General features: G+C 75.6%; 50 protein-coding genes (2 of these 50 running past the window's edge). 17 read left to right on the top strand and 33 right to left on the bottom strand.

All coding sequences use genetic code 11. The features are described 5' to 3' along the window. The 7 genes from ACFVXN_RS05100 to ACFVXN_RS05070 all read right to left on the bottom strand — a co-directional run. A protein-coding gene (locus ACFVXN_RS05100) for a hypothetical protein (RefSeq protein WP_389228316.1) crosses the window boundary here: on the bottom strand, positions 1 to 1073 show its 5' portion. It extends 202 nt beyond the left edge of the window; 1073 of the gene's 1275 nt are visible here — the first part of the coding sequence; the start codon lies at positions 1071 to 1073; the stop codon falls past the left edge of the window. Positions 1074 to 1086: 13 nt separating this feature from the next. Continuing rightward, complete coding sequence (locus ACFVXN_RS05095) at positions 1087 to 2094, bottom strand: sugar phosphate isomerase/epimerase family protein (RefSeq protein WP_389228313.1); 1008 nt, start codon at positions 2092 to 2094, stop codon at positions 1087 to 1089. 72 nt (positions 2095 to 2166) lie between these two features. Continuing rightward, positions 2167 to 5565 carry a PQQ-dependent sugar dehydrogenase gene (locus ACFVXN_RS05090; RefSeq protein WP_389228310.1) on the bottom strand — a complete coding sequence of 1133 codons (3399 nt, stop codon included), beginning with the start codon at positions 5563 to 5565 and terminating at the stop codon, positions 2167 to 2169. 238 nt (positions 5566 to 5803) lie between these two features. Further along, entirely contained in the window at positions 5804 to 6991 is a 1188-nt protein-coding gene (locus ACFVXN_RS05085; protein ID WP_389228307.1) for a Gfo/Idh/MocA family protein, read from the bottom strand. 67 nt (positions 6992 to 7058) lie between these two features. Next, positions 7059 to 8117: a substrate-binding domain-containing protein gene (locus ACFVXN_RS05080; RefSeq protein WP_389228303.1), complete on the bottom strand. Its 1059-nt coding sequence runs from the start codon at positions 8115 to 8117 to the stop codon at positions 7059 to 7061. A gap of 110 nt (positions 8118 to 8227) precedes the next feature. Beyond that, positions 8228 to 9313 (bottom strand): ABC transporter permease, encoded by a 1086-nt coding sequence (locus tag ACFVXN_RS05075; protein ID WP_389228300.1) that lies wholly within the window; start codon positions 9311 to 9313, stop codon positions 8228 to 8230. Further along, entirely contained in the window at positions 9310 to 10833 is a 1524-nt protein-coding gene (locus tag ACFVXN_RS05070; RefSeq protein WP_389228297.1) for a sugar ABC transporter ATP-binding protein, read from the bottom strand. The genes ACFVXN_RS05075 and ACFVXN_RS05070 overlap by 4 nt, the downstream gene beginning before the upstream one ends. Positions 10834 to 10950: 117 nt before the next feature. Here ACFVXN_RS05070 and ACFVXN_RS05065 point away from each other — a divergent pair, with 117 nt between their 5' ends. Continuing rightward, positions 10951 to 12168 (top strand): ROK family protein, encoded by a 1218-nt coding sequence (locus ACFVXN_RS05065; protein ID WP_389228294.1) that lies wholly within the window; start codon positions 10951 to 10953, stop codon positions 12166 to 12168. A gap of 111 nt (positions 12169 to 12279) precedes the next feature. Beyond that, positions 12280 to 12717: a hypothetical protein gene (locus ACFVXN_RS05060; RefSeq protein ID WP_389228291.1), complete on the top strand. Its 438-nt coding sequence runs from the start codon at positions 12280 to 12282 to the stop codon at positions 12715 to 12717. 28 nt (positions 12718 to 12745) lie between these two features. On the opposite strand, the gene ACFVXN_RS05055 is transcribed toward ACFVXN_RS05060, so the two are convergent. The 4 genes from ACFVXN_RS05055 to ACFVXN_RS05040 are packed head-to-tail and all read right to left on the bottom strand — an operon-like array spanning position 12746 to position 16987. Beyond that, the gene (locus ACFVXN_RS05055) at positions 12746 to 13690 is read right to left on the bottom strand and encodes a 3-methyladenine DNA glycosylase (protein WP_389228288.1); all 945 of its coding nucleotides are present in this window, start codon (positions 13688 to 13690) and stop codon (positions 12746 to 12748) included. Further along, on the bottom strand, positions 13687 to 14646 hold the full coding sequence (locus tag ACFVXN_RS05050; protein ID WP_389228285.1) for a DMT family transporter: 960 nt from the start codon (positions 14644 to 14646) through the stop codon (positions 13687 to 13689). The genes ACFVXN_RS05055 and ACFVXN_RS05050 overlap by 4 nt, the downstream gene beginning before the upstream one ends. Further along, positions 14643 to 15224 carry a TetR/AcrR family transcriptional regulator gene (locus ACFVXN_RS05045; RefSeq protein ID WP_389228282.1) on the bottom strand — a complete coding sequence of 194 codons (582 nt, stop codon included), beginning with the start codon at positions 15222 to 15224 and terminating at the stop codon, positions 14643 to 14645. The genes ACFVXN_RS05050 and ACFVXN_RS05045 overlap by 4 nt, the downstream gene beginning before the upstream one ends. Positions 15225 to 15280: 56 nt before the next feature. After that, entirely contained in the window at positions 15281 to 16987 is a 1707-nt protein-coding gene (locus ACFVXN_RS05040) for a bifunctional 3'-5' exonuclease/DNA polymerase (RefSeq protein WP_389230470.1), read from the bottom strand. Positions 16988 to 17037: 50 nt separating this feature from the next. Here ACFVXN_RS05040 and ACFVXN_RS05035 point away from each other — a divergent pair, with 50 nt between their 5' ends. Further along, positions 17038 to 17904, top strand: coding sequence for a PAC2 family protein (locus tag ACFVXN_RS05035; RefSeq protein WP_389228279.1), 867 nt, complete (start codon positions 17038 to 17040; stop codon positions 17902 to 17904). 86 nt (positions 17905 to 17990) lie between these two features. Next, on the top strand, positions 17991 to 19334 hold the full coding sequence (locus ACFVXN_RS05030; RefSeq protein ID WP_389228276.1) for a DUF4232 domain-containing protein: 1344 nt from the start codon (positions 17991 to 17993) through the stop codon (positions 19332 to 19334). Between the two features lie 204 nt (positions 19335 to 19538). On the opposite strand, the gene ACFVXN_RS05025 is transcribed toward ACFVXN_RS05030, so the two are convergent. Next, a complete protein-coding gene (locus tag ACFVXN_RS05025; RefSeq protein ID WP_389228274.1) occupies positions 19539 to 19838 on the bottom strand; it encodes a hypothetical protein in 300 nt (99 codons plus the stop codon). A gap of 2 nt (positions 19839 to 19840) precedes the next feature. Next, positions 19841 to 21100: a cysteine--1-D-myo-inosityl 2-amino-2-deoxy-alpha-D-glucopyranoside ligase gene (gene mshC / locus ACFVXN_RS05020; RefSeq protein ID WP_389228271.1), complete on the bottom strand. Its 1260-nt coding sequence runs from the start codon at positions 21098 to 21100 to the stop codon at positions 19841 to 19843. Between the two features lie 114 nt (positions 21101 to 21214). Here mshC and ACFVXN_RS05015 point away from each other — a divergent pair, with 114 nt between their 5' ends. Further along, on the top strand, positions 21215 to 22195 hold the full coding sequence (locus ACFVXN_RS05015) for a CorA family divalent cation transporter (protein ID WP_389228268.1): 981 nt from the start codon (positions 21215 to 21217) through the stop codon (positions 22193 to 22195). A 13-nt stretch (positions 22196 to 22208) separates the two neighbouring features. Here the strand turns inward: ACFVXN_RS05015 and ACFVXN_RS05010 are convergent, their stop codons facing one another. Beyond that, positions 22209 to 23090, bottom strand: a complete 882-nt coding sequence (locus tag ACFVXN_RS05010; protein WP_389228265.1) for an undecaprenyl-diphosphate phosphatase — start codon at positions 23088 to 23090, stop codon at positions 22209 to 22211. Between the two features lie 137 nt (positions 23091 to 23227). On the opposite strand from ACFVXN_RS05010, the gene ACFVXN_RS05005 reads away from it, so the two are divergent. Next, complete coding sequence (locus ACFVXN_RS05005) at positions 23228 to 24190, top strand: aldo/keto reductase (RefSeq protein WP_389228262.1); 963 nt, start codon at positions 23228 to 23230, stop codon at positions 24188 to 24190. A 44-nt stretch (positions 24191 to 24234) separates the two neighbouring features. Here the strand turns inward: ACFVXN_RS05005 and ACFVXN_RS05000 are convergent, their stop codons facing one another. Beyond that, on the bottom strand, positions 24235 to 24546 hold the full coding sequence (locus tag ACFVXN_RS05000; RefSeq protein ID WP_389228259.1) for a primosomal protein: 312 nt from the start codon (positions 24544 to 24546) through the stop codon (positions 24235 to 24237). A 60-nt stretch (positions 24547 to 24606) separates the two neighbouring features. Between ACFVXN_RS05000 and ACFVXN_RS04995 the strand changes: the two genes are divergently transcribed. Continuing rightward, positions 24607 to 24855 carry a DUF5703 family protein gene (locus ACFVXN_RS04995; protein ID WP_389228256.1) on the top strand — a complete coding sequence of 83 codons (249 nt, stop codon included), beginning with the start codon at positions 24607 to 24609 and terminating at the stop codon, positions 24853 to 24855. A 39-nt stretch (positions 24856 to 24894) separates the two neighbouring features. Here ACFVXN_RS04995 and ACFVXN_RS04990 read toward each other — a convergent pair whose 3' ends face one another. The 4 genes from ACFVXN_RS04990 to ald form a co-directional block, all read right to left on the bottom strand. Beyond that, positions 24895 to 26244 carry a M20/M25/M40 family metallo-hydrolase gene (locus ACFVXN_RS04990; protein WP_389228253.1) on the bottom strand — a complete coding sequence of 450 codons (1350 nt, stop codon included), beginning with the start codon at positions 26242 to 26244 and terminating at the stop codon, positions 24895 to 24897. A 57-nt stretch (positions 26245 to 26301) separates the two neighbouring features. After that, positions 26302 to 28386: a M3 family metallopeptidase gene (locus ACFVXN_RS04985; RefSeq protein ID WP_389228250.1), complete on the bottom strand. Its 2085-nt coding sequence runs from the start codon at positions 28384 to 28386 to the stop codon at positions 26302 to 26304. Beyond that, complete coding sequence (locus tag ACFVXN_RS04980) at positions 28383 to 28949, bottom strand: GNAT family N-acetyltransferase (RefSeq protein ID WP_389228247.1); 567 nt, start codon at positions 28947 to 28949, stop codon at positions 28383 to 28385. The genes ACFVXN_RS04985 and ACFVXN_RS04980 overlap by 4 nt, the downstream gene beginning before the upstream one ends. 79 nt (positions 28950 to 29028) lie before the next feature. Continuing rightward, on the bottom strand, positions 29029 to 30147 hold the full coding sequence (gene ald, locus ACFVXN_RS04975; protein WP_389228244.1) for an alanine dehydrogenase: 1119 nt from the start codon (positions 30145 to 30147) through the stop codon (positions 29029 to 29031). Positions 30148 to 30238: 91 nt separating this feature from the next. Between ald and ACFVXN_RS04970 the strand changes: the two genes are divergently transcribed. Beyond that, positions 30239 to 30775 (top strand): Lrp/AsnC family transcriptional regulator, encoded by a 537-nt coding sequence (locus ACFVXN_RS04970; RefSeq protein WP_389228241.1) that lies wholly within the window; start codon positions 30239 to 30241, stop codon positions 30773 to 30775. A 7-nt stretch (positions 30776 to 30782) separates the two neighbouring features. On the opposite strand, the gene ACFVXN_RS04965 is transcribed toward ACFVXN_RS04970, so the two are convergent. After that, positions 30783 to 31736, bottom strand: a complete 954-nt coding sequence (locus ACFVXN_RS04965; RefSeq protein ID WP_389228239.1) for an aminoglycoside phosphotransferase family protein — start codon at positions 31734 to 31736, stop codon at positions 30783 to 30785. A gap of 114 nt (positions 31737 to 31850) precedes the next feature. Here ACFVXN_RS04965 and ACFVXN_RS04960 point away from each other — a divergent pair, with 114 nt between their 5' ends. Next, entirely contained in the window at positions 31851 to 32612 is a 762-nt protein-coding gene (locus tag ACFVXN_RS04960; protein ID WP_389230467.1) for a fructosamine kinase family protein, read from the top strand. 345 nt (positions 32613 to 32957) lie between these two features. Here the strand turns inward: ACFVXN_RS04960 and ACFVXN_RS04955 are convergent, their stop codons facing one another. Next, the gene (locus tag ACFVXN_RS04955; RefSeq protein ID WP_389228236.1) at positions 32958 to 33359 is read right to left on the bottom strand and encodes a hypothetical protein; all 402 of its coding nucleotides are present in this window, start codon (positions 33357 to 33359) and stop codon (positions 32958 to 32960) included. A 328-nt stretch (positions 33360 to 33687) separates the two neighbouring features. Continuing rightward, positions 33688 to 34647 carry a cation diffusion facilitator family transporter gene (locus ACFVXN_RS04950; RefSeq protein ID WP_389228233.1) on the bottom strand — a complete coding sequence of 320 codons (960 nt, stop codon included), beginning with the start codon at positions 34645 to 34647 and terminating at the stop codon, positions 33688 to 33690. 98 nt (positions 34648 to 34745) lie between these two features. On the opposite strand from ACFVXN_RS04950, the gene ACFVXN_RS04945 reads away from it, so the two are divergent. The 3 genes from ACFVXN_RS04945 to ACFVXN_RS04935 all read left to right on the top strand — a co-directional run bounded on the left by ACFVXN_RS04945 (position 34746) and on the right by ACFVXN_RS04935 (position 38527). Beyond that, positions 34746 to 36626 (top strand): metallophosphoesterase, encoded by a 1881-nt coding sequence (locus tag ACFVXN_RS04945; protein WP_389228230.1) that lies wholly within the window; start codon positions 34746 to 34748, stop codon positions 36624 to 36626. Positions 36627 to 36868: 242 nt separating this feature from the next. Beyond that, positions 36869 to 37345: a winged helix-turn-helix domain-containing protein gene (locus ACFVXN_RS04940; RefSeq protein WP_389228227.1), complete on the top strand. Its 477-nt coding sequence runs from the start codon at positions 36869 to 36871 to the stop codon at positions 37343 to 37345. 141 nt (positions 37346 to 37486) lie between these two features. Next, entirely contained in the window at positions 37487 to 38527 is a 1041-nt protein-coding gene (locus ACFVXN_RS04935) for a YihY/virulence factor BrkB family protein (RefSeq protein ID WP_389228224.1), read from the top strand. 27 nt (positions 38528 to 38554) lie between these two features. On the opposite strand, the gene ACFVXN_RS04930 is transcribed toward ACFVXN_RS04935, so the two are convergent. The 4 genes from ACFVXN_RS04930 to ACFVXN_RS04915 form a co-directional block, all read right to left on the bottom strand. Further along, positions 38555 to 40189: a heme peroxidase family protein gene (locus tag ACFVXN_RS04930; protein ID WP_389228221.1), complete on the bottom strand. Its 1635-nt coding sequence runs from the start codon at positions 40187 to 40189 to the stop codon at positions 38555 to 38557. 205 nt (positions 40190 to 40394) lie between these two features. After that, a complete protein-coding gene (locus ACFVXN_RS04925; protein WP_389228218.1) occupies positions 40395 to 41435 on the bottom strand; it encodes a D-alanyl-D-alanine carboxypeptidase family protein in 1041 nt (346 codons plus the stop codon). A gap of 273 nt (positions 41436 to 41708) precedes the next feature. Next, positions 41709 to 43031, bottom strand: a complete 1323-nt coding sequence (locus ACFVXN_RS04920; RefSeq protein ID WP_389228215.1) for a hypothetical protein — start codon at positions 43029 to 43031, stop codon at positions 41709 to 41711. Between the two features lie 31 nt (positions 43032 to 43062). Beyond that, positions 43063 to 43299: a hypothetical protein gene (locus ACFVXN_RS04915; protein ID WP_389228212.1), complete on the bottom strand. Its 237-nt coding sequence runs from the start codon at positions 43297 to 43299 to the stop codon at positions 43063 to 43065. A 185-nt stretch (positions 43300 to 43484) separates the two neighbouring features. Between ACFVXN_RS04915 and ACFVXN_RS04910 the strand changes: the two genes are divergently transcribed. Both ACFVXN_RS04910 and ACFVXN_RS04905 read left to right on the top strand, forming a co-directional pair. Then, positions 43485 to 44321 (top strand): glycoside hydrolase family 16 protein, encoded by an 837-nt coding sequence (locus ACFVXN_RS04910; protein ID WP_389228209.1) that lies wholly within the window; start codon positions 43485 to 43487, stop codon positions 44319 to 44321. Positions 44322 to 44361: 40 nt separating this feature from the next. Then, the gene (locus ACFVXN_RS04905; RefSeq protein ID WP_389228206.1) at positions 44362 to 45639 is read left to right on the top strand and encodes an MFS transporter; all 1278 of its coding nucleotides are present in this window, start codon (positions 44362 to 44364) and stop codon (positions 45637 to 45639) included. Here ACFVXN_RS04905 and ACFVXN_RS04900 read toward each other — a convergent pair. The 6 genes from ACFVXN_RS04900 to ACFVXN_RS04875 form a co-directional block, all read right to left on the bottom strand. Beyond that, entirely contained in the window at positions 45623 to 46489 is an 867-nt protein-coding gene (locus ACFVXN_RS04900; RefSeq protein WP_389228202.1) for a type II CAAX prenyl endopeptidase Rce1 family protein, read from the bottom strand. The genes ACFVXN_RS04905 and ACFVXN_RS04900 overlap by 17 nt on opposite strands. 62 nt (positions 46490 to 46551) lie before the next feature. Then, positions 46552 to 47106 (bottom strand): adenylyl-sulfate kinase, encoded by a 555-nt coding sequence (locus ACFVXN_RS04895; protein ID WP_389228199.1) that lies wholly within the window; start codon positions 47104 to 47106, stop codon positions 46552 to 46554. Continuing rightward, on the bottom strand, positions 47103 to 50474 hold the full coding sequence (locus ACFVXN_RS04890) for an ATP-binding protein (RefSeq protein ID WP_389228196.1): 3372 nt from the start codon (positions 50472 to 50474) through the stop codon (positions 47103 to 47105). The genes ACFVXN_RS04895 and ACFVXN_RS04890 overlap by 4 nt, the downstream gene beginning before the upstream one ends. Then, entirely contained in the window at positions 50471 to 51328 is an 858-nt protein-coding gene (locus ACFVXN_RS04885; protein WP_389228193.1) for a DUF4194 domain-containing protein, read from the bottom strand. Before ACFVXN_RS04885 ends, ACFVXN_RS04890 begins: the two co-directional genes overlap by 4 nt. Next, entirely contained in the window at positions 51325 to 52812 is a 1488-nt protein-coding gene (locus ACFVXN_RS04880; protein ID WP_389228190.1) for a DUF3375 domain-containing protein, read from the bottom strand. Before ACFVXN_RS04880 ends, ACFVXN_RS04885 begins: the two co-directional genes overlap by 4 nt. A gap of 64 nt (positions 52813 to 52876) precedes the next feature. Continuing rightward, positions 52877 to 54103 (bottom strand): GNAT family N-acetyltransferase, encoded by a 1227-nt coding sequence (locus tag ACFVXN_RS04875; RefSeq protein ID WP_389228187.1) that lies wholly within the window; start codon positions 54101 to 54103, stop codon positions 52877 to 52879. 198 nt (positions 54104 to 54301) lie between these two features. On the opposite strand from ACFVXN_RS04875, the gene ACFVXN_RS04870 reads away from it, so the two are divergent. From ACFVXN_RS04870 to ACFVXN_RS04860, 3 genes are all read left to right on the top strand, one after another. Next, the gene (locus tag ACFVXN_RS04870; RefSeq protein WP_389228184.1) at positions 54302 to 54874 is read left to right on the top strand and encodes a dihydrofolate reductase family protein; all 573 of its coding nucleotides are present in this window, start codon (positions 54302 to 54304) and stop codon (positions 54872 to 54874) included. 90 nt (positions 54875 to 54964) lie between these two features. Further along, the gene (locus tag ACFVXN_RS04865) at positions 54965 to 55573 is read left to right on the top strand and encodes a hypothetical protein (RefSeq protein ID WP_389228181.1); all 609 of its coding nucleotides are present in this window, start codon (positions 54965 to 54967) and stop codon (positions 55571 to 55573) included. Beyond that, complete coding sequence (locus ACFVXN_RS04860; RefSeq protein ID WP_389228178.1) at positions 55573 to 55815, top strand: helix-turn-helix domain-containing protein; 243 nt, start codon at positions 55573 to 55575, stop codon at positions 55813 to 55815. Before ACFVXN_RS04865 ends, ACFVXN_RS04860 begins: the two co-directional genes overlap by 1 nt. A gap of 50 nt (positions 55816 to 55865) precedes the next feature. Here the strand turns inward: ACFVXN_RS04860 and ACFVXN_RS04855 are convergent, their stop codons facing one another. After that, a protein-coding gene (locus tag ACFVXN_RS04855; RefSeq protein ID WP_389228175.1) for a TetR/AcrR family transcriptional regulator crosses the window boundary here: on the bottom strand, positions 55866 to 56047 show its 3' end. It continues 544 nt past the right edge of the window; 182 of the gene's 726 nt are visible here — the last part of the coding sequence; its start codon lies beyond the right edge, outside the window — the gene reads right to left on this strand; the stop codon is at positions 55866 to 55868.

The following is a 56047-nucleotide window of genomic DNA, read 5'->3' as shown; positions in this document are numbered from 1 at the left end:
CCGTTCTCGAGCACCTCCGGGGTCCAGCCCAGGTACTTCGACGACAGCGTCTGGCCGCCGGCGACGAAGTCGCTGACCTGCGCGGTGACCGACCACTCCGGGTCGCCCGCCCGGGTGTCCTGCACCCGGACCGGGACGATCTCGCCGGTGGCCTGGTACCGGTCCTCGAGCTCCTCGGCCACGCCGAGGTTCACGAGGCCGGACGAGCCCTCCAGCGACCACGTGAGCTCGCCGGCGCGCTGCTCCGGGACGGTGACGGCGAGCGACTGGTCGCCCTCCGCCACGGTGCCCGGCGCCTCGCCGGTGTGGTCGCCCTCGACGGCGCCGGCGGTGTTGCCCGGTCCGAACGCCGCGACCGGGTCGTTCTCGGCGAGCCGGATCGTGCCGAGGACGGTCGTGCCGGCCACCCGCAGGTTCGCGGTGTTGCCGGTGAGCACGAGGTCGCCGCCGACGGTGTTGCCCCAGGTGTCCGCGGCGCCGTCGGGGGTGGACCCGATGAGGACGTCGCGGCTGCTGCCGGTGACCGACAGCGAGCCCTGGACGACGGCGCCGGCGACGGTGGTGCCGTAGCCGGAGTCGCCGAGCGCGACGTCGCCGCCGACGCCGGTCTGCAGCAGGTCGACGTAGGTCGCGGCCTGCGTGGTCAGCCCGCCGGTGATGTCCGAGCCGGTGATCTCCACGTCGAGACCGCCGGCCGCGACGCTGCCGCCGACCTCGAGGTCGTTGAGGTAGAGGAACCCGACCCGGGACCCCGTGGTGTAGGCGCTGACGTCCCCGCCGACCCGGGTGCCGTCGAGCAGCACCCCGTACGGGTCGGTGGCGACGACGTCGCCGGTGACGGTGACCGAGGTGGCGTCGAGCCAGCCGTCGGCGCCGACGGTGATGCTGCCCTCGACGGTGGCGCCCGCGAGGACGCACTCGGCGCCCGCGGGGACCACGAGGTCACCGGTGATCGTCTGGTCGCCGAGGTCGCCGGTGCAGTCGGTCGACGCGGCCTGGGCGACGGTCGCCCCGAGCGTGACGAGCCCGAACGCCCCGACGAGTGCCGCCGGGACCGAGTAGATGCGCTTCATGGTCGTCTCCCTCTCAGCCGCGCAGGCCGGCGATGGCGTCGTAGCTGCGGTCGGCGTTGCCGAGCGAGTCCAGCGGGTTCGGCGGGACGGCGGTGCTGGCCGCGTTGTCCTGCTCGTAGAGCCCGAAGTGCTGGCCGCGGGTCCGCAGCTGGGACAGGAACTGCTGGTAGGGCAGGTCGCCGGCGCCGAACTCGATGATGTCGTAGCCGTTGGCGCTGGCCCCGTTGGCCTTGCCGTCCTTGAGGTGCAGCAGCGGGTAGCGCCGCGGGTTGCGCAGGATGTAGTCGACCGGCTCGAACCCCGGGTACTTGTGCTGCCCGACGTACGCCCAGTAGATGTCCATCTCCAGGTAGACCAGGTCCGGGTCGGTGTTGTCGTAGAACACGTCGTAGAGCCGGACCGACGGGTCGACCGGGTCGAACCGGAACTCGCCGTCGTGGTTGTGCTGGTAGAGCTTGAGCCCGGCAGCCTTGACCTGCGCGCCCCAGGCGTTCCACTCCTCCGCGGCGGCGAGGTAGCCCTCCTTCGTCGCGGTGTTCGTGGGGGCGTTGCCGGTGCCGAGGTGCGGCATCCCGAGCGTGTGCGCGATGGCGATCTGGTTGGCCAGGTCGGTGCGCAGCAGGTTGGTGCCGACGTGCGAGCCGACGGCCCGCAGGCCGTTGTCGTCGAGCAGGGTGCGGATCTCGGCCGGGGTGATGGCCCCGACGTTGCCCTGCGTGTAGCCGGCGAACTCCACCTCGGAGTACCCGATCCGGCCGAGCTCCTCGAACACGGCCCGGAAGCCCAGGGAGCTGACCTTGTCGCGGATCGTGTACAGCTGGATGCCGATGCGGTTGGCGGGGACCAGGCGGGTGCGCCCGGCTCCCGGTGCGGCGGCGGGCAGCGGGCCCGCGGCGCCCGCGGCGGAGGCGCCGAGGGCGGTCCCGACGCCCACGGCCACGGTAGAGGCGGCGAGCGCCTTCATCAGGGACCGCCGGCTCAGGGGCCGGTCGGGCAGGGACGGGTGCTGGTGCGTGTGCATGTCTCTCCTTCGAGACGGCCGGTCGGCCCGGGTCGGTGCTGCGTGGCCCCGACCCGGGCCGCCGGCGCGCGGTCAGCTGCGGACGGTGAGGGTGGTGCTGGTCGTGCTGCCGGCGACGCCGGCCGTGCCGCCGTAGGCGACGTCGACCTTGTAGGTGCCCTCGGGCAGGCGCCCGAGGGGGACGACGCTCGCGCCGGTGGCGTCGAGGGTCCCGGTGAGCGAGGCCACCACGGTGTTGTTGCGCTTGACCGTGACGGTGACGCCCCCGGTCGGGACGGCCCCGCCGGCGGAGACGACCTGCACCGTGGCCTTGGCGGCGACGGCCGGCTTCACCGGGTTCGGCGACACCGTGACGGTCGTGGTGGAGGTGGTGCGCGCGACCGTGAGCCGGACCGTGCCGGACGACGGCTTGAACACCTCGCCGCCGACGAAGGACGCGGTCACCGTGTGGGTGCCCACCGCCAGCGTCGGGTCGAGCGCGACGTCGACGGTGCCGCCCGCGAGGGTGCCCCGGCCGACCTCCGTCTCGCCCACGGTCAGGACGACCTCGCCCTCGGCGGTGCGGTCCCCCGCGCCGACGGCGACGGTGACCACGCCGGGGGCGCCGTACGGCACCCGGGCCGCGGCGACGGTCGCCGTGGTCGTGGTGTCGACGGTGGGCTCCTCGGGGGCGTCCAGGTCGATGGTGAACGCGACCTGACCGACCTCGGAGACGTGCCCGCCGGTGTCGGTGGCCCGGTACCGCAGGTCGTACGTGCCGCTCTCGGAGAACGTCACGCCGTACTGCTGGTTCGCGGCCAGGTTGACCCAGGTGGTGCCGCCGTCGCGCGAGTACTGCACGCTGGCGAGCGCCCCGTCGTCGGCGGCCTGGACGGAGAACCGCACGGGCACCGTGTAGACGCCGCCGGCGCCGGTGGGCGCCGCCGGGGCCAGGGTGTGCGCCACGGTCGGGGCGGTGACGTCGGCGACGCCGGGGCCCGTCATGGTGAGCGCGTCGAGGGCGAGCTCGTCCGCCGAGGTGACGAACAGGCTGCCGGTGCCCTCGGGGGCGTCGAACGTGACCGGCACGTCCTTCCAGCCCCCGCCCGCCGGGATGGTGGCGGTCGCGAACGGTGCCGCGTCCACCGCGCCCCAGCGCAGCTGGACCTGCCCGCCGCCGTTGGCCCGGACGACCGCGCCCTCGATGCCGGCGAAGTTCACCGTGTCGAACCGGACGAAGTCGCCCCCGCCGAGCCCGCGGACGGCGTTGCCGGCCAGCGCGGTCTCGTCGGCGTAGACCGTGACGCCCTGGCGGGCGGCGTGCTCGGCCTGCTGCTCGCGCGGGTTGAGCCGCACGGTGGCCTCACCGGTCGCCGCCGGCAGGCCGTTGGCGCCGGCGTCGCGGTACGTCACCACGACCGCGCCGTACAGCAGCGCGCCCGGGCCGTGCTCCGGCGAGTTGGGGTCGGTCTTCCACGCGCCCTTGCAGCCCGTGCCCGAGACCTCGGGGTGGGCGTGCTCGTCGTGGCCGAGGCCGTAGGTCCACGCGACGCGGCTGCAGTCGGTGGTGGTGCCGTCCTCGGCGTCCTGCGTGGTCACCTGGAACGGGATGGCGTCGCCCCAGGAGAAGAACCCGCCGTTCGCCGGGTAGGCCACGGTGACCTCGGGCGCCTGGTTGCCGACGGAGATGACCTCGGAGGTCAGCGTGAACTTGCCCTCCGGGTCGGTGACCTTGAGCCGGGCGGTGTAGGCGGCGAGCGCCGTGTACGTGTGCTCGGCCTCGACCCCGGTGGCGTCGAAGGTGCCGTCGCCGTCGAAGTCCCACTCGTAGGTCAGCGCGCCCTCCTCGGGGTCGGCCGACGCACTCGCGTCGAACGCCACGGTGAGCGGCGCGGACGACGACGACGTCGGCGTCGCGGTGAACGCGGCGCGGGGCGCCTTGTTGCCCTCGGCGTAGGCGATGCGGTGCAGCCCGGCGTCGGGGTTCGCGCGGAAGAAGCCGTCGCCGTAGTCGAGGACGTACATCGACCCGTCGGGGCCGAACTCGATGTCCATCGGGTTGTCGATTGGGGGCCAGCCCTCGGCCGTGATCGCGGCGTTCGGCGTCACGTCCTCGATGTGCGTGACCTCGAAGGTGTCCCAGTCGACCGTGAAGGCCGCGATGTAGTCCTGGGAGAACTCGCCGAAGAACGCCTTGCCGTCCCAGTACTCCGGGAACGCGTCCGGGCCGGCGTCGGCGGGCCGGTGGTAGACCGGGCCGCCCATCGGGCCCTGGCCGGTGCCGGTGCCGAAGGTCACGAGCTCGTCCCACGGCTGGTCACCCGGGTTGTCGCCGTAGTACAGCGTGGCGGGCCGCGCCGGGGGCAGGTCGACGAGGCCGGTGTTCCACCGGGACTCGTTCTTCAGCGCGGCCGGGTCGAAGAACGCCCCGGGCGTGCCCGTGGCGAAGTCCCAGTCGTTGTAGGCGAAGTTGTCGCCCGTGACGAACGGCCAGCCGGAGTTGTGCGGGTCGTCGAGGCCGACCACGTTCCACTCGACCAGGCCCATCGGCCCGCGGCCCGCGGTCGCCGCGACGGCGGACGTGGCGTCCGGGCCGTAGTCGCCCCAGGACAGCGAGTTCGTCTCCGGGTCGACGTCCAGCTTGAACGGGTTCCGCACGCCCATCACGAAGATCTCGGGGCGGGTGCCCTCGGTGCCCTCCGGGAACAGGTTCCCCTCGGGGACCGTGTACGAGCCGTCCGCCTCGACGTGGATCCGCAGGATCTTGCCGCGCAGGTCGTTGGTGTTGCCGGCGCCGCGGCGGGAGTCGAAGCCCGGGTTCATGCCGGGGGCGTCGTTGTTCGGCGCGAAGCCGTTGGCGCCCGGCGTGCCCGCGGGCGTGTTGTCGCCCGTGCCCAGGTACAGGTTGCCCTCGGCGTCCCAGTCGAAGTCGGCGCCCACGTGGCAGCACTGCCCGCGCTGGACCTCGACGTCGAGGATCTGCTGCTCCGAGGCGAGGTCCAGGCCGTCACCGGTCCACTGGAACCGCGACAGCCGGTTCACGCCCTTCCACTGGTCCCAGTAGGACTCGTCCTGCCCGGCGGGCAGCGTGTTCGGCGCGGAGCCCGCGGGGGTCGACCCCGGGGGCGCGTAGACGAGGTAGACCCAGTTGTTCTCCTCGAAGTCCGGGTCGATGCCGATCGACTGCAGGCCGTCCTCGGAGTTCGCGTACACCGGGATGGTGTTCGTGATCCGGGTCACGCCCGTGGTCGGGTCGGTGAGGCGGACGTCGCCGTTGCGCGCGGTGTGCAGCACGCGGCCGTCCGGGAGGACCGCGAGGTCCAGCGGCTCGCCGACGTCCTTCGTCAGCGTCGTCTTCTCGTAGTTGCCCCAGTCCAGCGCGGCCTGCGCGCCGGGCTCGGCCCCGTGGTCCACGCCGTCGTGGGCCACCACGGGTCCGGCGCCGAGCGCCAGCCCCGTCACGGTGAGCACACCGGCGAGGGTGAAAGCCACCGTTCTCCTGCCGCGGTGCGACCGCGGCTCGATACGCTTCATGGGTGATGCAGCTCCTCTGGAGTGTCGTCGCAGAGGTCGGGTCTCTCGTCGTCCCCACGGTGCCGGGACCCGACCTCCTCACGTGACCGGCGCCGTTGCCGGTCGGTCGCGCAGGTCCTCACCTCCTCCCCCTCGAGCGGTGCGCGGCGATCTGTCGGATGCGTGCGTGGGTGGTGCGGGTCGTGCGGCTCGCCGGTCAGGCGAGCGGCACCCAGCGGCTGTCGTCGGCCGCGCTGCGCTCGACCGCGTCGAGCACGCGCTGGACGGCGAGGCCGTCGGCGAACGACGGCGTCGGCTGCTCGCCCGCCGCGATGGCCCCGACGAGGTCGACGACCTGGTGCGTGAACGCGTGCTCGTAGCCCAGGCCGTGGCCGGCGGGCCACCACTGCGCGACGTACGCGTGCTGCGGCTCGGTGACGACGATCCGCCGGAACCCCGCGACGGCGGCGTCCTCGGTGGCGTCGTAGAAGTGCAGGACGTTCATGTCCTCGAAGTCGAACGACAGCGACCCGCGCTCGCCGTTCACCTCGAGGCGGATGGCGTTCTTGCGGCCCGTGGCGAACCGGGTCGCCTCGAACACGCCGAGCCCTCCGCCGGACAGCCGCGCCAGGAACACCGCGGCGTCGTCGACGGTGACGGGCCCGGTGCCGGTGCCGCCGGTGCCGTGCAGCCCGGCGAACGCGGCCGCGACGGGCCGTTCGTGCACGAACGTCTCCAGCACGGCGGACACCCCGGTCAGGCGCTCACCGGTGATGAACTGCGCGAGGTCGACGGCGTGCGAGCCGATGTCGCCCAGCGCGCCGGACCCCGCGGCCTGCTTGTCGAGCCGCCAGGACAGCGGCGCCTGCGGGTCGGCCAGCCAGTCCTGGAGGTACTGCACGCGCACGTGCCGGACGGTCCCGATCCGGCCGTCGGCGACGAGCTGCCGGGCGAGCTGCACGGCCGGCACCCGCCGGTACGTGTAGCCGACCATCGAACGGACTCCGCGGGCTGCGGCGGACTCGGCCGCGGCGACCATCGCCTCGGCCTCGGCGATCGTGTTGGCCAGCGGCTTCTCGCACAGGACGTGCTTGCCCGCCTCGAGCGCGGCGACCGCGATCTCGGCGTGCGTGTGGCCGGGGGTGCACACGTCGACCAGGTCGACGTCGTCCCGCGCGACCAGCTCCTGCCACGACGTGACGGAGTCCTGCCAGCCGAGCCGGTCGGCGGCGGTCTTCACCGCCGAGGCGTCCCGGCCGCCGAGCACCCGCATCACGGGCGTGCGCGGCAGGTCGAAGAACCGGGGGGCGGTGCGCCACGCCTGGGAGTGCGCGGCGCCCATGAACGCGTACCCCACCATGCCGACGCCCAGGGTGTCCCGGGGACCGGCGGTCGTCTCGTCCATCGTGGGTCCTCTCGTGAGGGGCGCGGGGGCCGGCCGGTCGAGGACCGGACCCCCGCGCCGCGGCGGATCAGGACTCGAAGGCCGAGTCGATGTACTGGTCGACGTTGTCCGCGGTGACCACCGGCGCGAACAGCTGCACCGTGCGCGGCACGCCCGACGACGCGAGGTCGGCCAGCGACTTCTCGTGCGCCACGAGGCGCGCGAGCCGGATGCCGTCCGCCGCCTGCGTCGACGGGTAGACGACCGTCGCCTGGAGCACGGAGTCGCCGGACTGGATCTCCCGCATCACGTTCGCCGAGCCGGCGCCGCCGACCATGAAGAACTCGTCGCGCCCGGCGTTCTCGATCGCCGCCAGGACGCCGACGCCCTGGTCGTCGTCGTGGTTCCAGATCGCGTCGATCTGCGGCGCGGCCTGCAGCAGGTTCGCGGCCGCCTGCTCGCCGCCCTGGACCGTGAAGTCCGCGGCCACGCGGTTGCTCACCTCGAGCCCGCAGCCCTCGAGCGCGTCGGCGAAGCCCTGGCTGCGGTCCTGGGTGAGCGGCAGCGAGTCGATGCCGGCGATCTCCGCGACCACGGCGTCGGGGTTGTCGCCGAGCTCCTCGCACAGGTACGTGCCGGCGGAGACGCCCATGCCGTAGTTGTCGCCGAGCACGGTCGCGCGGGACGCGAACGGGCTGGAGAACTCGCGGTCGACGTTGATGACCGGGATGCCGGCCTCCATCGCCCGGGTCGCGACGTCGGTCAGCGCGCCGCCGTCGAACGGCAGCAGGACGATCGCGTCGACGCCGTCGTTGATGAACTGCTCGATCTGGCTGATCTGCAGGTTGACGTCGTTGGTGCCCTCCGCGACGCGGAGCTCGACGTCCTCGTACTTCTCGGCCTCGGCCTGGGCGGCCGTGGTGATCGCGCCCATCCAGCCGTGGTCGGCGGCGGGGGCCGAGAAGCCGATGACGACCGTGTCGCCCGGCTCGTCGTTGTCCGAGACGGCGACCGGAGCGGCGTCCGAACCACCCTCGTCCTCCTCGGCGGGGGCGTTGGAGGTGCACGCGGTGAGGAACGCGGCGACCGACAGCACGGCGACGGCGGCGTAGCCGCGACGACGGCGCGAGGTCAGGGATGCGGACATGGGATCTCCTTCGACGATGTCCTACGGGGCGGGCGGTGGGTGTGCGGTGCCGTGGGCGCCGCGGGGGCGGCGTCCTGGCGAGGGGGGGTGCGGGTGGAGCGCGAGGGGCGCTACGTGGTGCGGGGCGTGCGGGTGGTGAAGCGCTGCTGGAGCAGGACGGCGGCGATGATGATCGCGCCCTTGACGACGGACTGGACCGAGGAGTCCAGGTTGTTCTGGACGAAGATGTTCGTCAGCGTCGCGAAGATCAGGACGCCGAGCACGGTGCCGACGATGGTGCCGCGACCCCCGGCCAGCAGGGTCCCGCCGACGACGACCGCGGCGATCGCGTCCAGCTCGTAGAGCGTGCCGTTGGTCGACGAGCCCGCACCGGTGCGGGCCAGCATCATCACGCCGGCGATGCCGGCGGTGAGGCCGCACAGCGCGTAGAGGTACATCGTGTGCCGCTTGACGGCGATGCCCGCGAGCCGGGCCGCCTCGGGGTTGCCGCCGACCGCGATGGTCCGGCGGCCGAACGTCGTGCGGTTGAGCAGGAACCAGCCCGCGACGGCGACGACCGCGAAGATCCAGACGATCTTCGGCACGCCGAGCAGGTCGCCCTTGAAGGTGCTCTCGAACGAGGACACGTTCACGAGCTGCGTGCGCCGGCCGGCGATCAGCTCGGCGAGCCCGCGCGCCGCGACCAGCATGGCCAGCGTCGCGATGAACCCGACCACCTTGCCGTACGCGATGAGCACGCCGTTGATGACGCCGGCGGCGAGCCCGACCGCGAGGGCGCAGCCGACCATGACGATCCAGCCGTACTGCTCGGCCATCGTCTGCGTAGCGACCGTGGTCGCCCACACCGAGGACAGCCCCAGCACCGACCCGACGGACAGGTCGATCCCGCCCGCCGTGATGACGAACGTCATGCCGATGCTGACGACGCCGATGATCGCCGCCGTGCTGACGATCACCGTCGCGTTGTCGAGGCTGGCGAACCGGCTGCCCGAGGTGATGGCGCCGACGACGCAGATCGCCGCGAGGGCGACCACGAGCCCGAGGATGCGGGCCGAGCCGCCGCTCGAGCCGCCGCGGCGCGCGCGCCCCGTGGACTCACGGGCGACCTTCTCCACCCGCGCCGACTCGTCGGCGGCGGGCGGCGGGGGCGCGGTGGGGGTGCCCGGGGGCTGGGCGGAGAGCTGGTGCTCGCTCACGCGGCACTTCCTTCCATGACGAGGTCGAGCACGGCGTGCTCGTCGATCTGGGCGGCGGGTCCCTGGTGGACGACCCGGCCGTCGGACACCACCAGCACGCGGTCGGACAGACCGAGCACCTCGGGGATCTCGCTGGACACCACGACCACCGCGGCGCCCGAGTCGGCGAGCCGGCGCACCAGGGCGTAGATCTCGGCGCGGGCGCCGACGTCCACGCCGCGGGTCGGCTCGTCCAGCAGCAGCACCCGGCAGCCGTGCACCAGCCAGCGAGCGAGCATCGCCTTCTGCTGGTTGCCGCCCGACAGGGTGCGGATCGCGCGGTCGACGCCGGTGGGGCGCAGGTCCAGCGCCTCCGCCTGCTCCCGCGCCACGGTCCGCTCGGCGCCCTCGTCGAGCACGCCGCCCTTCGCGAACCGGCCGAACGTCGACAGCGTGATGTTCCGGTAGACCGGCTCGTCGAGCAGCAGCCCCTGGGCCTTGCGCTCCTCGGGGGCCAGGCCGACGCCGGCCCGCACCGCGGCGGACACCGCGCCGGGCCGCAGCCGCTGGCCGGCCACCGTGACCGTGCCCGCGGTCGCGCGGCGCGCGCCGTAGACGGTCTCGATGATCTCCGAGCGTCCCGACCCGACCAGGCCCGCGAGCCCGACGATCTCGCCCGCGCGGACCTGGAAGCTCACGTCCGCGAACGACCCGCGCAGCGCGAGGCCCTGCACGTCGAGCACCACGCCCGCGTCGGGCGGCAGCTCGGTGCTCGGCGGGAAGACGTACTCGACGGTCCGCCCGGTCATCAGGCGGATCAGGTCGCCGGTCGGCGTCGTCGCGACCGGCAGGTCCCGCGCTACCGTGCGTCCGTCCTTGAGGACGGTGATCCGATCCCCGATCGCCCGGATCTCCTCCATGCGGTGCGAGATGTAGACGATCGCGACGCCCGCGGCGGTGAGCTCACGGGTCACGCGGAACAGGTTCTGCACCTCGTCGGAGTCGAGCACGGCGGACGGCTCGTCCATCACGATCACCCGGGCGTCGTGCGACAGCGCGCGGGCCATCGACACGATCTGCTGGGCGGCGGCGGGCAGCGACCCGACCTCGTGGTGCGGGGAGATCTCGGGGTGGCCGAGCCGGGCGAGGATCTCCCGGGTGCGGCGGCGCGCCTCGCGGCGGCGGGAGACGCCGGCCGTGGCGAGCTCGTGGCCGAGGAACACGTTCTCGGTGACCGTCAGGCCGGCCACGACGTCGAGCTCCTGGTACATCGTCGCGATGCCGAGCTTCAGCGCCGCGACGGGGTTCGGGATCGTCACGGCCTCGCCGTCGACGAGCACCGTGCCCTCGGTCGGCTGGTGGGCACCGGCGAGCACCTTGATGAGCGTCGACTTGCCGGCGCCGTTCTGGCCGAGCAGGCAGTGCACCTCGCCGGGCAGGACGTCGAGGTCGACGCCGTCGAGGGCGCGGGCTCCGGGGAACTGCTTGACGATGCCGCGCATCTGGAGCAGCGGCTGCTGCGGGGGGTCCACGTTGACCATGCGGCGAACCTAGGCGCCACTTCTGTCGGGCGTCAAGCATAAGTTGCTCCTGGTTTGTCCGAGTTACCGAACCGTGACCGCCACAAGTGGTGCGACTTTTCTGGTTCACTGTGCGCCATGCAGGACGTCGTCAGGCTCCCCCAGCGCCATGCGGGCGCCGGCGAGCTCTTCCAGCTGCTCCGCGACGGCAGGCCGCGCACCCGCGCCGACCTCGCCGCCGCGACCGGGCAGGCCCGCTCCACCATCGCCGCGCGCGTCGACGTGCTCATGGCCGCCGGGCTCGTCGCCCCCGCGGGCGAGGCGTCGTCCACCGGCGGCCGCCCACCCGCGACGTTCGCGTTCCGGCCGAGCGCCCGCGTCGTCCTCGCCGTCGACCTCGGGGCCTCCCACGCCCGGCTCGCCGTCACCGACCTCGCGTCCACCGTCCTCGCCGAAACCGAGGCGACGCTCGCCATCGCCGACGGGCCCGAGACCGTCCTCGCCTGGGTCGTCGAGCACGGCCGCGCCCTGGTCCTCGAGGCCGGGCGGGAGCCCGGCGACCTCGTCAGCGTCGGCGTGGGCCTGCCCGGTCCCGTCGAGCACTCCACCGGCCGGCCGATCAACCCGCCGATCATGCCCGCGTGGGACGACGTCGACGTCCGCGGCATCCTCGCGGCCGCCCTGCACGCCGAGGTCCAGGTCGACAACGACGTGAACCTCATGGCGCTCGGCGAGCACCGCACCGCGTGGCCCGACGTCGACGACATGCTGTTCGTCAAGATCGCCACCGGCATCGGCTCCGGGATCATCTCCGACGGCAGGCTGCGGCGCGGCGCCCAGGGCGCCGCCGGGGACATCGGCCACATCGCCGTCCCCGGCGCGCAGGACGTGCCGTGCCGGTGCGGCAACGTCGGCTGCCTCGAGGCCGTCGCCTCCGGACGCGCCCTCGCCGAGGGACTGCGCCGCGAGGGCCTGGAGGTCCGCGACGGCGCCGACGTCGTCGCCCTCGTGCGCTCCGGCGACCTCGCCGCCGGGCGTGCCGTCCGACAGGCGGGCCGCGAGCTCGGCGCCGTCCTGGCGGCCTGCGTCAGCCTGCTCAACCCCTCGCTCGTCGTGATCGGCGGCGTCGTCGCCGAGGCGGGCGAGCACCTCATCGCCGGCATCCGCGAGGTCGTCTACCAGCGGTCGCTGCCCCTCGCCACGCAGCACCTGCGGATCGTCACCTCCCAGGCCCGGTCGCAGGTCGGCATCCTCGGCGCCAGCGCCATGGCCGTCGACCACGTGCTGTCCCCCGGCGCGATCGACGGGCTGCTCGACTCGATGCTGGGGTCCGAGCGCACCTCCGGCGTCGGGTAGCGCTCCACGAGCGGGCACCGAGCCGTCCACAGGCGGGGTCGGCGCGCGTCGTCCCCAGATCGGCGCCGGCGGGCCGACGTGCGCGGCCCGGGCGCTCCTACCGTGCGGCGCATGAGCACACCCACGCAGCAGATCGACGCCCCCCGCTCCGACGGCCTCCGACGGCCTCGCCCTGCCCTGCCCGCGGCCGAGATCGCCGCCGCCCTCCGTGCCGCCGCGACCGGCCCCGAGCTCGTCGCCGCGCTCGACGCCGCCGTCGAGGCGACCGACCTCACCACCGCCTCCGCCGCGGAGCTCGCCGGCCTCTGGGTGGCCGCGGTGCGCACGGCGCTGTGGGCGGACCACCTCCAGGGCACCGTCCGCGCCGAGGTCGACGCCCGCATGCGGAGTCGCCGGCACGACAGCCGCTCCGACGAGGTCCGCTGGGAGGACCTGGTCGACGACGCCGAGGACGACCTCGTCGACGGCGCAGAGGACGACCGGGACGACGACACCGCCGACGACCTGCCCGACGGCGCCTGGGCGCAGTTGTGCGAGTGCTGCCGGTGAGCGACCGGTCGGTGGCCGGTCAGCCCTCTCAGGCGCCCGCCAGCACCGCTTCACACACCTCGAGCAGCCGCCGGCGCAGCTCCTGCGACCGCGCGGCGAACCCCCGCTGCAGCCGCACGTACTCCGCCTTCCCCTCGGCGGTCTCGATCGGCAGGGGGGCCAGCCCGTAGCCCGACACGTCGTACGGGGACGCCTGCATGTCGACCACCCGGATCTCCCGGGCGAGCGCGAACGCGTCGAGCAGCAGGTCGCCCGGCACGGCCGGCCCGAGCTTGAGCGCCCACTTGTACAGGTCCATGTTCGCGTGCAGGCACCCCGGTTGCTCCATCGCGACCTGGGTCTCCCGGCTCGGCTGGACGGTGTTGAGCGGGGTCGCGGGCGGCGTGAAGAACCGGAACGCGTCGATGTGCGTGCACCGGATCCGGTGCGACTCCACCACGGCGTCCGTCCCGGCCCCGCCGAGCCGCAGCGGCAGCCGGTGCCGGTGCTCGTCGTCGCCCTCGCGGTACACCATCGCCCACTCGTGCAGGCCGAAGCACCCCGTCGCCGCGGGGCGGGCCGCGGTGGCGCCGACGAGCGCGTGCACGTAGCCGACCGTGCTCCCCCGGTCGGCGAGGAACGCCGGGACGTCGAGCGCCACCGCACCCGCGTCGTCCACCCCGTACCAGCGCCAGCCCGCCTGCGGGCTGCCCGCGGCGTCGGCCAGCACCGTCCCGACCCCGGGGTGCCAGCGGCGCAGCTGCGCGGGCTTCGCCGGGTAGTACTCGAACAGGAAGTCCTCGATCGCGTGGCGCTCACCGGCCGCCCGGCGCGCGCGGTGGCCCGCGGTCAGGGCGTCGGCGCGCTCGGCGTGCGCGTCGGCGGCGGCCGTCCAGCTCGCGGCGTCGAGGACCCGCGGCCGACGGTCGCCCGCGTGCCCCGCCCCGCGCTCGACGCGGGCTCGGGTCGACGGTGCCGGGTCGGTGACGGTCATGACGTCCAGGGTAGGAGCCGCGCGCGCCGTACCCGACCGGCGTCACCCCCGACGACCACGGGCGCGCTCCGCACCGGGACGGCGAGCACCGCCAGGCACGCGACGACCAGCCCGACGCCCGCCCAGCCCGCTGCCGGCAGCTGCTCCCCCACCACGACGACGGCCAGCACCGCCGCGACCGCGGGCTCGAGCAGCGTGAGCGTCGTCGCGGTGCTCACCGCGACCCGGGCCAGCCCCCAGCCGAACAGCACGTAGCCGCAGAACATCGGGACCAGCGCCATGTAGGCCCCCACCGCGGCGTTCCCCGGCGAGTCCAGCAGCGGCGCGCCCGTCGCGGCGAGCACCGGCAGCAGCGCCAGGCCACCCACGCCGAACACGGCCCCCATCGCCGCCCGCGACGGCACCCCGCCGAGCATGAGCCGGTGGGCCACCCAGGAGTACAGCGCGTAGGTCGCCCCGGCGACGAGGCCGAGCAGCACGCCGGCCGCTGACTCCCCCGGCGTCCGTCCCGTGACGGCCCCCGAGCCGGCGTCGGCCAGCGCCGTCGCGCCGCAGATCAGCGCGATCCCCGCCAGCCCCACCGCGGCCGCGAGCAGCCACCGCCGGGACAGGGTCCGCCCGTCGACCACGCGCTCGACCAGCGCGGACGCGAGCGGCGCCGAGCCGAGCGACACCACGGTCCCGACGGCGACGCCCGCGAGGTGCATCGAGGAGTAGAACGCGAGCGGGTACACGGCGACGGCGAGCCCGCCGACGGACACCAGCCCGCGACGCCGCACCAGGACCGCGCGGTGCCGGCGCAGCAGCCGCCACGCGGTGCCCGCCTGGAGCAGGCCGCCGATCCCCATCGCGGCGGCGCCGATCGCGAGCGGCCCGACGTCCGGGGCGAGCGTCGCGGCCGTCCCCGTGGTCCCCCAGAGCACGGCGGCCGCGAGCACCGCCAGCACACCGGTCACGCGACGCCCAGCAGCTCGGCCACGAGCCCGCGGGCGTGCCGGATCCGCTGGTCGTCGCCCTCGAGCCCGGCGCGGACCATCGAGCCCTCCAGCAGGAACGCGAGGTGCTCGGCGAGCGACCCGACGCGCGCCGGGTCGTCGGGCAGCAGGTCGGCCAGGTGGTCGCGGACGATCTGCTCGACCTCCTCCTTGTGCCGCCGCACGACCGCGCGACCCGGGTCACCCGCAGGCAGCTCGGCGGCGGCGTTGAGCAGCCCGCAGCCGCGGAACCCCCGCACGTACTCGGCGTTCGCGTGGTCGGCGTAGGCGTCGAACACGGCGAGCACCCCGGCGCGGGGATCGTCCCCCGCGGCGGCGAGCCGGACCCGGTACAGGTCGAGCCACTCGGCGTGGCGCTCGACGAGGTACGCCGCGACGAGGTCGGCCTTGGACGCGAAGTTGTTGTAGAGGCTCATCTTCGCGACCCCGGCGTCGGCGGTGATCGTGTCGATGCCGGTGGCGGCGATCCCGTCGGCGTAGAACCGGACGGCCGCAGCCTCGAGCAGCCGGGCCCGGGCCGGACGTCGCGTGCTGCTCATCTGCTCCCCTGTCGATCGCCAGCAACTAGGTAGACCTGTCTACCTACCCGCGATCGTCACACGGCGTCGGCGTAGCTGTCCACCACCGACACGTCGAGCGCGAACTCCACCGGCGTCGCCCCGAACAGCAGCCGCCCCGCCTCGACGGCCGACTCCCGCACCGCCACCGCGACCTCGTCCGCGACCGACGACGGCGCGTGCACCATCACCTCGTCGTGCAGGAAGAACACCAGGTGCGGCCGCCCCGGGATCGCCAGCAGCCGGCGCCGCAGCACCGCCATCCAGCACAGCGCCCACTCCGCGGCCGTGCCCTGCACCACGAAGTTCCGGGTGAACCGCCCCCAGTCCCGCGAGCGGCGGCGGGCCTCGCGCGCGTCCTCGGGCGCAGCGCCCTCGGCCGAGGCCGCCTGCCGCTCGGCCAGCCAGGCCGCGCTCGGCAGCGGCGAGGACCGCCCGAGCCAGGTGGTCACCTGCTCGCCGCGCTCCCCGGCGCGGGCGGCCTCCTCGACCAGCGCGACGGCCCGCGGGTAGGCGCGCGCGAGCTGCGGCATCAGCACCGCGCTCGCCCCGGTCGTGGCGCCGTAGATCGCGCCGAGCATCGCGTACTTCGCCTGCTGCCGGTCGGCCACGATGCCGGCCGCGACGACCCCCGCGTACAGGTCGGCCTGCTGGCCCGCCGCCGCCATCGCCCCGTCCCCGGACATCGCGGCGAGCACCCGCGGCTCCAGCTGCGCGGCGTCCGCGACGACGAGCCGCCAGCCCGGGTCGGCGCGGACGGCGTCCCGGATCACCGCGGGCAGCTGCAGCGCGCCGCCGCCGCTGCTCGCCCACCGACCGGTGACGACGCCGCCGGGCACGTAGTCGGGCCGGAAGCGCCCCTCGTGCACCCAGCGGTCGAGCCACGCCCAGCCGTTCGCGGACAGCAGCCGCGCGAGCTTCTTGTACGCGAGCAGCGGCTCCCGCACGGGGTGGTCGAGCGCGCGGATCTCGGCGGTGCGGGTCGAGGCGACGTCGAGCCCGGCGGCCCGCAGCGCGCGCAGCAGCTCGGGCTGGGAGTCGGGGTTGAGCGTCGGCCGGTCCAGCGCGGCGGCGACCTGGGCGGCGAGGTCGGCGAGCCGCTCGGGCCGCTCGCTGCCGCGCGGGCGCGGCCCCATCAGACCGGTGAGCAGGGCGTCGTGCAGGTCGGGCCGGAACGGCATCCCGTCGTGCCGCATCTCCGCGGCGATCAGCGCGCCGGTCGACTCCGCCGCGAGCAGCAGCCGGAGCCGCCCGTCGTCGCCCGCCTCGGTCAGCGCCCGCAGCTGGCGGCGCAGCTCGGCCGGCACGTCCGGGACGTCGGCCGGTGCGGTCGCGGCACCCGGCAGGTCGTCGAACAGGCTCGGCACGTCCGGCTCGTGCGGCCCGCCCTCGACGCCCTCGGGTGCGCGGTCCCACGGTCCCGCGGGTCCCCGGGCCACGCCGCTGCCCGCGGACCGGGTGCTGCGGCGCAGGATCGTGTGGCACAGCCGCAGGTCGTGCGCGCGTTCCACCCGCACCCCGGCGGCGAGCAGGTCGGGGTACCAGCGTGCGGTGTCGTCCCAGACCCAGCGGGGCCGGTCGACCTCCCGCTCGGCCACCGCGGCGGGCAGGTCGACGCCCGCGACGCGCACCGGCGGGCCGACCTCCCCCGCCTCGGCGGCCGCGACGTCCGCGACGGCGCGCAGCACCGCGCCACCCGGTCGGTCCGGGTCGGCGGCGACGAGGACCAGCGGCACGCGGGCCATCATCCCAGCCGGGTCCGACACCCCGGCCCCGCACGTCCTACGCTGGGCCGATGACCGAGCAGGCGAGCACACCACCCCCGGGCCTCCCCGAGCAGGAGACGATCCTGCTCGCGGCGTTCGAGGGCTGGAACGACGCCGGGTCCGCGGCGAGCCAGGCGCTCGAGCACCTGCACGAGGTCTGGGGCGCCGAGCAGGTCGACGAGCTCGACCCGGAGGAGTACCACGACTTCCAGGTGAACCGCCCGGTCATCGGCGCGGGCGCGGACGGCCGGCGCGAGATCACCTGGCCGACGACCGCCGTGGCCGTCGCGACCGCACCCCGCACGGGCCGGAAGGTCGTGCTCGTGCACGGCATCGAGCCGTCGATGCGCTGGCGCCGGTACAGCGGCGAGCTGCTGGACATCGCCGAGGGACTCCGGGCGCGCACCGTCATCACGCTCGGCGCCCTGCTCGCGGACGTGCCGCACACCCGGCCCATCCCGGTGACGGCGACCAGCGAGGACGCCGACGTGCGCGCGGCGCTCGACGTCGAGGCGAACTCCTACGAGGGCCCGACGGGCATCGTCGGCGTGCTCCAGCACGAGGCCGCTGCGCGCGGCATGCGCACGGTCTCGCTGTGGGCCGCCGTCCCGCACTACGTCGCGCACCCGCCGTCGCCGAAGGCCACGCTCGCCCTGCTGCACCGGATCGAGGCCCTGACCGGGGAGCCGATCCCGATGGGCGACCTGCCCGAGGACGCGGCGGCGTGGCAGGACGGCGTCGACGAGCTCGCCGCCGAGGACTCCGAGATCGCCGAGTACGTCCACCAGCTCGAGGAGGCCAAGGACACCGCCGAGCTGCCCGAGGCGAGCGGCGAGGCGATCGCCCAGGAGTTCGAGCGCTACCTGCGCCGCCGGGACAAGGGCATCGGCGGCTGACCCGACCTGTGGCGGTCCTGTGCGGATCGCCGGGAGGGCGCGCGGACCGGGCACGGCGACCGTCGTCGCTGGCTAGCGTCACGGGCATGCCCACCCGCTCCGCGACGGCCCGGGTCGCCGGCCTGGTCCTGACCCTCGCCCTCGCGCTCGCCGCGTGCACCGCGACGCCGTCCGACCCGCACCGCGACGACGTGGCGCGCGTCGCCGCGGCGGTCGCGGCGCTGGACGGCGTCGTGGAGGTGACGGACGACCTCGGGCCGGTCGAGGCGACGTCGGACGAGGCGATGTCGGACGACCCCGCCGCGCGCCCGTGGAACGAGCTCGCGGTGCGCACCTCCACCCCGGACGCCTCGACCTTCGCCGAGGTCGCCGACGCGGTCGCCGACGAGCTCGCCGGGGCGACGCGCCTGACGGGCCGCGTGTGGCAGGACGCGGTGGCCGACGTCCCGGCCCTGGCCGTGCAGCTCACCGGCACCGGCACCGGCGACGTCGTCCGCACGCGGGTCGTGACCGACCTCGCGGCGGTCGCCGGGGTGACGGGGGTGCAGGTGACCCCGGACGCCGTGAGCGCGACCACCGCGACCGCGGCGGACCTGCCGGCCCTGGCCCGCGCGACCGCGACCCTCCGCACGACCTCGGTGCTGCTGTCGACCGCGGACCAGCGGTTCAGCAGCGCCGCCGACCCCCGCGTCCTGGATGCCCGGGTCGCCGCGCTCGTGGCCGACGTGGACGGCCGACCCGGCGTGACCTCGCAGTTCCTGGGCGACCAGGGCACCGGCGAGGCGTGGTTGCGCGTGCAGGTGCAGGGCGACGACACCGTCGAGCTCCTCGCGGCCGCCCTCGCGGCGACCCCCTGGCCGGCCGACGCGGGCGTCGTGCACGCCGTGGTCGCGTCGTCGTTCCGGGAGCACGGTGTCGTGGTCGGACGTCCCGAGGACCCGACGACCCCCGCGCCGGACCCCTCCGCACCCCCCTCGGCAGGCGACCCCACGGCGCCGTCGTGCCGGGGCGACGCCCTCGACGTGGCGAACGCCGGCGACGACGCCGCGCTCGGCCGGCGGTACCTGCTGCTGACCGCGACCAACGTCACCGGCACCGCGTGCGCCGTCGAGGGGCGGCCCGAGGTGGCGTTCCGCCGTGCGTCGGGCACGCCGGTCCCCGACGTCGAGACCGGCACCCCGAGCGGGACGCCCGCCCCGGCGCGCGTCGTCGTGCCGCCGGGTGGGGTGGTGCACGCGGAGCTGACCTGGCGGGCGATGTCGACGTCGCAGGACCCGGACGTCACCGTCGCGCTGCTGGTCACCGCCGTCCCGGGCGCCGACCCGGTCACGCTCGACACCCGCGAGGGCGGGCTGGACGTCCTCGCGGGCGCGGCGGTGGAGATCGGCGCCTGGGAGCCGGGCGCGGGCTGGTCGGACGCCCAGCCGTAGCCCGTGACCCGGTCGACGGATCGACGCCCCCACCGCACGGGGTCGTCGGAGGGTGGCGCCAGACCGGGGTCTGCTTCCTGACCTTCTCGGGCCCCCACCGAGGCAGCGACCCGACCCGAGTCGTGGCCTCACCGTCAGGTCGGCCACCCGCGGTCCACGGTAGCGCCGACCCCGACCCGGCGTCCCTCGCGCGCGTCGACCCGGTCACCCGGGGTCGGTGAACGACACCGGCTTCCCGTGGGCCCGCGCGTACGCGATCTCCCCGCGCATGGACTCGCCGACGTACCCGCCGGGGTTGACGACGAGCACCCGGTCGGCCCGGTCGATCCTGCGCAGGTGCTGCCGGCCGAGAGCCGCCCGCTGCTGCGCGTCGAGCGGCCCGGCCACCTCGCTCGGCGCGAGCACGACGGCGCCCGCGGCCGTCAGCTCGTGCGCGGCGGCACGCAGCTCCGCGGCGAACCGCAGCGACCCGCAGAGGCAGACGACCTCCGCCCGGTCGGGCACGGCTAGAGCCGGACGCCGAGCAGCGCGTTCACGGTGCGCGCGATCACGCCGGGTGCGCCTTCGTGCACCTCGGTGGCGTCCCCGGCGAGCGACGCGTCCGCCCAGGCGTCGACGGCCCGCAGCGCGCGCGGTGCGTCCAGGTCGTCCGCGAGGGCCGCCCGCACCTCGGCGAGGGTCGCGTCCGCGGCGGGCCCGCCGTTGCCGGACACGGACGCGCGCCACCGCTCCAGGCGGGCCCGGCCGGCGCGGAGCACGTCGTCGGTCCACTCCCAGTCGGTGGCGTAGTGGTGGTCGAGGATCGCCAGCCGCACGGCCATCGCGTCGACGCCGTCGGCACGCAGCCGGGAGACGAGCACGAGGTTGCCGAGCGACTTGCTCATCTTCTCGCCGTGCAGCCCCACCATGCCGGTGTGCACGTGGCTGCGCGCCCCGTGACCGGCGTCGAGCAGGCGGGCGTGCGAGGTGCTCATCTCGTGGTGCGGGAACCGCAGGTCGGAGCCGCCGCCCTGCACGTCGAACGGCAGGCCGATGCCGTCCCGGGCGATGACCGCGCACTCGATGTGCCAGCCCGGCCGGCCGTGGCCGAGGTCGCCGCCGTCCCACGAGGGCTCGCCCGGTCGCGCGGACCGCCAGAGCAGCGGGTCGAGCGGGTCCCGCTTGCCGGGCCGGGCGGGGTCGCCGCCGCGCTCGCCGAACAGCGCGAGCATCGCGTCCCGGTCCAGCCGGGCGACCTCGCCGAACGCCGGGTCGGCGGACACGTCGGCGTACACGTCCGCGGCCCCCTGGCCGTGCGCGTCCGGCGCGCCGACGACGTACGCGGTGCCGGACGCGACCATCGCCCGCACGGCAGCGACGACGTCGGGCACGGACTCGACGGCACCGGTGTAGACGTCGGGCGGCACGACGCCGAGCGCGGTCATGTCCTCGAGGTACAGCGCGGTCTGGTCGGCGGCGAGCTCGCGCCAGTCGACGCCGGTCGCCTCGGCGCGCTCGAGCAGCGGGTCGTCGACGTCCGTCACGTTCGAGGCGTACCGCACGCGCTTGCCCTCGTCGAGCCACGCCCGCACGAGCAGGTCGAACGCCACGTACGTCGCGGCGTGCCCCAGGTGGGTCGCGTCGTACGGCGTGATGCCGCAGACGTAGAGGGTGGCGTCGGGACCGGGGGCGGCGACGACCAGCTCGCCCGTCGAGGTGTCGCGGACGCGCACCGGTCCTCCCTGGCCGGGGAGCTGCGGGATCTGCGGGGCGGGCCAGGTGAGCACGACGTCGAGCGTAGTGGCCGCGCGGCCCGCATGAGCGCGGCGCCCGGGTGGTGTCCCGCACACCGCGGCGCGCCGCGGGGGTCCGGCGGGCCCGGCCCGGCGAGAATGCGTGCCGTGGAGAGCGCATGGGTGCAGGGCGGGGACGGCTGGACGGCCATCGACCCGGACGGGGTGCTCCCGCTGCTGGCGGCCCCCGAGCCGCCGGCCGCGTGGGTGCACGTCGACTCGGTGGACCTGCTGGCGGACGCCGCCCGGCAGGCGGGCGTCCCGGAGTCGGCCGTGCGGCGCGCGACGACGGGCGGCGTCGGCGACGACCCCCGGCACCCGCAGCTGCGCCGGCTGCCGGGCGGCGGCAAGTACCTGGTCAGCTCCACGCTCGTCTACGACGACACCACCCGGGACGTGCGCACGGGCACGTGGGCGACCCTGGTGGTCGACGAGGTGACCATCACCGCCGAGGAGGGCGACGCGCGCCTCCTCGACGAGGTGCTGGAGCACCTGCAGGACGCCGACCACCTGCCGCCCGACCGCGGCAGCCACGTGTTCGCGGCCACGCTTGCCGCCCTCGTGCACCGCGCGGGCGTCGTCGAGCAGGGCATCGGGGAGGCGGTCGCGGACGTGGAGCGGGTGGTGTTCACCCCCGACGTCGCCGACCCCGCCGAGGTGGTCTACGACCTCAAGCGCGAGATCGCGGAGGCGCGCCGCGGCCTGGTGCCGCTGCTGGCGGCGTTCCCCGAGCTCGTCGCGGAGCAGGAGGACAGCGAGCGGGAGACCCGCACGATGCGCTGGATGCGCCGCCTCGACACGGCGCTGAGCAAGGTCGACCGGCACCTCGACTCCCACGACTCCCTGCTGGGCGACATGCTCGCGGTGCACCTGTCGCGCGTCTCGGTGCAGCAGAACGAGGACATGCGCAAGATCTCCGCGTGGGCGGCGATCATCGCCGTGCCGACGCTGGTCGCCGGGATCTACGGGATGAACTTCGACCACATGCCCGAGCTGCACTGGCTGCTGGGCTACCCCGCGGCGCTGGTGCTCATGGGCGCGGCCGCCGGGACGCTCTACCGGCTGTTCCGGCGCTCCCGCTGGCTCTGACGACCCGCGCGGCTCACGCCCCGGCGAGCGGGTGCAGCACGCCGACGACGAGCAGCAGCGCGACGACCACGGCCAGGCCGATCCGGTAGAGCACGAACGGCCGGTACGAGTACGTCGAGACGATCTTCAGGAACCCGATGATCACGACGTACCCGACGACGAACGCCACCAGGGTCGCGACGAGCGTCACGCCGACGGCGGGGGTCCCGGCCTCGCCGAACGTGCCCACGCTCTTGGCCGCCTGGTAGACGCCCGAGCCGAGCACGGCGGGGATCGCCAGCAGGAACGAGTACCGCGCCGCGGCCTCGCGGGTGTAGCCCATCAGCAGGCCGGCGGTGATGGTGCCCCCGGAGCGCGAGACGCCCGGGATCAGGGCCATCGCCTGCGCGAGCCCGAAGAGCACGGCGTGCCGCGGGGTGAGCTCGGTGAGCACGCGCTCCTTGCGGCCGCGCCGGTCGGCCCAGTCGAGCACGAGCGCGAAGCCGGCGAGGGTGAGCACGATCAGCCAGAGGTTGCGGAACGGCTGCTCGATCGCGTCCTGGAACAGCAGGCCGAGCACGACGATCGGCACCGAGCCGAGCGCGATGAACCACGCCATCTGCGCGTCGGGGTCCCGCTCGCCGCCGACCGGGGCGCCCGTCCGGGACCGCCAGTCGGTGCCGAGGTCGCCGCGGACCGCGCGCCACCAGTGCACGCAGATCCGCGCGATGTCCCGCCGGAAGTAGAGCAGCACCGCGGTCTCGGTGCCGATCTGGGTGATCGCGGTGAACGCCGCGCCGGGGTCGCCGGAGCCGATCAGCTCGCCGACGATCCGCAGGTGGGCGCTCGACGACACGGGCAGGAACTCGGTGAGCCCCTGCACCAGGCCGAGGACGATCGCCTCGAGGACGTTCATGCTCGGGTGCCGATCTCGGACGGGAGGTTCGCGCGCGCTGCCACGAGGCGCCACCCTAGCGGCTGCACCTGCCCGGCAGGCAGCGGGGGCGCCGGACGCCTGCGACCGTCACCCGGCACCGGCGATACCCTCGCTGCATGCACACGCGCCAGCTCGGACGGACCGGCCTGCGGGTCTCCCACCTCGGACTCGGGACGCTGACCTGGAGCAGGGACACCGACGAGCACGACGCCGCGGAGCAGCTGCGCGACTTCGCCGACGCGGGCGGCACGCTCGTCGACACGTCGGCGTCGTACGCGGACGGCGGCGCCGAGGAGCTGCTGGGCTCGCTGCTGGGCCGCGTCGTTCCGCGCGACGAGGTCGTGCTGTGCACCAAGGCGGGCGTGCGGCGCACCCCGGCCGGCGGGGTGGTCGACGCCTCCCGCGGGGCGCTGCTGGACACCCTCGACGCGTCGCTGCGCCGGCTGGGCACCGACCACGTGGACCTCTGGCTGGTGCAGACGCCCGACCCCCGCACGCCCCTGGCGGAGACGGTCACCGCGCTGCGTCGCGCCGTCGACTCGGGTCGCGCCCGGTACGTGGGCCTGTCGAACCACGCCGGCTGGCAGGTCGCGCGCGCGGCGACGCTGCTCGGCGAGGACCCGGGGCTGACCGCCGTGGAGGCGGAGTACTCGCTGCTGCAGCGCGGCATCGAGCGCGAGGTGCTGCCCGCCGCGGAGGACCTCGGCGTCGGCGTGCTCGCCTGGTCGCCCCTGGGCCGCGGCGTGCTCACCGGCAAGTACCGCCGGACCGTCCCCGCCGACTCGCGGGCGGCGTCCCCGCACCTCGCCGGGTTCGTCGAGCCGTACCTCGGCTCGGTGGCGGCCGCCGTGGTCGAGGCCGTGGTGATCGCCGCGAAGGGCCTGGACCGGGCGCCGCTCGAGGTCGCGCTCGCGTGGCTGCGGGGCCGCACCCAGGTCGCCTCCGCGATCGTCGGGGCGCGCACCCCCGCGCAGCTGCGCGACTCGCTGGCCTCCGAGGAGGTCGAGCTGCCGCCGGAGATCGTGCGCGCGCTCGACGAGGTCAGCGCGCCGGAGCTCGGCTACCCCGAGCGCCGCTGACCCCGACGGCCGGCGCGCACCGCCGAGGGCCGGGCACCGCCCGCTCAGGCGCGGGGGGCGTCGTCCTCGTCGTCGAACGACCCCTCGGCCAGCTCGTCCGCGTCGTACTCGTCGTCGTCGTGGGCGTCGTCCTCGTCGTCGTGCTCGTCGTCGTCCTCCTCGTCCGCGAGGTAGAACGGCGTCGCCTCGCCGTGCACGGCCACGAGGGACTCGTCGTACACCTCGAACGCGTCGGCGAGCACGTCGTACGCGTCGTCGACGGCCGGGTCGTCCTCGCGGCCGGAGGCCACGGCGGAGAAGTGCGCCTCGAGAGCGGCGATGAAGCGGTCCAGGGCCGCGCGCGGGTCGATTGCCATGCGATGACCGTAGCGCCGCACCAGGCACAATGGCACCACGATCGACCGGAAGGCGGTGGCATGGCACGCAGCGACCTCGACGCAGGGCACCGCGGCACCCCCAGCGGGGTGCGGGAGTACGAGTACCGCGTCCTCACGATCCCCCGGAGCACGAGCCGGCACGACGCCCGCCGGCTGCTCACCGACCAGGCCGAGTACGGCCGGTGGGAGCTCGCCCGCACGCTGCTCTACACGGGCGGCGAGCGGAAGGTGTGGCTGCGCCGCCGGATCATCCGGGTGCGCTCCACCCTGAACGACCTCGGCGCCTGACGGGCCACGGCGGGCTGCTGCCCCGCGCGGCCGACCTGGTCAGGCCTCCCGCAGCAGCCCGTCGAGCACCCGCACGCCGAACCGCAGCGAGTCGGCGGGCACGCGCTCGTCGACGCCGTGGAACAGCGCGGTGAAGTCGAGGTCCGCGGGCAGGCGCAGCGGCGCGAACCCGTAGCCGGCGATGCCGAGCCGGGCGAGCGACTTGTTGTCGGTGCCCGCCGAGAGCATGTAGGGCAGCACCAGGGCCTCGGGGTCCTGCGCCCGGAGCACGTCGGTCATCGTGTCGACGAGCGCGCCGGTCGCGGGCACCTCGAGGCCGATGTCCAGGTGCTCCGGCTCGACGCGCACGTTCGGGCCGGCGAGCTCGCGGACCTTCGCGAGCACGGCCTCGTGGTCGCCAGGCAGGGGGCGGACGTCGACGGTCGCGGTCGCGCGCCCGGGGATGACGTTGGTCTTGTAGCCCGCGTGCAGCTGCGTCGGGTTCGCGAGCGTGCGGATGGACGAGCCGACGAACCGCCGGGCCGGGCCGAGCGCGCCGATCAGCCGGTCGATGGCCAGCGGGTCGTCGACGTCGAGGGGCAGGCAGGTCAGGTCCGCGACGCCCTCCAGCAGCGCGAGGACCGTCGGGGTGAGCCGGGTGTCCCACTGGTACGCGCCGATCCGCGCGACCGCGCCGGCGAGCTCGGTGACGGCGTTGTCCGCGTTGACCGCGGACCCGTGCCCGGCGGTGCCGTCGGCGATCAGCCGGAGCCAGGCGATGCCCTTCTCGGCGGTCTGCAGCAGGTACGCGCGCCGCCCGTTCACGTCCACGGAGAAGCCGCCGACCTCGGACACGGCCTCGGTGGCGCCCTCGAACAGGTCGGGCCGCTCGTCCACCAGGTGCCGGGCGCCGAACTTCCCGCCGGCCTCCTCGTCCGCGAACATGGCGACGACGACGTCCCGGGCGGGCTTGCGGCCCTCGCGGACCATCTGGCGGACGACCGCCAGGATCATCGCGTCCATGCCCTTCATGTCGACCGCGCCGCGGCCCCAGACCATGCCGTCGAACTCCTCGCCGGCGAAGGGGTCGACCTTCCAGTCCTTCGCCTCGGCGGGCACGACGTCGGTGTGGCCGTGCAGCACCAGAGCGGGGCGGCTGCGGTCGGTGCCCTCCAGCCGGACGACGACGTTCGCGCGGCCCGGCGCGGACTCGATGAGCTCGGGCTCCAGGCCGACCTCGTGCAGCAGCGCGGCGACGTGCTCGGCCGCGGCGCGCTCCCCCGGCCCGGAGCCGTCGCCGTAGTTCGAGGTGTCGATCCGGATGAGCTCCTGCGCGAGCCGGACGACCTCGTTCTCGGCCGCCGAGGTGTCGTGCGGGTCGGCGGACGGGCTGGTGGGTGCGGAGGTCATGCGCTCCACCGTACCGGCGTCACCGGGGGTCGGACGCCCCCGGTGACGCCGGTCCGGTCAGGACGCGGTGCCGCCCGTGAGCCCGCGGCGGGCCAGCAGCGGGGCGATCTCCGGGTCGCGGCCGCGCAGGTCGCGGAACGCGTCCATCGGGTCCACCGAGCCGCCGCGGGACAGCAGCCGGGCCCGGAACGCGTCGCCGTTCGCGCGGGACAGGCCGCCGTTCTCCTCGAACCAGGTCACGGTGTCCGCGTCCAGCACCTCGGACCAGATGTACGAGTAGTACCCGGCCGAGTAGCCGCCGCCGAACACGTGGTTGAAGTACGTCGTCCGGTACCGCGGCGGCACCGGGGCGAACGCCACGCCCGCGGCCTCGAGCGCCGCGGCCTCGAAGGCCTCGACCTGCTCGACGTCGGTGGGCACGTCCTGCGGCGCGAGCCGGTACCAGGCCTGGTCGAGCAGCGCGGCGCCGAGGTACTCGGTGGTGGCGAAGCCCTCGCCGTCCTGACGGGCGGCGAGCATGGTCTCGACCCACTCGGCGGGCATCGGCTCGCCCGTGCGGTGGTGCACCGCGTACGACCGCAGCACCGCCGGGTCCCACGCCCACATCTCGTTGACCTGCGAGGGGTACTCGACGAAGTCGCGGGGCACCTCGGTGCCGGACTGCGACGGGTACCGCACGGCGGAGAACAGTCCGTGCAGCGCGTGGCCGAACTCGTGGAACAGGGTGATGACCTCGTCCCAGGTGAGCAGGGTGGGCTCCCCCGCCGGCGGCTTCGGGATGTTGAGGTTGTTCACCACGACCGGGGCCTCGCCGAGCATCGTGGACTGGTCGACGAGGTTGTTCATCCAGGCGCCGCCGCGCTTGGAGTCGCGCGTCCAGAAGTCGCCGAGGAACAGCCCGAGCCCGGTGCCGTCGGCGTCGAGCACCTCGAACACCCGCACGTCGGGGTGGTAGCCCACCAGGTCCGCGCGCTCGGTGAACGTGAGGCCGTAGAGCTCGCCGGCGGCACGGAACACGCCGTCGCGCAGCACCCGGTCCAGCTCGAGGTAGGGCCGCAGCAGGGCGTCGTCGAGGGAGCGGCGCTCCTTCTTGACCTGCTCGGCGTAGTAGGCCCAGTCCCAGGCCTCGAGGGTCGCGCCCGGGACGTCGCGGCGCAGCGCGGCCTCGAGGTCGGCGGCCTCGGCGCGGGCGTTCGCCACGGCGGCGGGCGCGAGCCGGGCCAGCATCTCGGCGACGGCCTCGGGGGTCTTCGCGGTCGCGTCCTGCGCGACGTACGCGGCGTGGTGCGGGTAGCCGAGCAGCTGGGCGCGCTCGGCGCGCAGCCGGGCGAGCGCGAGCAGGGTGGCGCGGGTGTCGTGCGCGCCGCCCCGGCCGCCGCGCCGCACGGACGCGGTGTGCAGGCGCTCGCGCAGCCCGCGGTCGCGCAGCGAGGACAGCGCGGGCTGCTGCGTGGGCAGGACGAGGTCGATCAGCCACGCACCCGCGTGGCCGCGGCGGCTCGCGGCCTCGGCGGCGGCGGCGCGGGCGTCCTCGGGCAGGCCGTCGAGCTCGGCGGCGTCGGTGACGAGCACCGCGGAGTCGTTCGTCTCGGCGAGCAGCAAGCGACCGAACACGGTCTCGAGGCGGGTGATCTCGGCGTTCAGCTCGCGCAGCCGGTCCTGGGCGGCGTCGTCGAGGCGCACGCCGGCGCGGACGAACGCGGTGTGCTGGCGGTGCAGCAGCCACGCGGTGTCGGGCTCGAGGACGAGGTCGCCCGCCTCGGCCGCGACGTGCAGCGCCTCGACCCGGGCGAACAGCCGCCGGTCGAGGTAGATGGCGTCGTGGTGCGCGGCGAGCAGCGGCGCGACCTCCTCCTCCAGGGCCTCCAGGCCCGGGGTGGAGTCCGACGACGACTGGTTGAAGAACACGGTGGCGGCGCGGTGCAGCAGCCGGCCGGACCGCTCGAGGGCGTCGAGTGTGTTCGCGACCGTCGCGGGCTCCGGGTCCGCGGCGATCGCCTCGACCTCCGCACGCTGCTCGGCCATGCCCGCCAGCAGCGCGGGCCGGTAGTGCGCCTCGGTGACGCGCGTGAAGTCGGGCAGGCCGTAGGGCAGGGCGGACGGTGCGGCGAACGGGTTGCCCGCGTCGAGGGAGGAGGTCATCGGCCCATCATCTCCGACGCCACCGACATGCCGGGACGGACCGGCAGGTCCAGCACGCCGGTCCACTCGTCGCGCGGGGTCCCCCGGTGGTCCGCGGGCGTGACCTCGACGGCGACCCGGAACCCCGCGCGCTCGGCGACGCGCCGCGAGGGCTCGTTGCCGACGAACGCGCGCCAGGTCAGCCGTCCGACGCAGAGCCGGTCCGACGCGGCGGCGACGACCAGCGCCACGGCGCGGGACATCAGCCCCCGTCCGCGCGCCTCGGGCGCCAGCCAGTAGCCGAGCTCCCACGCCCCGTCGTCGCGCGACGCGATGCCGACCATGCCCACGAGGACGTCGTCACCCACCGTGCGGACGGCCCAGTTGAGCTGGCTGCCGTCCTCCCAGCCGCCGCGCACCATGCCGGTGAGGAACCCCTCGGCGTCCGCCCGGACGTACGGGCTCGGCACGGTGGTCCACTCCTGGATGGCGGGGTCCTGGCACAGCGCGGTGACGCGGTCGACGTCCTGGGCGCCGGGGGCGCGCAGCAGCACGACGCCGTCGGTCAGCTCGAAGGTCTGCATCGGTCCACCGTGCCAGACCCGCCGGGCCGGTGTCCCCGGCTTTCCGGGCCCCACCTGCTCGTCCGCACCCCCGGCGGGCTCAGCCGGCCAGCACCGCGTCGGGGTCGCCCACGGGCAGCCCGTGCGCGGCGCCGACGCCCGCGTGCAGCAGCGTCCCGGCGTGGGTGGCGAGCCCGCGGGCGAGGGCCGCGTCCGCGGCGAGCGCCCCGCGCCACCCGTGCCCGGCCAGCGCCGTCAGGTACGGCAGCGTCGCGTTCGTGAGCGCGTGCGTCGACGTGACGGGCACCGCGCCGGGCATGTTCGCGACGCAGTAGAACACCGCGTCGTGCACGGCGAAGGTCGGGTCGGCGTGCGTGGTCGGGCGGGTCGACTCGAAGCAGCCGCCCTGGTCCACCGCGACGTCCACGAGCACGGACCCGGGACGCATCGTCGCGACCATCGCGTCGGTGACCAGCTTCGGCGCGCGCGCGCCCGGCACCAGGACGGCCCCGACGACCAGGTCCGCGTCGGCGACGGCCTCCTGGACCGCGTACGCGGAGGACGCGAGCGTGCGCACCCGGCCGCCGAACGCGGTGTCGAGCTCCCGCAGGCGCGGCACGGACAGGTCGAGCACGGTGACGTCGGCGCGCATCCCGAGCGCGACCTCGGCGGCGTGCTGCCCCGCGACCCCGCCGCCGATCACGACGACGCGCGCGGGTGCGACGCCGGGGACGCCGCCGAGCAGCCGCCCCGACCCGCCGGCGCTGCGCATCAGGTGGTAGGCGCCGACCTGCGCGGCGAGCCGCCCGGCGACCTCGCTCATCGGGGCGAGCAGCGGCAGGCTGCCGTCCGCGAGCTGCACGGTCTCGTAGGCGACGGCGGTGACGCCCGACGCGAGCAGCGCCTCGGTCTGCGGGCGGTCGGCGGCCAGGTGCAGGTAGGTGAACAGCACCAGGTCGTCGCGCAGGTACCCGTACTCGGACGGGACGGGCTCCTTGACCTTGCAGACCAGGTCCGCCGCGGCCCAGACCTCCGCCGCGGTGGGCAGCACCCGGGCGCCCGCGGCCGCGTACTGCTCGTCGGTGATCGCGGACCCGGTGCCGGCACCGGCCTGCACCAGGACCTCGTGCCCGGCGCCGACCAGCTGGTGCACCCCCGCGGGGGTGATCGCGACGCGGTACTCGTGGTTCTTCACCTCGGTGGGGATCGAGATCCTCATGTCGGGCTCCTCGGCTCGCGGGCGGCGCCGGCTCGGCGGCGCCTCGGGGGTCCAGCGTGAACTTCCCGGTGTTTCGGCGGGGTGTCGGCGTGTGTCGCTTCGTTACGCTGCCCTCGTGACCGAACATCCTGCGACCGGCACTGCGACGTCGGTCACACCGCCGAACGATCTTCGGACGCCGCTCGACGCGGTCGACCGACAGCTGGTGCGCCTGCTCCAGGAGGACGGGCGGATGGCGAACAACGCCCTGGCCGCCGCCGCCGGCATCGCCCCGTCGACGTGCCTCGCCCGGGTGCGCGCCCTGCGCCGCGCCGGCGTGATCCGCGGGTTCCACGCCGACGTGGACCCCGAGGCGCTCGGCCGGGGACTGCGGGCGATGATCGCCGTGCGGATGGCGGCGGGGTCGCGGGCGACGCTGGAGCCGTTCGCGCGGTCGGTCGCCGCCCGGCCGGAGGTGCTGGACGTCTACTTCCTGGCCGGGGCGGACGACTTCCTGCTGCACGTCGCGGTGCGCGACAGCGACGAGCTGCGCCGGTTCGTCGTCGAGCGGCTCAGCGACCGCCCCGACGTCGCGTCCACCGAGACCAGCCTGGTGTTCGACCACCTGCGGGGCTCGGTCGGCGGCTGAGGCCCCGTCAGCCCGCGAGCCCGTCTCGGACGCACGCCCAGTCCCCCGCGTCGCGCAGCCGCCGCCGCGTCGCCGCCGGGCTCGCGCCGTGCTGCCACGCCCACAGCGCGACCTCGGTGCCGCGCGCGAGCGACCACCCCGCGACCGCCACCGGGTCGAGCGCCGCCCGGTCCGCGACCAGCCGCAGCCGGTCCCGCAGCGTCCGCACCGGGTCCGGGGTCCGCCGGGGCGCGCCGACCTGCTCCAGGAGCGGCCACGGGTCCGCGGCGGGGTCGCCGACGGCCGCCTTCGGGTCGATCGCGACCCAGCCGTCGGTCCCGAGCAGCAGGTTGCCGGGGTTCAGGTCGCCGTGCAGCAGGACGGGACGGGCGACGGCCGGGGCACGCAGGACGTCCAGCGCCGCGCGGAGGCGCCCCGGGTCGAGCGGCACGCCGGCACGCGCCGCACGTCCGGCCCGTTCCTCGAGCAGGTCCCCCCAGGCCGCGGTGACCTCGTGCAGCGCCGGCACCCCGCCCGGCACCGGGGCCGCGTGCAGGTCGCGCAGCACGTCCGCCGCGGCGGCGAGCCGGCGGGGCACGGGGCTGCGGACCGCGCGCATCGGCGTCCCCGGGCGGACCCGGTCGAGCAGCAGCGCCCAGTCGCCGGCGTCCGCGTCCAGCAGCGCGACGGCGCCGCGACCGGCCCAGGCCCGCAGCACCGCGGCCTCGTGCCGGGCCTCGTCGTGCGGGAACGCGATCTTCAGCACCCGGTCCCGGCGGTCGGCGTCGCGCGCCGGGGCGCACCACGAGGCCGAACCGGACGCGAACGGCTCGCCGGGCACCAGCGACCACCGGTCGACCGCCCGCGCGACGAGCCCGGGCAGCCGCGCGACCCACGCGGCTCCCTCGGGCGTGCGGGCGGCGCCGTCGCGCAGCGCCGCGGGCAGGGGCACCATGGCCGGGACGGACGGCGTCGGGGGCACGACGCCAGGCTAGCGAGACGGGTGGGCCGGGTGAGGGACGGGACGGGCGCGGGCGGCACGGGCAGCACCGAGCGCACGGGCGGCGTCGACGCGGACGGCCCGCCGCCCGCCGGTGTGTTCCGCAAGCACCGCCGCGGTGCCCCGGCGGGGTTCTTCGCGTGCGAGGCCGCGGGCCTGGCGTGGCTGCGGGTGCCGGGCGGCGCCCCCGTGGTCGGAGTGCGCGGGGTCGGACCCGACCACCTCGACCTGGACCTGCTCGCCGAGACGGCGCCGAGCCGCGCGCACGCCCGCGCGCTGGGCCGGGGCCTGGCCGTGACGCACGACGCCGGGGCCGACCGCTTCGGCAGCCCGCCCGACGGCTGGTCGGGCGACGGGTTCTTCGGGCCGCTCGACCAGCCGCTGCCGATGCCCGCCGGCGACCACGACCGCTGGGGCGCGTTCCTCGCGGACTGCCGGATCGACCCCCTGGCCCGGGCAGCCGAGCGACGCGGGGTGCTGGGTGCCCGCGACCTCGAGCTGCTCGACCGCCTGGCCACGGTGCTCCGCCGGGGCGACCTGGACGACGACGAGCCGCCCGCCCGGGTGCACGGCGACCTGTGGTCGGGCAACGTCCTGTGGACGGCCGACGGCGCTGTGCTGATCGACCCGGCCGCGCACGGCGGGCACCGGGAGAGCGACCTGGCGATGCTCGCGCTGTTCGGCCTCCCCCACCTGGACGACGTGCTCGCCGGCTACCAGGAGGTGCACCCGTTGCGGCACGGTCGGCGGCACCGGGTCGCCCTGCACCAGGTCTACCCGGTGGGCATGCACGCCGTGCTGTTCGGCGGCGGGTACGTGGCGCAGCTGCACCGCCTGCTGGTCGACGTCCTGTCCTGACGCGGTTCCCGGGCAGGCTGTGGACCCCGGGGAACACGACGGCCCCGGGGGACCCGCGGGTTCTCGCCCGCTGGTCGACCCCGGGGCCGTCGGCGCCAGGTGCAGCATCTTCACGCCACCGTCCACCGCGCCCGCTTGTCCTTCTCACGCGCGGCCTGAACCGTCCCGGCCTCGTTGAGGACCGTCGGTGACGAGCCACCCGGCCCGCGTCCGTCCACCTCTCACAAGAGGCGCGTGCTCCGCGTCCGGGACGGTCCTCCCGCGGCGGGTGCTGCACCACCGCGCGGACCGTGAGACCTCAGTCTCGCCCGGTACAGCACCGTGGCGCCAGCTGTTATTCCCGGATCAGGAGATCGGGTCCGTGGTCATGCGGACCGTGAGGGTGACCTCGGTGCCGCGGTCGACCTGACCGGCCAGCGGCTCCTGGGTGACGACGACCCACTGGGTCGGGTCGTCGATGGTCCGGCCCTGGCCGGACGCGTCGGCGACGAGCACCTCGAGGTCGCGCGCCTCGAGCGTCTCCTGCGCGGTGGCGAGGAGCAGGTTGGTCTGGTCGATCACGGTGACCTGGGCGGCGACCGAGGCCGAGGCCTCGTCCGACGCGGAGAGGCTGCCCGACGGGCTGGACGAGCCCGCCGTGGTGCCGCTGGCGCAGGCGGCGAGCAGGGCGACCGTCGCGACGGCGGCGGCAGCCACGCTCAGGGTGCGCGTGACCGGACGTCCGACTCGGGCGGTGGACATGTTCATCGAGGCCCTCCTGGGCTTGTTGCGTGCTTCCTCGGACGCGGGCCCGGGATCGCCGGGCTCCGCGGAGGGCGCGGCGACAGGTTCTGCACCGCGCTGCGCGTCAACGCAGGACCGGTCTTCACGTCTGTCGAGCGGCCGCCCGGGAGTCCCCGGCGGGACGGCACGCCCTCGCGGTCAAGACTACGCCTGTCGACCGACAGATTTCGTCCACATTTCGCCCGTTCGTGACGCCCTGGGCTGCAGGACCGCCCGGCTGCGCGCGGTTTCACCCTCCGCGGACCGCCGCGGACGCCGTCGGGTGCCGGTACGGCCGCCGGTGCGGGCGCGGTCATCCCGGCAGCGCGGGCTCCTGCGGCTCCGACAGGGACAGCAGCACCCCGACGATCCCGGGGACGGCGGCGACCTCCCGCTCGACGGCCGCGAGGACGTGGGACGCCTCGTCCTCCGCGAGGTTGCCCGCGAGGTCGACCGCACCGGTCAGGAACAGCCGGCGCGCCCCGACGACCTCGAGCCGGATCTGCGTCACCCGGGCGACCTGGGGCAGCGCGAGCAGGGCCCGGACCGCCGCGCGGTCGATCGCAGGGTCCGCGACCTCCCCGACCAGGAACCGCCGGTTGCGGTCGATCAGCACCACCGCCACCACGCCCAGCAGCACGCCGACCAGGATCGACCCCACCGCGTCCGGCACCGGCGAGCCGGTCACCTGGTGCGCCGCGATGCCCCCGGCGGCGATCACGACGCCCACGAGCGCCGCGGCGTCCTCGAAGAACACCGCGCGCACGGTCGGGTCGGAGGTCGCCAGGACGTGCGCCCAGACGTCCTGGTCGCGCCGGGCCGCCCCCGCCCGCGCCTGACGCCACGCCTGCAGGAACGACACGCCCTCGAGCACGAACGCCAGCCCGAGCACGGCGTAGGCGACGCCGAACGAGCCGGCGGGCTCCGGGTGGACGAGCTCCTGGATACCGTGCGTGACGGACACCCCGGCGCCGACCGCGAACAGGCCGATCGCCGCGAACATCGACCACACGTAGACCTCGCGGCCGTAGCCGAGCGGGTGCGTCCGGTCGGCGGGCCGGTCGGCGCGGCGCTGCGCGACCAGCAGGAACACCTCGTTGCCGGTGTCCGCCCAGGAGTGCGCGGCCTCCGCCAGCATGGAGGCCGCACCGGTCAGCACCGCGGCGACGGTCTTGGCCGCCGCGATCAGGCCGTTGGCCGCGAGGGCGACGACGACGGTGAGCGTGCTCTCGGCGTGCGGCTCGGTGCTCCGGTCCGCGGCGGGTGACGTCATGGGACCGGAGTAGCACGCGTGGCCGGGCGGCGCGCGGGCAGCCACCGGCGTCGCCTCCCCGCGCGCGGCCCGGGGCGGCGCGTCTAGGCTCGACGGCGATGTCCGACGAGCACCCCACCACCCCTGACCCCACGGACGCCGGGCCCACGGGCGCCGAGCCCACGAGCGGACCCCGCACCGCGCCCCGGTGGCTCCGTGCGGTGGGCGCGCCGCTGCGACGGGTGCGGCCGCGTCGGCCGCGTGCGCGCACGGTGCTGCTCGGCACCCTCGCGGTGCTGGTCGCGGTGGTCACCGGGGTGACGACCGCGTCGGCCCAGCTGAGCTTCGGGCCGCACGAGGCCCGGTACGACGTCACGACCGACGCGACCGTGACCGTCGACCTCGGGCCCATCGGGACGCTGCAGATCGACTCGCCGCTGCCGCTGTGGCTGGGGGCGCGGGTGACGGTCGAGGAGATCCCGGCCGACGTCGACGCGCTGCACGGCGTCGACACGCTCCAGGCGCTGACCGGGGACCTCAACTCCTACCTGCAGTTCTTCACCGGCCCGCAGGCGACGATCGAGGACGCCGCCCGCGCGCTCGTCGCGGACGCGGCGCTGCGTGCGGTGGTCACGCTCGCGGTGCTGCTCGTGGTCTGGTTCACCGTGCGCGGGCTGCTCGGTGCCGCACGGCGCCACGAGCTCGGCGCGCGGGTTCGGCCGCACGCGCGGCAGCTCGTCGCGGGCGGCGTCGCCGTCGCGCTGGTCGGCACGCTCGTCACCGCGAGCGAGCACGGCCGCGCCCGGGCCCGGGTGGTGTCGGCGCCGTCGTCCGCCGTGTTCGACGGCACCCCGCTCGAGGGCGCGCGGGTGACGGGCCGGCTGGGCGGGATCGTCGACACCTACGGCGGGCTCGTCGTGCAGGCGTTCCGGGAGAACGAGGAGTTCTACGACCAGGCCGACGAGTCCCTGGTCGCCGCCTGGGCCGACTGGGAGGACCGCCGCCCCGCCGTCGAGGCCGAGGCCGCCGCCGCGCCCACCGCGTCGCCGACCGACGGCGGCGCACCGGGGACGGACCCGCAGGAGCCCGGCACGCAGGAGCCCGGCACGCAGGAGCCGACCGCCGACGCGTCCCCGAGCGACTCGCCCAGCGCCTCGGCGAGCCCGACCCGCGACGAGGCCGACGAGCCCGTGACGTTCCTGCTCATCTCCGACCTGCACTGCAACGTCGGCATGGCCCCGCTGATCGCCTCGCTGGCGACGATGTCCGGGGCGGCCGCCGTGCTGGACGCGGGCGACACCACGATGAACGGGACCTCCGTCGAGCAGTACTGCGTCAGCACGTTCGCGCGCGCGATCCCCGACGGCGTCGACCTCATCACCGCGCCGGGCAACCACGACTCCGCCGAGACCACCGCGCAGTACGCCCGGGCCGGTGCGGTCGTGCTGGACGGCTCGGTGATCGACGTCCACGGGATGCGCCTGCTCGGCGACCACGACCCCAAGGCCACCCGCCTGATCCAGACGCAGACCCAGGAGGAGTCCTACTCCGCGGTGGGCACGCGCCTGGCGGACGTCGCGTGCTCGGACCCCGACGGCGTGGACGTGGTGATGTTCCACAACCCGCGCGCCGCGCCGAACATGCTCGCCGACGGCTGCGTGCCCGCGCTGCTGTCCGGGCACATGCACACCCGCACGGACCCGGAGCAGATCGGCCAGGGCATCCGGTACATCTCGTCGTCCACCGCGGGTGCGCAGGAGAACGAGCCGCGGATCGGCCCGCTCAAGGGCACCGCCGAGATGACGCTGCTGCGCTGGGACCCGACCACCCGCCGCATCGTCGACTGGCAGCTCGTCGAGATCGGCACCGACGCGTCCGCGACGGTCCGCGACCCGCAGGCGTGGCCGGTGCCCGTGCCGGACCCCGACCCCGAGGCCGACGCCGACGACCCCGGTGCCGGCACCCCCGCCCCGGACATCACGGAGACGCCCGGCGGCTGACCCGGGACACACGCGTCCGCGGGATGAGACGACCGGCCCCGGGCCGTGCCTCGTCCCCGCCGGCCGTGCCATGCTCCCGCCATGACCACCGCGCTCCCCACGTGCCGCACCTCGCGGCTCGCTTGCGCGCGTCCGCTCTGTCGGGCCTGACCGCTCACCCCAGCCGTCAGCCACCCGCGCGGGACCCGAGTCCCGCCCCGCCGCCGCCCACCGGGCGCGGCGGACGCCCGAGGAGCACCGTCATGACCGTCCTGACCTCCGCCGCACCCGCCCGCCGCGCCGCCGACCGCCCGGTCGACCGCACCGCCGGCGCCGCCCTGCGGCACCCTGCCCGGACCGTGGCCCCCGCGCTGCCGACGCCGCAGCCGCACGGCGACGTGCGCGGCTTCGAGGCCCTGCTCGCCTCGCTGCCCCTGGTCCGCTCCGTCGTCGTGGACCTCCCCGGCCGCCGCCTGGTCGTCGACGGGGGCGTCGTGGACCTGACGCGGCAGGAGTTCGACCTGGTCGCGTACCTGGCCCGGTCGGCGGGCCGGGTCGTCAGCCGCGACGAGCTGTACGGCCAGGCGTGGCGCACGCAGGACCTGTCCGCCGCGACCCGGACGGTCGACGTGCACGTCCGCCGGGTGCGCGCGAAGTCCGGCCTGGACGACCTCATCACCACCGTGCGCGGCGTCGGCTACCGGCTGAACGCGGTCGAGGGCCTGCGCGTCGACGGCTGAACCGCCGCGCTCCCCGCCCGCAGGTGTGGCGGGCCGGGACGACCGGGGCGAGGGTAGATCCGCACCGGGTGCAGGACGCGCACGCCGGGCCGAGCCCCGCCGCCGTCGGCGGCGCGGGCGCCACGCCCCCAGGAGGACGCCATGTCCGCGACCCACGCCGAGCCCGCGCCGGACGACGAGCGCAAGCCCGACTCCCCCGCCGACCTGACGACACGCTCGTGGCGCTACGTGCTCCGCACCACGGTGCGCGAGTTCCAGGACGACCAGTGCACGGACCTCGCCGCCGCGCTCACCTACTACGCCGTGCTGGCGATCGCGCCCGCGCTGCTCGCCCTGGTCTCCGTGCTCGGGCTGGTCGGCGACGGCCGGCAGCTGGTCGACGAGCTCGTGGCGACGGGCGGGGACCTGGTCGGGCAGGACGGCGCCGAGCAGACGCTGCAACCGATCCTGGAGAACATCTCGAACGCACCCGGTGCCGGGATCGCGTTCGTGACGTCGCTGGTCGTCGCGCTGTGGTCCGCGTCCGGCTACGTCGCCGCCTTCAGCCGCGGCATGAACCGGGTGTACGAGGTCGACGAGGGCCGGCCGATCTGGAAGCTGCGCCCGGTGCTGCTGCTGGTCACGCTGGTGCTGGTCGTGCTCGCGGTCGTCGTCGTCGTGGCGGTGGTGCTGTCCGGGCCGGTCGCCGAGCGCGTCGGGTCGGTCGTCGGGCTCAGCGACGTGGCCGTCACCGTGTGGAGCATCGCGAAGTGGCCCGTCGTGCTGCTGCTGGTGGTGCTCGCCGTCGCGATCCTGTTCCACGTCACGCCGAACGTCCGGCAGCCGCGGTTCCGCTGGACCAGCCCGGGCGCGCTGCTGGCGGTCGTCGTCTGGCTGGTCGCCTCGACGGCGTTCGGGTTCTACGTCGCGAGCTTCGGCAGCTACGACAGCACCTACGGGTCGCTCGCGGGCGTCATCGTCCTGCTGCTGTGGCTCTGGCTGACCAACCTCGCGCTGCTGTTCGGCGCAGAGCTCGACGCCGAGCTGGAGCGCGGCCGGGAGCTGCAGGGCGGCATCGAGGCCGAACGCACCCTGCAGCTCCCGCCGCGGGACACCCGGGCGAGCGAGAAGCGGCGGAGGAAGGCCGAGGAGGACGTGCGCCGGGGCCGCGAGCTCCGGGAGTCGCGGCCCCACGACGGCTGAGCCCGCGGACCCAGGACGTCCCCGCGCTCAGGACGCCAGCACGCCCGCGAACCGCAGCAGGTCGCGCAGGCTGGCGATCTCGACCCGGGAGCCGTCCGCGGACTCCAGCGTCGGCACCGCGGCGTCGCCCCACGGCGCGACGGCGTTCCGGTACGAGTCCGGGTCGTGCTCGATGAGCCCGATGATCGTCTCCGCGACCAGGCGGCTGCCCACCGGACCCAGCGAGTCGCCCCCGGTGAGCACCTCCGCCTCCTTGAGCACGTAGTACCAGAGCGGGGTCCGCCCCGACAGCTCCGGGCTGCGCAGCGCGCTGCGCACGCCGGCCGGGGTGCTGCGCTCGAGCTCGGCCTGCGTGAGCGGGCGGATCAGCACGGCGCGCGCGACGGCCTCCCCGGTCGGGATGCTCAGCAGGTAGCCGCGCAGCAGGTTCCGCTTGGCGAGGTGCTCCTGGATCCCGGCGAGGTCGGCCGGCTCGTTGCGCATGACCGACAGGTCGTCCGCGAGCTGGGTGTCGATCGGGCGCGCGAAGTGCCGGGGGTCGGAGTCGCCCTTGTCGGTGAACCGGTCCCACTCGATCGCCCAGTTGAACGGCAGCGTCGGCGCGCCGCCGATGAACCCGCCGCGGCCGGTGAACTGGAACAGCTGCTCCAACGACGCGCGCGGTGCCACGAAGCCGGGGTCGCCGAAGTTGCGGTTGTAGTCGTAGCTGTTGCGGATCTGCGAGTGGCCGAACCGGAACGCCGCGACCGAGAACTCCAGGGGCATCACCGCGGGCTTCGACCGGCGGAACCGCCGCAGGTACAGCCCGGTGCTCTCCGCGAGCACCCAGTCGACGGTGCCGGGCACCGTGACGGTGCGCAGGTAGTCGTTGACGATCAGCCACTGGTGCGTGTGCCGGACGAACCGCTGCGCCCGGGCGAGCAGCCTGTCGGTGGGCAGGCCGGGCTCGTTGCGGGCGAGGACGTCGACGACCGCGTTGTGGAACCGCAGGTAGGCGACGTGCAGCTGCGCGACCACCAGGTTCTCGTCGTTGCGCGAGTCGCCGATCCGCGCGGGGAACGTGTCCGACCCGCCGGGGCGCGGGGTGCGCACGCGCCCCGGGAGGTCGCGGTGCTCCGGGTCGCGGGCCGCGGGCACCTCCTCGCCGGGGCCGCCGGTGGCGAGGGTGCCCAGCCGCATCCGGGCGCCGTCGTAGAAGTCGGCCGCCTCGCCGGCGGGGCCGTCCCCGTAGACCGAGTCGAGGTTGAGGTAGGGGTGGCGGGCGTTGCCCAGCCGACGGTGCACCACGTCCGGGGCGACCGGGCGCATCGCGGGGTCGCCGACCGCCGGGCCCTGGAGCCGGGGGTCCTCCGAGTCCTCGAGGGTGAGGTCGTGGTCGATGAACTGGCCCCAGTACGTGTAGACCGCCGGGATCGACGAGGACGACGCGGCGCCGGCCGCCGGCTCCGCCATCGCCCCGCCGAGCCGGCGCAGCAGGGCGATCACGCGCGGCGGGTCGTCGGCGGGCAGGTGGCTGTCCGCGTCGCGCCGCAGGCCGGCGAACAGGTAGTCGAACTCCGAGGCGTGCCGGTGGTGCCGCAGCACGGCCCCGTGGTGGACGTCCTCGATCACCGCGCCCGTGTGCACGGCGGCGGTGGCGGTCTCGGTCTGGGTGGCGTTCATCGGGGTCCCCCTGGGTGCGCTGCTCGCCGGTCGGCGGTCCCGTGCCCCGGTCGGGGCTGCGGGCGGGGGCGGTCCGGGGCGGGTCGACGTCGACGGGGCCCGGGTCGCGTGGCCCGGCGCAGTGCGGCCGGGCGGAGACGAGCCCATCGAACCACCGGGTGTCGCGCGGGCCCGCGCACACGTCCGGGGCGAGGCGGCGTGCGGGTCAGCGGGCCTCGGCCGCGCCGGTCGGCGGGGTGCCCGCGAACTCCCAGTGCCAGGGCTCGTGCGGCCCGGAGCCCCCCGGGCCCATCGCCGCCGGGTGGATCCATCCGAACGCCGGTGCGTGCTCGGCCATCCAGAGGTACAGCGGGTGGTCGAACTGCCCGACCCCGCCGAACCCGCTGAAGTCCACCGCGACACCCCAGCCGTGGTGCGACGTCCCCGGGGCGGCGGCCAGCCCGCCCTTCGCGGCCTTGAGGCGGACCTGCTCGTCGTACGTCCGGTACGTGCCGCCGACCGGCAGGTCGGTGCCGTGCTCGGCGCGGAACACCGCGTTCAGGGCCACCAGGGCGTCGACCGCGTCGCAGCGCAGCAGCGCTCCCGACGCGAACGGCACCGGGCACAGACCGGCCGGGTCGACGGTGCCGTCCGTGCGCAGCGGACCCGACGTCACCCGCCCCGACCGGGCGACCGCTCCCCCGCCCGCGAGCAGGCCGCCGGCGCGCACGCTCTGGGCCTGCGCCCGGGCGTCCGCGACGGTCTGCTCGAGGGCGGCGAGCGCGGCGAGCGGCTCCGCGGGCACCCCGAGCTCGTCGGTCGCGGTGCGCGGGGCGTCGCGCTCGACCTGCAGCGTGAGCTGGAACACCGCAGCCGCCGCGTCCCGGACGTCGGTCGCCACGGCGAGGCGGGCGGCGGGGTCGTCGGCGCGGACGGCCTGCGCGCCGCGGAGCTCACGGACGGCGGCGTCGAGGTCGGCGAGCGCGGGCACCGGCTCCGGGGCGACCCGCAGGCCGTCCACCCCGCTCGCGCCGACGAGGGCGGCGCTCGCCACGGCACGGGCGCGCTCGGCGGCCCGGTCCACCTCGGCCTCGGCGCGCGCCGTCCACCGGGCGGCGTCGGCCGTCCGCGGGTCCCCACCGGAGGGCCGTGCGGCACCGGCGTCGAACCCGGCCGCGTCCGCCGCGAGGACCGCGTCCGCCGGGACCCGTGCCGACGAGCCGACGGCCCCGGACCCGAGCGCGACGGCCAGCCCGAGGACCACCACGGCCCTGCCGGTCCGGCGTGCCGCGGCTGCCCGCGACCCCAGCCGCGCCCGGCCGGCCCGCCGGTGGCGGGGACGACGGGACGCACGCGACATCGCGGACTCCAGGACGGGCGGTCCGGCACGGACCGTCCCGCCGCCGGTGCGGCGAACCCGGCAGCGTGCCGTCCGGCCAGGGTAGGAACGCCCCGTCCGCGGTGTCAACGACCCGACGTGACCCGCGTCACAGCGGTCGTCGCGCGCACGGCGCAGCGGCGAGAGGCCGTCAGAGGTCCGTCAGAGGCCGTCACGGTGCCGCTGCGCCTCGCGCCACCGTGCCTGTGCCTGGTCGGCCGCGCGCGCCGCCGCAGTCCGGGCCGCGCGGGCGTGCCGGGCCTCCAGGCCGACCTCCCGGGCCTGCTGCCGGGCGTCGGCGAGCACCGCGCGCAGCCGGTCGACCTCCTGCTGCGTCTGCTCGGCCAGCGCGGTGAGCTCGGCGGCCCGGTTCTCCGCCGCGGCGACCCGCGCCTCCGCGGCGTCGCGCGCCGCCGCCCGGGCCGCGGCGTCCTGGCGGGCGAGCGCGACGTCCGCGTCGGCACTGCGTCGTGCGGCCTCGCGACGCCGGGCACGCTCCTGCTCGGCCCGTTCCTGCTCGGCCCGCTCCTGCTCGGCCCGCTCCTGCTCGGCCCGCTCCTGCTCGGCCCGCTCCTGCTCGGCCCGCTCCTGCTCGGCCCGCTCCTGCTCGGCACGGGCCCGCTCGGCACGGCTCGCCGCCTGCTGGCCCCGACCCCGTCGCGCCGCGTCGACCCGGGGCGCCGGGGCGTCCGCCCTGCCGCCGGTCGAGGCGTCGGTCGAGTCGCCGGTCGAGTCGCCCGTGACGACGCGGCCCCGTCGGCGCCCGGGCGCCGGCACCGCGCGCACGGGGCCTGCGGACGGGTCGGGCTCGTCGACGGTGATCACCCGCCCCCGACGCCGCCGGCCGCCTGCGGTCTCCCCCGACCCGGTCTCCCCCGACGCGGCAGACTCCGCCGGCTCCGGCTCCGGCACCGGCGGCGGGTCCTGGACCGCCCGCAGCGGGGTGCGCCGGGCCGGGACACCGGGCAGCGGCGGCGCGTCGGGCACCGCGACGGCGCCGGCGACGTCGACCGGCTCGAACCCGGAGGAGAACAGGTCGCGCGTGAGCAGCCCGGTCGCGACCGCGGCGGCGGCCCCGGCGTCGCCCATCGCGGCGCGCAGCGTGCCCTCGACCTGGCCGCGCACCGCGGGACCCGCCGCACCGCCGGCCGCGGTCAGCAGCGCGACGGCCGCACCGGCGACGTCGGCCATCGTGCCCTGCTGCTCGGCGTGCAGGACGCGCAGGTCCGCCCCGGCCAGGGCGGCCTGCGCCTCGCGGAGCCGGACACCCAGGTCCAGCAGCCGCCCGACGTCCTCGGGCCGCTCCCGCACCAGCAGGTTCACCGCGGCGGCCGCGGCCGACGGTCGGCGCAGCGCCCCCACGGCCGCGGCGAGCCGGCGGTCCCCTGCGGCGCGTGCCGCCCGGACGGCGGCGGTGCGCGCGGCGACGAACGCCCCGGGCTGCTCGGCGTACAGCCCGGCCGCGACCTCGGTCAGGTCCGCCACCCGCGCCCCTCGTGGTCCCCCGCCGCGCCGGTCAGCGCCCGGGCCGGTGCATCCCCAGGAAGAACGACGACCCGCTGACCAGGATCCCCAGGGTGAACAGCACCGACGAGGCGTGCTCGAACGCGTAGCCCATCAGGTAGAACCCGCCGAGCAGCAGCGCGAGGCACAGCACCGCGAGCGCGACCCGACCGGCGGCCGGCGCCGGGGGCTGCTCCTGCGTGCGGCGGTCCAGCTCGTCGCCGACGGTCTCGGCACGGGTGTGGCTCACGGGTCCTCCTGGTGGTGCTGCGGCGGGCACGGACGGTGCGCCGCCCGTGCCCGCACGGTAGGCCGCACCCGGGGCCGCTGCCACCCGGGCCCCCCTCGCGCGGATCCGCCCCGCCCGGCCCCTCCCGTCCGGCCCCCCGGCGCCCTAGGCTCACCGCCAGCAGCGCCGATCCCCGGGGAGCGCCCGTGCCCACGACCCCGCCCGCACCCACCCCGCCCGTGCCTCCGCCGTCCGTGCCGGCCCCGCCCGGCCCGACCGAGGTCGACGAGCGGTTCACCGCCCCGCCCGAGGACCGCGGCTGGACCACCGCGTACCTCCCGGCGTGGAGCTCGCGCGCGGCCGCGGCGGCGCGGGTGCGCACGGACGCCGAGGGCCTGCACCTCACGGTGCCGCCGGAGCACCCCGTCTGGTGCCCCGACCTGCACCACCCGCCGCTGCGGGTCTCGGCGGTGCAGAGCGGGAGCTGGTCCGGGCCGGTCGGCAGCACCCGCGGGCAGCAGCCGTTCCGGGCGGGGCTGCGGGTGCGCGAGGAGCAGCCGGCCCGGTGGGCGTACACCCCGCACCACGGGCGGGTCGAGGTCACCTGCCGGGCGGTCGTCGGACCGGGGTCGATGTTCTCGGCGTGGCTGATCGGCATCGAGGACGTGCCGGAGCGCAGCGGGGAGATCTGCCTGGTGGAGGTGTTCGGCGACACGGTCCGCACCGAGCCGGACGGGACCGTCACCGTCGCGCTCGGGTCCGGGGTGCACCCGTTCCGCGACCCCGCGCTGCGCGAGGACTTCACCGCCCCGCGCACCGCGCTCGACGTCGCCGGGCTCCACACCTACGCGGTCGACTGGCGGCCCGACGGCGTCACGTTCGAGGTCGACGGCGTGCCGACGCGCACGGTGCGCCGGGCGCCGGACTACCCGGTGCAGCTGGTGCTGGGTGTGTTCGACTTCCCCGACCTGCGGCACGACCCGGCCGGACCGGCGGTCCCGGAGCTCGTCGTCACTCGCGTGCGGGGCACCGCCGCGCAATGAGCTCGGTCGGGCGCGAGCCGGGGGCTAGCATCTCGCCCTTGTGAGCCGCCTCGTCGAGACCGTCGTCCCCGCCCGTCTCGGGGTGCCGTTCCGGTGGCTGCTCGCGTCGTCGTGGGTGAGCAACCTGGGCGACGGGATCGCCCTGGCCGCGGGCCCGCTGCTGGTCGCGTCGCTGACCGACGACGCGCGTCTCGTGGCCCTCGCCGCGACCGTGCAGTGGCTGCCGCCGCTGCTGTTCGGGCTGCTCGCGGGTGCGCTGGCGGACCGGTGGGACCGCCGGCGGATCGTGCTGGTCGTCAACGTCGTGCGGACGGTCGTGCTGGCCGCGCTCGCGCTGACGGTCGCGGGCGGGCACGCGACGATCACGCTCGTGCTGGGGCTGCTGTTCCTGCTCGGGACCGCGGAGGTCTTCGCCGACAACGCCGCGCAGACCTTCCTGCCGATGCTGGTCCGGCGCGACGACCTCGCGGTGGCGAACGCCCGGCTGCAGACGGGGTTCATCACCGTGAACCAGCTGGCCGGGCCGCCGCTGGGCGCCGCGCTGTTCGCGCTGGGCTCGGTGTGGCCGTTCGGCGCGCAGGCGGTGGTCGTCGGCGCCGCCGCGCTGCTGGTGGCCCGGATCGCGCTGCCGGCGCACCCGCGCGACCCGGCGACGCGCAGCCACCTCGGCCGGGACATCGCCGAGGGCTTCCGGTGGGTGTGGCACCACACGGCCGTCCGCACGCTCGTGCTGACCATCTTCATCTTCAACATCACGTTCGGCGCCGCGTGGTCGGTGCTCGTGCTGTACGCGACGCAGCGGCTCGGCATGGGCGAGATCGGGTACGGGCTGCTCACGACGGTGTCCGCCGCGGGCGGCCTGGCGGGCACCGCCACCTACGGCTGGATCACCCGCCGGGTGTCGCTCGGCAACCTGATGCGGATCGGCCTGGTGGTCGAGACCCTCACGCACCTGGGCCTGGCGCTGACCCGGCAGCCGTGGGTCGCGCTGGTGATCTTCTTCTTCTTCGGCGCGCACGCGTTCATCTGGGGCACGACGTCCGTGACGGTGCGGCAGCGCGCCGTCCCGGGGGCGCTGCAGGGCCGGGTCGGGGCGGTCAACACCGTGGGCGTGTTCGGCGGGCTGGTGCTCGGGTCCGGGCTCGGCGGGGTGCTCGCGGAGCACTGGGGCGTGGCGGCGCCGTTCTGGTTCGCGGCCGTGGGGTCGGCGGTGTTCGTCGTGGTGATCTGGCGGCAGCTGCGGCACGTCGCCCACGCGGACGAGGCGGCGGCGCCGCTGGACGAGGCGCCCGCCGAGGACGTCACCGGGGAGCGGTGACGAACACGTCCAGCAGCTCCGGGTGGTGGGCGTGCACCAGCACCCCGAACACCACCAGGTCGAACAGCAGGTGCACCGCCACGACGTACGACAGCGACGTGCTGCGCACGAAGATCCAGCCCTGCACCAGCGCGAACGGGATCGTGAGCAGCGGGCCCCACTCCCGGTAGCCGAGCTCCCACAGGAACGACACGAACACGGTCGCCTGCAGCAGGTTCGCCACCCACAGCCCCAGGTGGCGGCGCAGCAGCGCGAACACCACGCAGATGAAGAACAGCTCGTCCCAGATCCCGACGGCGTTCACCCCGACGAACAGCCGGGCGATCTCCGCCCCGCCGGTGATCTCCGGCCAGTTCCGGTACGCGCCGGACCCGATGAAGTAGAACGGCAGGATCAGGTAGCCCGCGACCGCCACCACGACCAGGTAGACCCACTGCGCGCGGGTCCAGCGTCGGCCGGTCGCGACCGGGAACCGGATGGTCCGCTGCCCGAACACCCACCGGGACAGCGCCCACGGCACGAGCACCGCCAGGGACAGCGCGACGGTGAACCGCAGCATCCCGGCGTCGGACAGGTCCGCCTCGAGGGAGATGGTCGAGATGATCGCCATGCCGGTGCCGATCAGCGCGAGGTCGCGGCCGAGCGCGCGGTCGACGAGCAGGCCCAGCACGACGCCCGCCACCAGCGGGAGGTAGCCGAGCGGCCGGACGTGCACCGCGAACAGCAGCACCGCGGACCCGCAGACGAGCGCCGCGGCGAGCAGCCCGGCGGGCGACCCGACGTGCCAGGCCGCGTGCACGGGCGGGCGGTCGTGGACGGCGAGGGTGTCGGCCCGTGCGTCGGTCGGCATGCGGGCACGATGTCACGGCTCGGGTCGGGCGGCGACAGGACGGCGGTCGGGTGCGACCGGCGTCAGGCGCCCGCGGTCTCCCACCCCGACGCCGCCGCGACGTCGCGCGCCACGACCTCGACGTCCCGCCCGTCGGTGGGCACGCGCGCGACCCACGCCCCGGCCGCGCGGTCGAGCAGCTCCGCGGCGGCCGCGCTGCGGTCGAGGTGCGCGCGCAGCTCGGTGCCGATCTCGCGGGCGCCGAGCCGGTCGTGGATGGTGCGGGCCGAGGCGGTGAGCAGGGCGCCGGTCACCCGCGCCCGGCCGCCGAGGGCGCGCACGACGAGCTCCCGCTCCAGGACGCTCACCGTGTTCACGTAGACGAGGCGCCGGTAGCCCGCGGCGGCGTACGTCGCCCAGACGGCGCGCAGGTTCGCCTCGGTCAGCCCGGTCCCCTGCGGGTCGCGCGCCGGCTTGGGGTACGCGGCGCTGAGGTTGTCCCCGTCGACCAGGCAGTGCGCGAGGCCGGCGCGCGCCCAGCGGGCGGACAGCTCGAACGCCACCGCCGACTTCCCGGAGCCGGAGCGGCCCGCGACCAGCAGGACCTCCGGCTCCGGGCGCGCGTCGACCGGGGTCATGCCGTGGGTGCCACGCCCGCGACCGGCTTGGTCCGCGAGCGGCCGGTGGTGTCCTTCAGCACGACGTACTTGAGGTCGACGTGCGGCTCCAGGGCGCTGAACTTGTCGTTCGGCGCGCCGATCACCAGCTGGAACCCGAGCCCGCGCCACGCGCCGATCGCGCGGCCGGTGAACCGGGCGTCGGCCTTGATCAGCGCCTCGTCGAGGAACACCGGCGCGTACCGGGGACGCTCCGCCCCGGCGTCGCCGAGCTGGTACCGCAGGGCCGCGCCGACGATGAACGCCACCAGCTCCTGCGACTCGCCACCGGACTTCTCCCCGATGTGGTCGTACAGCGCCACGTGGTTGCCCTCGAGGTCGACCTTCTCGGCGCTGAGCCGCACGTGGCGGCGCACGTCGACCAGGTCGGCGAAGTCGGGCGCGGTCCGGCGGATCCGGTCGATGACCTTCGCCATCCGGTGGTACCGGCGCTCCCGCTCGGCGTCGGTGGCCTCGGTCGCGAGCAGGTCGCGCAGGTCCTTGAGCTCCTTGCGGAACCGGGCGACGACCGTCGACTGGGTGTCGCGGGCGTCGATCCGCAGCCGGTGGTCGTCGTCGGCGAACGGCAGGTCCGCGAGGATGTCGTTGACCGGGCGGATCCGCTCCTTGATCTCCCGGACCGAGCGGCTGAGCGCGTTGTGCAGGTCGCTGAGGTCGTTGCCGGACAGGCGCAGCAGGCTCTTGCGCCACTCCGCCTCGAGCTCGTGCAGCCCGTTGGTCTCCAGCGCCGACAGGATGCGCTCGAAGTCCCCGTACGCGCCGTCGGGGTCGGTGCCGAGGTTCGGGTCGGGCCAGCGCTCGACGAACGTCTCGAACGTGCGGCGCAGCGACTCGCGCGCGGTGCCGATCGTCTGCTGGGCGGCCTGCCGGTCGCCCCGGAGGATCTCGTTCGCGCGCGCGACGGTGCCGTCGAACGCGGCCAGCGCCGTGACGGGCGCGGGTGCGACGGCGCCCGGGCCGCCGGACGAGCCGGTGCCGCCGAGCAGCGCGTCGAGGTACGCGCGCTGGTCGTCCCCGACCTCGACCCCGGCGTCCTGCGCCGTGTCCAGGGCGAGCTGGGCGACGTCGACCTCGTCGGTGACCGACGACCAGCGTCCGCCCAGGTCCTCGGCGGCGCCCTTGGTGCGGCCGACCTCCTCGGTGAGCGACCGGATCGTGGCCTCCAGCTCGGCGACCCGCTGCTGCAGGCGCGTCACCTCGGGGTTGCCGGCCGTGACGTCCTCGATGACCCGGGCCCAGCGCGCCTGCTCGGCCTCGACGGCGGCGACGTCGACCTGGTCCCAGCTGACGGCGTCGAGCTGCTCGTACGCGCGCAGCTCGACGTCGTGGGAGTCGAGACGCTCCTCGGCGGCCTGCACCTGCTGCTCGGCGGCCTCCAGGCGCACCTGGGCGGCGGCGATCTGCTCGTCCAGGTACGCGAGCCGGCGGCTGTTGGTGAAGCCGAGGACGTTCGCGTGCCCCTGGCCGCCGTGCGCGCCGCGGCGCCCCTCGGAGACCTGGCCGCCGCGGGTGAGCGCCTTGGCGTGCTGCGACAGCTCGCCGGGGGTGTCGACGCAGACGTAGGCGAACTTCGCGGCGAGCTCGCTGCGCAGCCAGCCGGTGAACGGCCCCGGGCGGAAGTCCAGCCGCCCCGGCAGCGTCCGGCCGTCGAGCGCCACGTCGGACGTCAGGTCCGTCGGCACGCCCTCGAACCGGATCCGGCGGCCGGTCGGCACGGCGTCGATCGCCCGGCGGAACGCCGTCAGGTGGGCCGAGTCGATCAGCAGCCGGGTCGCGAACCCGCCGAGCGCGAGGTTGAACGCCTCGCGCCACGGCTCGTGCTCCGTGCGGACCTCGATCAGCTCGGCGACGAACGGCAGCTGCTCGGGGGTGAGCCCGGCCGCCTCGGCCAGCGCCGCGCGGGCGCGGTGCAGCTCGCCGGGGATGTTGTCGGACCGGCGCGCGACGGCGTCGCGGTCGGACCGGAGCACGGCGAGGTCGACGCCGGCGGCCTTCTTCTCCGCCATCGCGGCGCCGAAGTCGGTGCGCGCGGCGGACTTCGCGTCGCCGTCGGACTGCGCCGCCCGGCCCCGGGCGGCGAGGGCGTCGAACTCCGCCTCGGTGCTGACGGCGGTGCCCAGGCCGGTGCGCAGCACCTCGTCGAGCCGGGTCCGCGCCCGGGTCACGCGCTCCAGCTTGTCCTGCGTGGCGCTGAGCTCGCGCTGCGCGGTCGCCAGCCGGTCGCCGCCGGAGGACCACAGGGTCTCCCGGACGCCGTCCAGCTCGGAGCGCGCCGCGGCGATCCGGCCGGTGGTCTCCACCGCGCGCCGCTCGGCCTGCTGGTGGCCGCGCTGCAGCTCCTCCTCGACGGCGCGCAGCAGCCCGAGGCGCCGCTCGTGCTTCCACAGCGCGGCGGGCGAGCCCTCGTCGTCGAACGTGCCCACCTGGTCGATCACGCGCAGCCGCTCGGCGGCCTCGTCGACGGCCGCGCGGTGCCCGCGGATCGCCTCCAGCGCCTTGACCTGCTGGCGGGCGGTGATCATCTGCTCGCGGGTGCCGGACAGCTTGTCGAACTGCTCGACCACGGCGTCCGCCGTGGCGAACGTGCTCGGCTCCTCCAGCACCATCGCCTTGTACAGGGCGTCGACGGTGGTGATCTGCTGGCCCGCCTGGATCCGGCCGAGCAGCGCGACCGCCTTGGTGCCGTCGCCGGTGGCGCCGATGCCCAGCGTGGAGTGCAGTCGCGCGGTGAACTCGCGGTCGGTGTCGAACGGCGTCAGGCCGAGCGCGACGACGACCGGCCGGGCGAACCGGTCCGCGGCCGCGTCCTCGAGCTCCCGCAGGTCGAACGGTCCGTCCGCCGTCGCGCGCAGCGCCAGCACGTCCTCGAGCGTCCGGGCGGCCGACGGGACGTACCAGGCGCGCACGCCGGTGAACTCGCGGCCGGCCTGGTCGACCCAGGTCATCGCGATCGCCGACCAGGTGTCCCGGTCGTCGCCGCGCAGCACCCGCTGCCGGGTGCCGTCCTCGGTCCGCGACTCGTCCACCTTGCCGCGCGCGTAGGACAGGATGTTGCGCTGGTCCTTGCCGCGCGGCCGGCCCACGACCCCGCCGTTGGACGCACCGTTGAACGGCGTGGTGTGCGGCATGAGCAGCGCGATGTAGGCGTCCATCAGCGTGGACTTGCCCGAGCCCGAGCCGCCCGACAGCAGCGTGGCGGTCGAGGCCAGGCGCACCCGGTGGTGGCCGTCGTAGCCGCCCCAGTTCACCAGCTGCAGGTCGCGGGCGACCCACTGCTGCCCGGTGGACGCGGCGGGCACCAGCCCGAACAGCGTGTCGACCATCGTCATCGCGCGACCTCCTCGGTCGTGGTGGTGCCCGTGTCCGCCGCGGCGGCCTCCTCGAGGGTCGGGCCGGGGTCGGGCTGCGGCTCGTCGCCGGTCTCGGGCGCGGCGTCGGCCTCGGACACGGCGTCGGTCTCGACCTCCGGCACCGCCTCGGCGTCCGGCTCGTCGATCACCAGCGGCTCACCGCCCGTGCGCACCTGCTCCCGCAGCCAGGCGCTGAGCTCGGCCAGCCGCTCGTTGCTGAGCACGATCTCGACCAGCGCCGTGACGCGGAACCGCCCCTCGGACTCCTCCTCGACGACGCCCTCCTTCGCGAGGCGTGCGACGGCGGTGCGGATCTCCCGCTGCCGCGCGGCGACGTTGGTGTCGTCGGGGTCGAAGTAGGTCAGCGCCGTCTGCTCGATCTCCTCGACGTCGACGCGCACCGACGCCTCCCCCGCGCTCTGCCCGCGCAGGTAGACGGACCGCAGGTGCACCAGCACCAGCGTCTCGGCGCGGGTGTACGCCTCGTCGCGCAGCAGCACCGGCACGTCGAGCTCGGCGGAGCGGACCTGCTTCTTGTACGCGACGCCGCGCTGGTGGTCGACGACCAGGTGCACGAACAGGTCGTGCAGCCGCGACTCGATGACCTGCTGGTTGTCGAGCAGGGTCCGCCACTGCGCGCGGTTCCTGTCCGCGAGCAGGAACCGGCGCTGGAGCAGCCGGACCAGGACGCGGCGGACGTCGGCGTCGAGCGTGCCGGAGTCGCCGGCGAACAGCTCGGCCGGGTCCTCCTCCATCGGCACGGGAGTGATGAACGGGTCGCCGGGCTCGACGACCTCGTCCGGCACCTCGGTCGTGGTGGTCTGGTCGGTCATCGGTCGCGTCCCTCGTCCTCGTCGTCCGTGCTCCTGGTGGTCACCGCGCCGAACGCGAACCGGCGGCGCGTGCCGTCGGGGCGGACCGCGTCCACGTAGGCGACCTCGTCCGTCTCGACCATGCCGCGCTGGTGCGCGATCTCCAGCAGCCCGAGCAGGTCCACCGGCCGGCGCAGCACCGCGGGGGCGGCGTTGAACGCCGCGGCGACGTCCACCTGCGCGGCGTCGCGCGCGAAGCCCCGCAGGTGCTGCCCCAGCTCGGCGTAGTGCGGCCCGCCCCAGGCCAGCGCCTCGTCGGCCGCGGCGTCGCCACCGTCGTCGTCCCACTCGGCGAGCGGGCTCGGCGGCTGGGCCCGGCGCAGGTCGCCGGCGGACTGCCGCAGGTGCTCGACCTCCGCGACGGGCAGCCGGCGCAGCGGGTCGACGGCCTGCCCCCGGCGGGCGCCGGGCACCCACGCCTGCAGGCCGGTCATGACGTCGCGGAGCAGCTCGTCGACCTGCCGGTCCCGCAGCGGGTCGTGGTTGCGGACCTGCGCGGTGATGACGTACGACGCCTCGCGCTGGGCGGTGAACACCTGGTCCAGGCCCTGCTCGATCCGCCGACCGATCTCCCGCAGCTCGGCGCGCTGCGGCGCGGGCAGCCGGCGGGTGAACCGGTGCCGCAGGACGACGTCGAGCTGGCTCGCGAGCTGGTCGAGCCGCTGCGGGTCGCCGATCAGGCGCAGCGCGCCGGCGAACGCGCGGCCCTCGGCGGTGGACTCCATGACGTGCTCGCCACGCTCCAGGTACTCGCGCAGCACCTCGCCGGTGGGCCGCTCGTCCTGACGCAGCGCGGTGACGACGTCGCGCTGCATCGCCTTGATCGACTCTGCGACGCGGGCGAAGTCCGCGGGCAGCTCCCGCACGAGGTGCAGGACGTTCTCCGCCTCCTCGAGCAGCTGCTCGTCGTCGACCTGCTCGACCGTCCCGGTCTTCTGCACGTGCTCGAGCTCGGCGCGCAGCCGGGCGATCTCGGCGTCGAGCCGGGCCATCCGCATGAGCACGTCGGGGTCGGCGTCCTCCGCGAGCCGCCCGACGGCGTCGAGCAGCGTCCGGACCCGGGACTGGGACACGCGCGCGCGGGTGCCGCCCGCGCGCCCGGCGACCTCGAGGGCCCCGACGGCGTGCGCGGACAGCTGGTAGACCTCGACGTCGTCGTCGAGGACCTGACGCACCAGCCAGCCCGCGTCGGCCCACTGGCGGCACAGGTCGCGCGCGGTGCCGGTGGGCAGGTTCTCCTCGTACCCGGCGGCGCGCAGCTGGTCGAGGGCGTCGCCGACCTCGGTGTGCGCGTCCGCGACCGGGACGTGGGGTCGCTCCGCGGTGAACACCACCGACAGCAGCGACACCACCAGGGGGGCGTACCGCTTGTGCAGCAGGTCCAGCATCGGGTTCTGGAAGGCCCGGACGGCGCCCAGGTACGCCCCTTCGGCACGAGTGATCATCGCCGGACAGCGTAGTTGCGGGGCGGGGGTGGTCGGGACCAGACCGCGCCCCGCGGCGCCGGGCTCAGACGCCGGCGCCCACGAGGGTGAGCACCTGCTCCAGCTCCGCGGCGTACCCGGGGACCAGCGGGGCCGCGAGCGCGTGGGCGCCGAACCCGAGCTTCTTCGCGACCGGCGCCGCCCGCACGGCGCTGTGCGCGACCAGTCCTCGGGTCGACACGAGCAGGTCCACGTGGGTGCGCTGGTCGGGGTACAGCTGCGCGCCGGTGGCGTAGCGGGCGTCGAACGCGGGGTCGAGGTGCGGTGCGTCGGTGGCGGCGAACAGGTGGGCCAGCTCCGCGAGCCGCCCGATCGCGCCGGGGCTGTGCTGCCGGTGCTCGTCGGCGTAGGCGTCGAGGAACCCGAAGTACGTGCCGCCCGACCGCAGGGTGTAGCCCGTCCAGAGCGTCTGCCCGCCGGCGACGAGGCGGAGCGCGAGCACGTCGCCGTCCCGCCGGAACCCGGCCAGCACCTCCCGGAACCAGCGCAGGGCGACGGGGTCGAGCCGGAGGGCGGCACCACCCCGCTCGCCGTCGCCCTTCCACCCGGAGGCCTGCAGGTCGACGAACGCGTCGTCCGCGCCGGGGTCGGCGCTCACGTCGTGCAGCTCGAGGGGGCCGCCGAGCTCGCGCTCGAGCTTGCGGACCCGGCGGCGCAGGTCCTTGCGCCGCCCGGAGCCCATGTGGTCGCACGCGAGCGGCGGGTCGACGACCATCGCGCGAGCGCCGGCGTCGAGGCGCCGCACGGACGGGAGGCTGGTCCGGGTCGCGAAGGCGCTGGTGGCGCGCCGCCGCTCGTGCACGAGCATCGAGGACCGGCGCAGCACCCGGGCGAGCGCGTCGGCGAGCGGGCCCTGGGCCGGGAAGTGCTGCAGCTGGACGAGCCCGGGCAGGCCGACCCGGCGTGCGCCGCGCAGCAGCGCCTCGAGCGCCTCGGTCTCGCGGCCCCGGCGCAGCAGCGGGTGGTGCCGGTCGGAGTGCGTCGTCATGAACCGGCCGCCGGTGGTGGCGGCGCGCACCGGGACGCCCGGGGCGACCGCCTTGGTGGTGACCGCGAGCGCCCCGACCCACTCCCCGCCGTCCTGGACGACGAGCAGCCGCAGGTCGGCGGCCTCCCCCGCGCGGTGCCGCGCGGGGACGAGGAACCGGGGGTCGAGGAACGCGTTGGGCTCGGCGGCGTCCTCGGCGAGGCGTCGCCAGGCCTGGACGTCGGCGTCGGTCACCGCGGGCAGGGCGATGAGACGGGTGTGCACGGTGTCCTCCGGGGGGTGGCGACGCTGCCGGTGAGCCTCGGTGCCCCGAGGCTAGTGTCCGGTTTGACCACTTTTGGGCTGATTCGCGGGTGAACTCGTCGCTCTCACCCGAACGGCCGGTGGGAAGAATCCCCGCGCGCCGGACGAGCGACCCGCCCTACCGTGACCGCGATCCCCCGACGACGAGAGGACCACCCTGTGCGCGAGCTCGTGTACTACGTCGCCGCCAGCCTGGACGGCTACATCGCCGGCCCGGACGGCCAGTTCGACGCGTTCCCCGTCACCGGCGACCACATCGCCTTCCAGGCCGCCGCGTACGCCGACACCCTCCCGACGGCCGCGGCGGAGCACCTGGGCGTCCCGCAGACCCGCAGCCGGTTCGCAACCGTGCTGATGGGCTGGAACACCTACGCCGTCGGCCTCGACCAGGGGGTCGACAGCCCGTACCGCCACCTGGAGCAGATCGTGTTCTCCCGGCGCCGCACCGGCACGGCCGAGAACCTCGTCGTCACGGACCGCGACCCCGTCGCGACGGTGCGCGCGCTCAAGGAGCAGCCCGGCGCGGACATCTGGCTCTGCGGGGGCGGCGAGCTGGCCGCACAGCTCGTCGGCGAGATCGACCGGCTGGTGGTGAAGCGCAACCCGCTGCTGCTCGGCGACGGCATCCCCCTGTTCGGCCGCACCGCGTACGCGCCGGTCGCGCTGGACCTGGTGGCGTCGCGGACGTTCGAGTCCGGTGTCGTGGTCGCGGAGCACGCGCGGCGGCGCTGACCCTCTCGCCTCCCCTGGCGGAGTGGATCACCGACGCCCTCGTGTGTATCGTCTGTCGATAACATCGAGAAACGATATGAGGAGACCGCCGTGCCGGAGAAGTCGCCGCTGTTCGCCCGCCCCGCCGACCTGTGGAGCGTGCTCGTCGTGGGCGCGGTCGTGATCGTCGCGAGCCTCGTCCGGCTGGTGGGCGACGTCGCCCGGCTGCTGCCGAACCGCGACGTCCCCGTCGACGTCCTGCTCACCGGCGCGCACGTCGAGCTGCCGATCGGCCCGGGCGGCGCGCTCGTGCCCGCCACCGTCGACGGCGCCGCCCTCCCGGTCTCCGACATGCCCGTGGCGACCTTCGCGTCCGCCCTGGGCGCCGCCGCGGTCCCGCCGCTCGCGACGATCGCCGTCACGGTCTGCGTGCTGCTGCTGTGCCGGCAGATGCTCTCGGGCCAGTTCTTCTCCCGCACGGCCACCCGCCTCATCACGGCCGCGTCGGTGCTGGTCGCCGGCGGCTGGGCGCTGCACCTCGCGTTCACCGTGATGGCCACCAACGGCGTCCTCGCCCTGGTCGCGGACCCCGCCGTCGCCGACGAGGTGCGCACCCCGGTGTCCTGGACGGCGATCCTCGCGGCGATGGCCGTCGGGGCGCTCGCCGCGGCGTTCGGCGCCGGCGAGCGGATGCAGCGCGACACCGAGGGCCTGGTCTGATGCCCCCCGAGGACGACGCCGGGCGGATCCACTGCCGGCTGGACGAGCTGCTGGCCGAGCGCGGGATGACGCTCACCCGGCTCGCCGAGCTGGTCGGGGTGACGGTGGTCAACCTGTCCGTGCTGAAGAACGACCGGGCGCGCGCGATCCGGTTCTCCACGCTGACGGCGGTGTGCGACGTGCTCGGGTGCCAGGTGGGCGACCTGCTGGTCGTGACGCCGCGCGGCGAGCCGGCACGGTGACACCGAGCGCCTGACGGGAGGCCGTCGACGAACCCGCGACGCCCGACCGCCTAGGACGCCCCGAACACCGCCGCGAACCCGAGGTCCCCCGCCAGCCGGGCGACGAGCTGGTCGTAGAACGCGTCGGTCTCGACCACCCGGACGTAGTGGCCGAACAGCTCGAACGAGACCGCGCCGAACAGCGTAGTCCACGCCATCAGCGTGCGGACCGTGACCTCGGGGGCGTCGTCGC

The organism is Cellulomonas sp. NPDC058312 (genome assembly GCF_042880135.1).
GTDB lineage: Bacteria > Actinomycetota > Actinomycetes > Actinomycetales > Cellulomonadaceae > Cellulomonas.
The sequence above is the reverse complement of the archived record's forward strand: the minus strand, read 5'-3'. Positions and strand labels throughout refer to the sequence as shown.

Bases quoted from the DNA above. Each gene is read 5' to 3' on its own strand.
- ACFVXN_RS05095 (WP_389228313.1), bottom strand. From the start codon at position 2,094: ATGCACACGCACCAGCACCCGTCCCTGCCCGACCGGCCCCTGAGCCGG.
- ACFVXN_RS05085 (WP_389228307.1), bottom strand. From the start codon at position 6,991: ATGGACGAGACGACCGCCGGTCCCCGGGACACCCTGGGCGTCGGCATG.
- ACFVXN_RS05080 (WP_389228303.1), bottom strand. From the start codon at position 8,117: ATGTCCGCATCCCTGACCTCGCGCCGTCGTCGCGGCTACGCCGCCGTC.
- ACFVXN_RS05070 (WP_389228297.1), bottom strand. From the start codon at position 10,833: ATGGTCAACGTGGACCCCCCGCAGCAGCCGCTGCTCCAGATGCGCGGC.
- ACFVXN_RS05065 (WP_389228294.1), top strand. From the start codon at position 10,951: ATGCAGGACGTCGTCAGGCTCCCCCAGCGCCATGCGGGCGCCGGCGAG.
- ACFVXN_RS05060 (WP_389228291.1), top strand. From the start codon at position 12,280: ATGAGCACACCCACGCAGCAGATCGACGCCCCCCGCTCCGACGGCCTC.
- ACFVXN_RS05055 (WP_389228288.1), bottom strand. From the start codon at position 13,690: ATGACCGTCACCGACCCGGCACCGTCGACCCGAGCCCGCGTCGAGCGC.
- ACFVXN_RS05045 (WP_389228282.1), bottom strand. From the start codon at position 15,224: ATGAGCAGCACGCGACGTCCGGCCCGGGCCCGGCTGCTCGAGGCTGCG.
- ACFVXN_RS05040 (WP_389230470.1), bottom strand. From the start codon at position 16,987: ATGGCCCGCGTGCCGCTGGTCCTCGTCGCCGCCGACCCGGACCGACCG.
- ACFVXN_RS05035 (WP_389228279.1), top strand. From the start codon at position 17,038: ATGACCGAGCAGGCGAGCACACCACCCCCGGGCCTCCCCGAGCAGGAG.
- ACFVXN_RS05030 (WP_389228276.1), top strand. From the start codon at position 17,991: ATGCCCACCCGCTCCGCGACGGCCCGGGTCGCCGGCCTGGTCCTGACC.
- ACFVXN_RS05010 (WP_389228265.1), bottom strand. From the start codon at position 23,090: ATGAACGTCCTCGAGGCGATCGTCCTCGGCCTGGTGCAGGGGCTCACC.
- ACFVXN_RS05005 (WP_389228262.1), top strand. From the start codon at position 23,228: ATGCACACGCGCCAGCTCGGACGGACCGGCCTGCGGGTCTCCCACCTC.
- ACFVXN_RS05000 (WP_389228259.1), bottom strand. From the start codon at position 24,546: ATGGCAATCGACCCGCGCGCGGCCCTGGACCGCTTCATCGCCGCTCTC.
- ACFVXN_RS04995 (WP_389228256.1), top strand. From the start codon at position 24,607: ATGGCACGCAGCGACCTCGACGCAGGGCACCGCGGCACCCCCAGCGGG.
- ACFVXN_RS04990 (WP_389228253.1), bottom strand. From the start codon at position 26,244: ATGACCTCCGCACCCACCAGCCCGTCCGCCGACCCGCACGACACCTCG.
- ACFVXN_RS04985 (WP_389228250.1), bottom strand. From the start codon at position 28,386: ATGACCTCCTCCCTCGACGCGGGCAACCCGTTCGCCGCACCGTCCGCC.
- ACFVXN_RS04980 (WP_389228247.1), bottom strand. From the start codon at position 28,949: ATGCAGACCTTCGAGCTGACCGACGGCGTCGTGCTGCTGCGCGCCCCC.
- ald (WP_389228244.1), bottom strand. From the start codon at position 30,147: ATGAGGATCTCGATCCCCACCGAGGTGAAGAACCACGAGTACCGCGTC.
- ACFVXN_RS04955 (WP_389228236.1), bottom strand. From the start codon at position 33,359: ATGAACATGTCCACCGCCCGAGTCGGACGTCCGGTCACGCGCACCCTG.
- ACFVXN_RS04950 (WP_389228233.1), bottom strand. From the start codon at position 34,647: ATGACGTCACCCGCCGCGGACCGGAGCACCGAGCCGCACGCCGAGAGC.
- ACFVXN_RS04945 (WP_389228230.1), top strand. From the start codon at position 34,746: ATGTCCGACGAGCACCCCACCACCCCTGACCCCACGGACGCCGGGCCC.
- ACFVXN_RS04940 (WP_389228227.1), top strand. From the start codon at position 36,869: ATGACCGTCCTGACCTCCGCCGCACCCGCCCGCCGCGCCGCCGACCGC.
- ACFVXN_RS04935 (WP_389228224.1), top strand. From the start codon at position 37,487: ATGTCCGCGACCCACGCCGAGCCCGCGCCGGACGACGAGCGCAAGCCC.
- ACFVXN_RS04930 (WP_389228221.1), bottom strand. From the start codon at position 40,189: ATGAACGCCACCCAGACCGAGACCGCCACCGCCGCCGTGCACACGGGC.
- ACFVXN_RS04900 (WP_389228202.1), bottom strand. From the start codon at position 46,489: ATGCCGACCGACGCACGGGCCGACACCCTCGCCGTCCACGACCGCCCG.
- ACFVXN_RS04895 (WP_389228199.1), bottom strand. From the start codon at position 47,106: ATGACCCCGGTCGACGCGCGCCCGGAGCCGGAGGTCCTGCTGGTCGCG.
- ACFVXN_RS04890 (WP_389228196.1), bottom strand. From the start codon at position 50,474: ATGACGATGGTCGACACGCTGTTCGGGCTGGTGCCCGCCGCGTCCACC.
- ACFVXN_RS04885 (WP_389228193.1), bottom strand. From the start codon at position 51,328: ATGACCGACCAGACCACCACGACCGAGGTGCCGGACGAGGTCGTCGAG.
- ACFVXN_RS04880 (WP_389228190.1), bottom strand. From the start codon at position 52,812: ATGATCACTCGTGCCGAAGGGGCGTACCTGGGCGCCGTCCGGGCCTTC.
- ACFVXN_RS04860 (WP_389228178.1), top strand. From the start codon at position 55,573: ATGCCCCCCGAGGACGACGCCGGGCGGATCCACTGCCGGCTGGACGAG.